This is a genomic window from Nostoc sp. (genome assembly GCF_036917755.1).
Classification (GTDB): domain Bacteria; phylum Cyanobacteriota; class Cyanobacteriia; order Cyanobacteriales; family Nostocaceae; genus Nostoc.
Genome location: NZ_JBALFC010000002.1, coordinates 1 through 57,671, shown reverse-complemented (window position 1 = coordinate 57,671; position 57,671 = coordinate 1). Strand labels below are relative to the sequence as shown.

General features: G+C 41.7%; 39 protein-coding genes and 1 pseudogene (1 of these 40 running past the window's edge). 18 read left to right on the top strand and 22 right to left on the bottom strand.

From position 1 onward, the window contains the following. The 3 genes from V7L05_RS01025 to V7L05_RS01015 all read left to right on the top strand — a co-directional run. On the top strand, positions 1–4,303 hold the 3' portion of the coding sequence (locus V7L05_RS01025; RefSeq protein WP_335160989.1) for an AAA family ATPase. 2,810 nt of this gene lie to the left of the window's left edge; only the last 4,303 of its 7,113 coding nucleotides appear in the window; its start codon lies beyond the left edge, outside the window; its stop codon occupies positions 4,301–4,303. Positions 4,304–4,636: 333 nt separating this feature from the next. After that, the gene (locus V7L05_RS01020; protein ID WP_335160987.1) at positions 4,637–4,774 is read left to right on the top strand and encodes a hypothetical protein; all 138 of its coding nucleotides are present in this window, start codon (positions 4,637–4,639) and stop codon (positions 4,772–4,774) included. 213 nt (positions 4,775–4,987) lie between these two features. Next, positions 4,988–7,573: a GAF domain-containing protein gene (locus V7L05_RS01015; RefSeq protein ID WP_335160985.1), complete on the top strand. Its 2,586-nt coding sequence runs from the start codon at positions 4,988–4,990 to the stop codon at positions 7,571–7,573. A gap of 269 nt (positions 7,574–7,842) precedes the next feature. Here the strand turns inward: V7L05_RS01015 and V7L05_RS01010 are convergent, their stop codons facing one another. The 16 genes from V7L05_RS01010 to V7L05_RS00935 form a co-directional block, all read right to left on the bottom strand. Beyond that, positions 7,843–9,153, bottom strand: a complete 1,311-nt coding sequence (locus V7L05_RS01010) for a DUF4910 domain-containing protein (RefSeq protein WP_335160982.1) — start codon at positions 9,151–9,153, stop codon at positions 7,843–7,845. 75 nt (positions 9,154–9,228) lie between these two features. Next, positions 9,229–9,966 carry an SDR family oxidoreductase gene (locus tag V7L05_RS01005; protein WP_335160980.1) on the bottom strand — a complete coding sequence of 246 codons (738 nt, stop codon included), beginning with the start codon at positions 9,964–9,966 and terminating at the stop codon, positions 9,229–9,231. An 8-nt stretch (positions 9,967–9,974) separates the two neighbouring features. After that, positions 9,975–10,628: a PIG-L deacetylase family protein gene (locus tag V7L05_RS01000; protein WP_335160978.1), complete on the bottom strand. Its 654-nt coding sequence runs from the start codon at positions 10,626–10,628 to the stop codon at positions 9,975–9,977. Further along, entirely contained in the window at positions 10,625–11,422 is a 798-nt protein-coding gene (locus V7L05_RS00995) for a sugar phosphate nucleotidyltransferase (RefSeq protein WP_335160976.1), read from the bottom strand. The genes V7L05_RS01000 and V7L05_RS00995 overlap by 4 nt, the downstream gene beginning before the upstream one ends. Positions 11,423–11,462: 40 nt before the next feature. Then, complete coding sequence (locus tag V7L05_RS00990; protein ID WP_335160974.1) at positions 11,463–12,728, bottom strand: class I SAM-dependent methyltransferase; 1,266 nt, start codon at positions 12,726–12,728, stop codon at positions 11,463–11,465. Between the two features lie 568 nt (positions 12,729–13,296). Next, positions 13,297–16,641, bottom strand: a complete 3,345-nt coding sequence (locus V7L05_RS00985; protein WP_335160972.1) for a tetratricopeptide repeat protein — start codon at positions 16,639–16,641, stop codon at positions 13,297–13,299. A 351-nt stretch (positions 16,642–16,992) separates the two neighbouring features. Further along, positions 16,993–18,099, bottom strand: coding sequence for a calcium-binding protein (locus V7L05_RS00980; protein WP_335160970.1), 1,107 nt, complete (start codon positions 18,097–18,099; stop codon positions 16,993–16,995). A gap of 477 nt (positions 18,100–18,576) precedes the next feature. Beyond that, positions 18,577–19,068: a hypothetical protein gene (locus V7L05_RS00975; RefSeq protein WP_335160968.1), complete on the bottom strand. Its 492-nt coding sequence runs from the start codon at positions 19,066–19,068 to the stop codon at positions 18,577–18,579. A 44-nt stretch (positions 19,069–19,112) separates the two neighbouring features. Then, positions 19,113–20,228: a calcium-binding protein gene (locus V7L05_RS00970; protein WP_335160966.1), complete on the bottom strand. Its 1,116-nt coding sequence runs from the start codon at positions 20,226–20,228 to the stop codon at positions 19,113–19,115. A 93-nt stretch (positions 20,229–20,321) separates the two neighbouring features. Then, positions 20,322–23,378 (bottom strand): tetratricopeptide repeat protein, encoded by a 3,057-nt coding sequence (locus V7L05_RS00965; protein ID WP_335160964.1) that lies wholly within the window; start codon positions 23,376–23,378, stop codon positions 20,322–20,324. Positions 23,379–23,872: 494 nt separating this feature from the next. Next, positions 23,873–24,160, bottom strand: a complete 288-nt coding sequence (locus V7L05_RS00960) for a hypothetical protein (RefSeq protein ID WP_335160962.1) — start codon at positions 24,158–24,160, stop codon at positions 23,873–23,875. A gap of 87 nt (positions 24,161–24,247) precedes the next feature. Further along, a complete protein-coding gene (locus V7L05_RS00955) occupies positions 24,248–24,535 on the bottom strand; it encodes a hypothetical protein (RefSeq protein ID WP_335160960.1) in 288 nt (95 codons plus the stop codon). Between the two features lie 444 nt (positions 24,536–24,979). Next, on the bottom strand, positions 24,980–25,777 hold the full coding sequence (locus V7L05_RS00950; protein ID WP_335160958.1) for a peptidylprolyl isomerase: 798 nt from the start codon (positions 25,775–25,777) through the stop codon (positions 24,980–24,982). Between the two features lie 15 nt (positions 25,778–25,792). Continuing rightward, entirely contained in the window at positions 25,793–25,960 is a 168-nt protein-coding gene (locus tag V7L05_RS00945) for a hypothetical protein (RefSeq protein WP_335160956.1), read from the bottom strand. A 14-nt stretch (positions 25,961–25,974) separates the two neighbouring features. Beyond that, positions 25,975–27,522, bottom strand: a complete 1,548-nt coding sequence (locus V7L05_RS00940; protein ID WP_335160954.1) for an HlyD family efflux transporter periplasmic adaptor subunit — start codon at positions 27,520–27,522, stop codon at positions 25,975–25,977. 135 nt (positions 27,523–27,657) lie between these two features. Then, complete coding sequence (locus tag V7L05_RS00935; protein ID WP_335160952.1) at positions 27,658–30,714, bottom strand: peptidase domain-containing ABC transporter; 3,057 nt, start codon at positions 30,712–30,714, stop codon at positions 27,658–27,660. 1,558 nt (positions 30,715–32,272) lie between these two features. On the opposite strand from V7L05_RS00935, the pseudogene V7L05_RS00930 reads away from it, so the two are divergent. Then, a pseudogene (locus tag V7L05_RS00930) lies at positions 32,273–32,485 on the top strand (IS66 family transposase); the annotation flags it as partial. A gap of 478 nt (positions 32,486–32,963) precedes the next feature. Here V7L05_RS00930 and V7L05_RS00925 read toward each other — a convergent pair. Next, complete coding sequence (locus V7L05_RS00925) at positions 32,964–33,728, bottom strand: hypothetical protein (RefSeq protein WP_335160950.1); 765 nt, start codon at positions 33,726–33,728, stop codon at positions 32,964–32,966. 717 nt (positions 33,729–34,445) lie between these two features. Here V7L05_RS00925 and V7L05_RS00920 point away from each other — a divergent pair. The 7 genes from V7L05_RS00920 (at position 34,446) to ligA (ending at position 42,584) form a co-directional block, all read left to right on the top strand. Beyond that, positions 34,446–35,360, top strand: a complete 915-nt coding sequence (locus V7L05_RS00920) for a cytochrome c oxidase subunit II (RefSeq protein ID WP_335160948.1) — start codon at positions 34,446–34,448, stop codon at positions 35,358–35,360. After that, the gene (locus V7L05_RS00915) at positions 35,350–37,005 is read left to right on the top strand and encodes a cytochrome c oxidase subunit I (protein WP_335160946.1); all 1,656 of its coding nucleotides are present in this window, start codon (positions 35,350–35,352) and stop codon (positions 37,003–37,005) included. Before V7L05_RS00920 ends, V7L05_RS00915 begins: the two co-directional genes overlap by 11 nt. A gap of 49 nt (positions 37,006–37,054) precedes the next feature. Further along, positions 37,055–37,720, top strand: coding sequence for a cytochrome c oxidase subunit 3 (locus V7L05_RS00910; RefSeq protein ID WP_335160944.1), 666 nt, complete (start codon positions 37,055–37,057; stop codon positions 37,718–37,720). A gap of 38 nt (positions 37,721–37,758) precedes the next feature. Beyond that, positions 37,759–38,004, top strand: coding sequence for a hypothetical protein (locus V7L05_RS00905; protein ID WP_334952193.1), 246 nt, complete (start codon positions 37,759–37,761; stop codon positions 38,002–38,004). 39 nt (positions 38,005–38,043) lie between these two features. Continuing rightward, positions 38,044–39,411, top strand: coding sequence for an NAD(P)/FAD-dependent oxidoreductase (locus tag V7L05_RS00900; protein WP_335160942.1), 1,368 nt, complete (start codon positions 38,044–38,046; stop codon positions 39,409–39,411). Between the two features lie 466 nt (positions 39,412–39,877). Next, on the top strand, positions 39,878–40,282 hold the full coding sequence (locus tag V7L05_RS00895) for a peptidoglycan-binding domain-containing protein (RefSeq protein ID WP_335160939.1): 405 nt from the start codon (positions 39,878–39,880) through the stop codon (positions 40,280–40,282). Positions 40,283–40,547: 265 nt separating this feature from the next. Continuing rightward, the gene (ligA, locus tag V7L05_RS00890; protein WP_335160937.1) at positions 40,548–42,584 is read left to right on the top strand and encodes an NAD-dependent DNA ligase LigA; all 2,037 of its coding nucleotides are present in this window, start codon (positions 40,548–40,550) and stop codon (positions 42,582–42,584) included. A 956-nt stretch (positions 42,585–43,540) separates the two neighbouring features. Here ligA and V7L05_RS00885 read toward each other — a convergent pair. The 3 genes from V7L05_RS00885 to V7L05_RS00875 all read right to left on the bottom strand — a co-directional run bounded on the left by V7L05_RS00885 (position 43,541) and on the right by V7L05_RS00875 (position 48,389). Beyond that, positions 43,541–45,232: an NAD-binding protein gene (locus V7L05_RS00885; RefSeq protein ID WP_335160935.1), complete on the bottom strand. Its 1,692-nt coding sequence runs from the start codon at positions 45,230–45,232 to the stop codon at positions 43,541–43,543. Between the two features lie 436 nt (positions 45,233–45,668). Then, on the bottom strand, positions 45,669–47,624 hold the full coding sequence (locus tag V7L05_RS00880) for a WG repeat-containing protein (protein ID WP_335160933.1): 1,956 nt from the start codon (positions 47,622–47,624) through the stop codon (positions 45,669–45,671). Positions 47,625–47,627: 3 nt separating this feature from the next. Further along, on the bottom strand, positions 47,628–48,389 hold the full coding sequence (locus V7L05_RS00875) for an S-layer homology domain-containing protein (RefSeq protein WP_335161107.1): 762 nt from the start codon (positions 48,387–48,389) through the stop codon (positions 47,628–47,630). 101 nt (positions 48,390–48,490) lie between these two features. Between V7L05_RS00875 and V7L05_RS00870 the strand changes: the two genes are divergently transcribed. The 6 genes from V7L05_RS00870 to V7L05_RS00845 all read left to right on the top strand — a co-directional run bounded on the left by V7L05_RS00870 (position 48,491) and on the right by V7L05_RS00845 (position 54,218). Then, complete coding sequence (locus V7L05_RS00870; protein ID WP_335160931.1) at positions 48,491–49,591, top strand: D-alanine--D-alanine ligase family protein; 1,101 nt, start codon at positions 48,491–48,493, stop codon at positions 49,589–49,591. A gap of 201 nt (positions 49,592–49,792) precedes the next feature. Then, complete coding sequence (locus V7L05_RS00865; protein ID WP_335160929.1) at positions 49,793–50,443, top strand: hypothetical protein; 651 nt, start codon at positions 49,793–49,795, stop codon at positions 50,441–50,443. 442 nt (positions 50,444–50,885) lie between these two features. Beyond that, positions 50,886–51,311 carry a hypothetical protein gene (locus tag V7L05_RS00860; RefSeq protein WP_442937823.1) on the top strand — a complete coding sequence of 142 codons (426 nt, stop codon included), beginning with the start codon at positions 50,886–50,888 and terminating at the stop codon, positions 51,309–51,311. A 205-nt stretch (positions 51,312–51,516) separates the two neighbouring features. Then, the gene (locus V7L05_RS00855; protein WP_335160927.1) at positions 51,517–52,290 is read left to right on the top strand and encodes a hypothetical protein; all 774 of its coding nucleotides are present in this window, start codon (positions 51,517–51,519) and stop codon (positions 52,288–52,290) included. Positions 52,291–52,495: 205 nt separating this feature from the next. Next, positions 52,496–52,726 (top strand): DUF6737 family protein, encoded by a 231-nt coding sequence (locus V7L05_RS00850; protein WP_335160925.1) that lies wholly within the window; start codon positions 52,496–52,498, stop codon positions 52,724–52,726. Positions 52,727–53,204: 478 nt separating this feature from the next. Continuing rightward, positions 53,205–54,218: a sensor domain-containing diguanylate cyclase gene (locus tag V7L05_RS00845; protein WP_335161103.1), complete on the top strand. Its 1,014-nt coding sequence runs from the start codon at positions 53,205–53,207 to the stop codon at positions 54,216–54,218. A gap of 385 nt (positions 54,219–54,603) precedes the next feature. Here the strand turns inward: V7L05_RS00845 and V7L05_RS00840 are convergent, their stop codons facing one another. After that, positions 54,604–55,194 carry a thioredoxin family protein gene (locus tag V7L05_RS00840; RefSeq protein WP_335160923.1) on the bottom strand — a complete coding sequence of 197 codons (591 nt, stop codon included), beginning with the start codon at positions 55,192–55,194 and terminating at the stop codon, positions 54,604–54,606. 421 nt (positions 55,195–55,615) lie between these two features. Between V7L05_RS00840 and V7L05_RS00835 the strand changes: the two genes are divergently transcribed. Further along, positions 55,616–57,397, top strand: coding sequence for a ShlB/FhaC/HecB family hemolysin secretion/activation protein (locus V7L05_RS00835; RefSeq protein WP_335160921.1), 1,782 nt, complete (start codon positions 55,616–55,618; stop codon positions 57,395–57,397). 110 nt (positions 57,398–57,507) lie between these two features. Here the strand turns inward: V7L05_RS00835 and V7L05_RS00830 are convergent, their stop codons facing one another. Continuing rightward, the gene (locus V7L05_RS00830; protein ID WP_442937824.1) at positions 57,508–57,660 is read right to left on the bottom strand and encodes a hypothetical protein; all 153 of its coding nucleotides are present in this window, start codon (positions 57,658–57,660) and stop codon (positions 57,508–57,510) included. Positions 57,661–57,671: the final 11 nt, after the last annotated feature.

The window sequence follows — 57,671 nt, the reverse complement described above, 5'->3', positions numbered from 1 at the left end:
TGCTTACAGTATGTATGCCATGTTATTGGTTTCCATCTTCCATGATATTCCTACAGGCTACGCATTTTCGGAGATGACAATTAAATTAAATGAAAAGTTGCACGACTTGAAACTTAGAGGAGTTGTTCTACACATTCATGGAAGTCATATCAACGTTTGGCGTAACCATGTTGCCACCGATATTCCCTTTTTAGAGCGGGGATTTATCGGCTGTGTGGAAGCAGGTGATGTGACGATGGCAAACTACAATGGCTATCAAGGCTCTTGGCAAATTATCCAGTTAGGCTCTCCACTTACAGATACATACAAATCTCTAGAAAAATATACCACCTTTGCCCGTCAGTCTAAACATGAGGCTGTTTATCAGACAATCAGACTACAGCAGATGCTACTGATGAATCTGCGCGGACTCACTCACCAAAATCTGACTCTAAGTGATGATAATTTTGATGAATCACACGCATTTTCTGTTATTAGAGATGCAGGTTTTGTTAGTGGAATTATTTTTTACCACATTATCAAATTAATTATATTTTTTACATATCAACAGTATGCAGAGGCACTGAATTATGCCTTAAAATTAGACAATTTTCCAGTTACAACCTTGGCATTACCAATTGAAACAGATTATGTTTTATATTACTCACTGACTTTAACCGCTCTTTATCCAACAGTATCTTCTCAAGAGCAAGAACAGTTTTTGCAAACCCTAGAATCCCATCAGCAGCAATTGCAATACTGGGCTAAACACTGCCCTGCAAACTTCTTACACAAGTCTCAATTAGTGGCTGCTGAAATAGCTCGAATTGAAGGTCGGGACTTGGAAGCAATGCGCCTGTATGAGCAATCAATTGCTTTAGCCCGTGAGCAGGGATTTGTGCAATATGAAGCTTTGGCTAATGAGCTAGGCGCTAAGTTTTACTTGGAGCGGGAGTTTGAATTAATTGCCAAAACCTACTTGCAAGCAGCTAAAAATTGTTATATGCGCTGGGAGGCATTTGCTAAAGTCAAGCACCTCGAAGAATGCTATCCTAAACTATTACCACGACAACAGCTTGTCTCTAACGGAACCTTTTTCAGCACAGGTGAAAATCTAGACTTATTATCGGTAGTTAAAGCGTCTCAAACTATATCTAGTGAAATTGTTTTTTCGCGGTTATTGAAAACATTAATGCAGATTGTCATCGAGCAAGCAGGAGCAGAAAGCGGTTATTTGTTGCTTGAACATGAGGAAAATCTGGTGATTGAAGTAGAAGCTAAGGTTAATCCCCAAGCAGAAAAGCTAAATGTTTCTCTACCTGTATTAAAGGGTGAAATTTCACAGGTTATTCCGCAATCAATGCTGAATTATGTCCAGCGAACTCAAGAAACAGTGATTTTGCAGAATGCCACTGAGCAAAATCTGTTTTCAAAAGACGAGTATATAATTCAAAAGCAACCTAAATCTGTACTTTGTTTGCCGATCGCACGTCAGTCGAAATTACTTGGGATTTTATATTTAGAAAACAATCTGATCTCCAGTGCCTTTACACAAGACAAACTTTCGGTACTGGAAATCTTGACAGTTCAAATTGCTATTTCTCTAGAAAATGCTCGTCTTTATCAAGGTCTAGAAAATAGCCAAGCACAACTCAACCTGGCGTTGAAATCTGCCCAAATCGGTGTTTGGAGTTGGGATATTGCCAACGATCGCTTTGACTGGGATGAGCAGGTTTATCAACTATTTGGGTTAACACCTGAAACCTTTGCTGGCACGTCCAAAGCAATTTTAGCTCGTCTGCATCCAGATGATCGAGGATTGCTGGCTCAATCCTTGAGTCGAGCGATCGCAGAAGGCGTGGAGCATAATTTAGAATATCGAATTATTAGAGATGACGACAGTATCCGCTACGCAGCCTGTCGCGGAAAAGCCTTTTTTAACGAAGCGGGTATTGCCACACACATGAGTGGTATTGTGCTTGATATCACCGAGCGTAAACAATCTGAAGCCGAACGTATCCAATTGATTCAAGAGCAAACCGCCCGACAGGAAGCAGAAGCGGATCAGCAACGAGCAACATTTTTGGCTCAAGTCAGTGCAACACTCTCCTCTTCTCTCGATTACGAAAGCACGCTAGCAACTGTGGCAAACCTAGTTGTGCCTTACTTCGCCGATTGGTGCGGCGTTGATCTCCTGCAAGACAACCAATCAATTAATCGGGTAGCAGTTGCTCACCGTGATCCAGAGAAAGTGAAACTCGGTTGGGAACTTTATCAACGTTATCCGATAAAGTTAGATGCACCTGGAGGTGTGCCGAAAGTGCTGCGTACAGGAGTAGCTGAAATAATCGCTGAGATTTCAGATGCAGCCCTAGTAGCAGCGATGTCTACGACGGGCTTTGCCAACGCAGATCCAGAATATCTGCGGATTCTGCGTGAACTTGGTTTAAAGTCTTGTATAATCTTCCCCTTGGTGGCACGCGGACGGATTTTTGGTGCTATTTCCTTTGTGACTAGTGAATCAGAACGTCGTTACAGCACGGCTGACTTATCACTAGCGGAGGATATTGCCCATCGAGCTGCGATCGCCATCGATAATGCCCGCCTTTACCAAGAAGCGCAGCAAGCACAAAGAACAGCAGAGCGAGCCTTAGAGCGCATTGCCCGTCTGCAATCGATCACGGCTGCCCTTTCAGAATTGCTGACACCAGCCCAAGTATCGGAAGTGATTGTAGAGCAGAGCATGGCTGCCTTGGGAGCCAGTTGTGCCCTCGTCGCCTTGCTGAATGAAAGTAAAACTGAACTGGAAATTGTGCGTGCGGTTGACTTTAACCAAGATTTGGTGAATACTTGGCGTAATTTTCCCATAGATTCACCTTCTCCTTTAGCAGAAGCTGTGCGGACTGGGCAACCTATTTGGGCTGAACCAATACAAAATCGGGTAGCTCGTTACCCGCATTTGGCCCAAGCTTACGCCCAATATGACTTTGATGCCTGGATTTCTATTCCATTGATGGTGGAGGGTTGGGCAATTGGAGGTATAACTTTGGGATTTGTCAAGCTTCAACAACTTAGTGGGGAAGATCAAGCGTTTATCTTGGCTGTTGCTCAACAATGCGCCCAAGCGATCGCTCGCGCCCATCTCTATGAAGCCGAACGAATGGCACGAAGTGCTGCTGAATCCGCAAATCGCATCAAAGATGAATTTCTAGCCGTGCTGTCCCATGAACTGAGAACACCACTCAACCCGATTCTGGGTTGGGCAAAACTGATGCGGAGCCGCAAGCTTGATCAAGCAACAAGCGATCGCGCCCTAGAAACCATTGAGCGCAATGCCAAGTTACAAACTCAATTAATTGAAGATTTGCTTGATGTCTCCCGCATCCTTCAGGGTAAACTTAACCTCAACTTCGACCGGATTAATTTGGTATCAGTGATTGAAGCGGCGATCGAGACAGTGCGTTTATCGGCGGAAGCTAAGTCTATTCAGATTCAGACAATTCTTGAATCTGGTGTCGGGCTAGTTTTAGGCGATGCCAATCGATTGCAACAAGTCATTTGGAATATCCTTTCCAATGCGATTAAGTTTACTCCCATCGGGGGACAGGTAAAAATTAAATTAGAGCAAGTCGGCTCACAGGTACAAATCTGTATCACTGACACAGGGAAGGGGATTGCACCTGAGTTCTTACCATTCGTCTTTGATTATTTCCGTCAAGCAGATGGTGCGACAACTCGAAAATTTGGCGGTTTAGGTTTAGGATTAGCGATCGTCCACCATCTTGTAGAACTTCACGGGGGAACTGTTCAAGCAGAAAGCCTGGGCGAAGCTAAAGGAGCAACTTTCACTGTCAGACTTCCATGTTTACAGAATGAAAGCAAAGGAATCAAGGATGCAAAAGATAACTCCTCACTTGTGGCGGCTCAGTTCTTGCCCCTGTCTGGCTTAAAGATTCTCGTGGTGGATGATGATGCAGATATGCAAGAATTTTTGCCCTTCATGCTAGAGCAATATGGTGCAACTGTTACCGTTGTCGCCTCAGCCATTGCAGCTTTAACTGCCCTTAGCCAATCCCAGCCAAATTTGATCATCAGCGATATCGGAATGCCAGAAATGGATGGTTATATGCTGATGCGACAGATCAGGAGTCTGGAACCAGAGAAAGGCGGGACAATTCCAGCGATCGCTTTAACCGCCTATGCTGGCGAGATCGATCATCAGCAAGCGATCGCTGTGGGATTTCAACTGCATATTTCCAAGCCTGTAGATCCAGAAGAATTAGTGAAGGCGATCGCTTTATTACAGCTATTTTCAAGTAAATAGACCACGCGGTAGGGGCACAGCATTGCTGTGCCCCTACGACAGATGTGGTTCAAATACATGATTTCTGCTGTAAATTTATCAAAACAGAATAAAGGCGCCAGTCGTCAGAATTCAGAATGAATTTTGACCGAAAAAGCGGATAAAAAACTCCATCCCCTTGTGGGTGGAGTTTTTGGGCATGGGGAATGGGGCATAGGGCAATACGGTTCAGTTAAGGCTAAAACTCTTTGTAAAAGTCATTTTTTTAACGAACCACAAAGGGCGCAAAGGACGCAAAGAAGAGAAGGAAGAGAAGGAAGAAATGCTTAACTGAACTGTATTGGGGCATAGGGCATGGGGAAGAAGTTACCAATGCCCTATGCCCTATGCCCCAAGCGGCGGGGCGGAGCGTCTTTGGCTTTGCCCCTGAATTTTGACTTCTGCTTCAATCCAAAATTGACGATTCCCAGAAGGCTTGTGTATAAACGGTAGCAGGGGTTTGGAGTATTAGTGCATCTGCACTCTGGTCATACCCCGCTTGTTTGTAATCGACTTCCACCTTCCTGCACAGGATGACGCTAGCTCAACAAGCGATTAAACTATGGATAATATCAAGCAAATTAATTGTTGCTTTTAGCACCACTTACATAAATTTAATTTCATTGTTAAATCTAAAATCTCATCCTGCTATATAAAATACCGATTATGCCAGTGTATCAAAGAACTTCTGGGGAGACCACCGATTTGATTATTGGTATTCACAACCAAGAAAACCGCGAATTACAAGCAAATTCTGCTCCTGTGGGCGCTCTGGCCACAAGAAAAGGAAATTTTTCTACGTTTCTTGCTCCCCTGACTCAGGATACTTTTAAACAAGTCGTTAAGGATGTTGAGCAAAAATTACAGATTGTCCATCAAACCCTATCAATGCTGGATTCTCAGGGGTTTGAAACTCTTCTGCAAGAAATGTTGCATTCGATTACCTTGAAAACCGGGGAATTACTGGGGGCAGACCGGACGACGATATTTTTATTGGATGAAGAAAAACAAGAACTCTGGTCAATTCTGGCTGAGGGGGAGGGTGATCGCTCTTTAGAAATTCGCATCCCCGCCGATAAAGGCATTGCTGGGGAAGTCGCCACCTTCAAGGAAGTTATCAATATTCCCTTTGATTTTTATAGTGACCCGCGATCGCATTTTGCCCAAGAACAAGAAAAAAGAACTGGCTATCGCACTTACACCATGCTGGCTTTGCCATTGTTGAATGAACATGGAAAGTTAGTTGCGGTGGTGCAATTACTAAATAAATTAAAATCTGTTAATAATTCCGATGCTCCACTTGCAGAGCGCATTGATACCAAAGGTTTTATCTATGCTGACGAGCAATTATTTCAAGAATTTGCGCCTTCGATTCGTCTGATTTTAGAATCCTCGCGCTCTTTTTATATCGCCACTCAAAAACAAAGAGCAGTGGCGGCGCTGATGAAGGCGATTAAGTCCCTCTCTCAAAGCAGTCTTGACTTAGAAGACACTCTTAAGCGGGTGATGGATGAAGCCAAGGAACTGATGAATGCCGATCGCAGTACACTATGGTTAATAGACCGCGATCGTGATGAATTGTGGACGAAAATCACCCAGGATGATGGTTCAACTAAAGAGTTGCGAGTCCCCGTAGGTAAAGGCTTTGCTGGTTTAGTAGCGGTTTCTGGCAAGAAACTGAATATTGCCTTTGACTTGTACGATCATCCTGACTCGGAGACATCTCAAAAAAATGACCAGCAAAATGGCTATCGCACCTGTAGCTTACTTTGTATGCCAGTGTTTAACGGCGATGAACAACTGATTGGCGTTACCCAACTATTAAATAAAAAGAAATCTGGTGATTTTCCGCCCTATAATCCAGCTTATTCGCCTAAAGCTCCCGAATGCTTCCAAGCTAGTTTTGACCGCAATGATGAAGAGTTCATGGAAGCTTTTAATATTCAAGCCGGAGTAGCACTACATAATGCCCAGTTGTTTGCCACAGTCAAGCAACAAGAACAAATGCAACGGGATATTCTGCGTAGTCTTTCCAATGGAGTGATTTCCACTGATAAAACTGGATTAATTATCGCCGCCAATGAAAGCGCCAAGCGTTTGCTAGGACTGGAGCCAGAAGACCGTTTAGAAGGTAAATTAGTTACTGATGCGATCGCCATTAAAGAAGGTGACTTTAGCAAGTGGTATCAAGATGCTTTACACGCAGTTGACTTAAAAGGCCGTCAGCAATATTACCCCGATCGCACACTCATAAGTACTAGTATAAAACCCCACAGTATTAATTTATCAATTAACACAATTGCCGATGCTAGCGACCAAGAGCAAATCCGTGGGGCGCTGGTGGTGATGGAAGATATCAGTGATGAAAAGCGGCTCAAGAGTACGATGTACCGCTACATGACCCAGGAATTAGCCGAAGAATTGCTGAAATTGGATGATGCTAAACTAGGAGGCGATCGTAAAGAAGTTTCGATTTTATTTTCCGATATTCGCGGCTACACCACTTTAACCGAAACCTTGGAAGCAGAAGAAGTGGTGAGTATGCTGAATGAATATTTTGAATCAATGGTGGAGGCAGTTTTTAAACATAAAGGCACCCTTGACAAATACATCGGTGACGCGATCATGGCTGTATTTGGTTCTCCCCTACCGTTGAAAGAACACGCTTGGATGGCAGTGCAAACAGCCTTAGAAATGCGCCTTCGCCTGCACGAATTTAATCAACGTCGCCACGCAGTTAATAAGCCCAAAATTAAGATCGGCATTGGCATCAATTCTGATACCGTCATTAGTGGGAATATTGGCTCTAGTAAGCGAATGGAATTTACCGCCATTGGCGATGGCGTTAATCTTGGCTCCCGATTAGAAAGTGTTAGTAAACAGTATGGTTGCGACATTATTATTAGCCATAACACTTTTAAACCATGCGAAGATCATATTTGGGCTAGGGAACTAGATTACATTCGTGTCAAGGGCAGAAATGAGCCAGTAGCCATATATGAATTACTGGGTTTGCGTTCCAATCCGATTGAAAGCGAAAAATTGCAAGTGATTGAACACTATCAGAAAGGGCGCGAATATTACCTCAAGCAGGAGTTTCATCTTGCCAGAGCGGAGTTTGCTAATGTTTTGGCAGCAGACAATCAGGACAAAGCTGCTATGTTGCATTTGTTGCGTTGTCAGCATTGGTTACAATCACCCCCAACAGAATCAGATTGGGATGAAGGAGTCTGGACATTTCTGGAAAAATAAGTGAGTTCGGAACTCGGAGTTTGGTGTTCCAATCAAAAGTATTAGGCGAGTATAATTCAATACGGTTTCGTTAAGGAGAATCGTATTGGAATATACAGTAGATTTCAAAGAAAGTGAAGTACACAACGATTCGGAACTTCCAAATAAAAAAATATCCCAAAACTGACATAAAAACCCTCTCTATTTCTCTTCTCTCCATTTCTCTTCTCTCTGTGTTCTCTGCGTCTCTGTGGTTCGTTTCTTTAGATAATTTCTTTCTTAGAAGTCCGTTAGTTCTTTTTACTTGTTAACAATTCATGTGCTAATAATGTATCGGCAGCATATTTAATCACATCAAATGACATTCCCGATCTTTCGGCAATATCGAGCAGAGTATGCTGACCATCAGATAAATTTAAAACCCACAAAGTTGCCATTTGATTTAGCCTACTATCTTGATCGCCATTGTATGCCTGATATAGACCCCTTCTCCCCAACTGTGGCTCACATTTGGGATTTTGGTTGTAGTAAATATGATTATTATTGAGGATATCTAATATCGAACGACATTGAAAGAATGACTCGGCAAGATATTGGGGTTGAACAAAATTTAAATCATCGGCTGAGGTGTGATATTCGGGAAAACTACCATGAGGCGATCGCATCAAGCAACCTACAGCTAAATTAAATCCAGGTGAGCAATATTGTCGCTCATCATAGCCATAGGGGAAGAAATCTCTAATTTTGTAATCCTGTTTTGAATTTCTGAGTACATAAGCAGCAACTTTATCAATTTCAGTGTCACCTCTACGGCTTTTTTTGTAAGTAAAGTTGCCGGAATCTCCTAAACAAGTTAATACTAAACCATGTTTAATATTATTGACTTTAGCCTCATTGAGAGCCAACCATGTAATTGAGCCAATGGTTCCTGGAATCCAGAGAAATCGATAGGAATATTTTGGTGTAGTTTGACTTAAATATTTAGCGATAAAAGTAGCGATCGCAATTCCCGAAAGATTATCATTACACAGTGAAGGATGACAGGTGTGGCAAGAAATTAAGACTTCATCAGTACTGTCTCCTGGAATATAATACTCACCATAGCTCAGATGACCTGGTTCCAGGGAGGAGTCAATAAATACTTCATATTCTTGATCATTTAGTTCCAAATATTGATTGTGACTCAGACAAAAACCCCAAGTCTCTTTATAATAAGAAGTGCGGTAGGGAATCCAATTAGGATAATCGACAAGTGTAAATAGATGTGCTTTGAGTTCAGGAAGAGATAGCTTTTGATGTACTGGAATACTATAATTAACAACGTGTAGATTCGAGTTAGCAAAATCTACAACTTTCTGACCTTGAGAGTTTTTGATGTAGGCAGCTTTAATATTCCATTCTTTCGGAACTGTCCAATCAAAAACTTGAGTGTCAGTTGGAACTTCATGAACCGACAAAGGAATATGCTCACTAATAATTTTCAGGGTGTTTCTAACGCCATTACCCGTAATACTACGAGAAATAGGATATAGCTGATAAACTAGTTGATAAAGTTCCTGAGCAATTTCCTCTGAGGATGTTTTTATACTACTAAGATTCATAATTTTGAATTTGCTGGTCAATAAGAGAGTGGTGGGTCTAAATTCTCCATTTATTGATTCTGAATTCTTCTTTGTTTAAGGAAGTAGAGGTTTTGTAAACGGGCGGATGCTAATATCAGTAACTTCAGCAGTAGGAGGCAAACTAAGTGCATTGATGACTACACTTGCCACATCTTCTGGTTGTATTAGGCGTTCAGGGTGATAAATTTTACCCTCCATCTCGTGAATTTTTGCTTGCAGAGGAGTTGCAGTACGCCCAGGAAACACACTAATAACACGTACTTGGTCAGTATTAACTTCTTCTCTAAGACTATCAGCGATCGCTTTTAAAGCGTGTTTGGTTGCTGCATAATGTCCGGCATTAGCATTTGCCCTCAAGCCCACAGATGAGTTGATAAACACAATTTGACCATGTTGGATTTTGAGCATGGGTAGCAAAGCTTGAGTCAGCAAGTAAGGAGCGCGAACATTAATCCGATACTGTTGGTCAAATTCGGCAACGGGGGTAGTTGCAATCGCGCCCATTGAGAAAATACCGGCGTTGTGAATCAGGATATCAACTTGCCCAAAATCTTGTTGAATAGAGACTATGAGTTTCTGAATGTCTTCGTCCAATGCCAGATCAACCTGATAGCTTTTGGATCTAGGTGAAGTCTCCTGAACAGTCTGAGCGATCGCTAAGAGTGTTTCTAAACGACGCCCCACTAAACATAGTACAGCACCTTGCGCCGCCATTTCCAAAGCGATCGCTTTACCAATACCGCTATTCGCTCCTGTCACCACAACAATTTGGTTAGTGAATTGACTGATCATTTTATTTTTTAGAAAAATATTTTTCGACAGTAAAATGCCTCAGCATATTTACTCGGTGAATTTGATTCAATCCCGCGAATTCTGAGAAGGGAACGAAAAGTCTCTTCTGTAAACCACTGCTTATTATTTTGGGTGGTAAACACATCCACAATATATTGAATTTTTCGGCGGCAAAGTGCCTCATCTAAATGGACAAAGAAATTAGGAATACCCAAATCACCATCGTATTTTGGGATCTCATATTCCAAAATTAAATGATTTCTAAAGGTATTCCAAGTCAACTCAGAAATTAAGCGGTGATCTTGGTGACGATCGTCTCGGTGGTGAGTAAAGATTATATCTGGTGAAAATTCCTGCTTCAACTGTTCAAAGCATTCCTTCACCTCTATGCCTTGGAAAGGTAAAAAGCCATCTCGAAAATTTTTAATGATAATTTTCTTGGTCTGAATTTCTTTTAAGAAAAGACTGGCGCTTGCTGTTGCTTCCTCTGCTCTTTGCTCGTTGGAACTAAAGACAACCCAATAGATGACAACATGCTGATAATTCTCTATCAGCTTTAAGATTGTGCCTCCACAACCAATTTCAATATCATCGCAATGAGAACCTAGACAAAGAATTTTGTACTCAGATTCTTCTGTCTTGTTTAAGCTAAGTTGGATCATATATGCCTTACTTCTAATTGTTTATCTCCCCATACTTCCCAAGGTCTTTCCCCTTGAGCATACATATCATCCAACTGTTGCTTCTCTTTAAACGTATCCATTACTCCGAAAAAGCCAGTATATTTATACGCAAAAAGTTCTTCTTTGGCAATCAGTCTTTGAAAAGGCTCAAGCACAAGTTCTTCTCCATAATTAATATAGTTAAAAATCTCTTTTTTAAAGATAAAATATCCTCCATTAATCCAAATTTCCCGGTGTTGAACATCTTTGATATCCTTCACCAAACCATCCTCATCCATGTCAACTAGGTGAAAACTTTGGCTTGGTCTGACACACAAAAAACTACCGATTTTATCACGCTGATAAAAATGCTGAATATACGCTGGTAGATGCAAATCTGTCAAACCATCACTGTAGTTAGCTAAAAATACTTCTTCTCCTTCTAGATACTTTTCTATTGCCTTCAATCTTTGTCCAATATTGGCAGTTAACCCTGTATCTACAAATGTGATATTCCAATCTTGAATATCTCGATTAAATAACTTAATTTGGCTGCCGTTGGAAAGGCTAAAGTTATTAGAAAGCCACTCATTATAATTTAAAAAATAGCTTTTAATTAGGTCAGCTTTGTAACCAAGACATAAGATAAAATCTTTGTGTCCATAATGAGCATAGTATTTCATTACATGCCATAATATTGGTCGATAACCAATATTCACCATTGGCTTAGGAATAGTTTCTGAATACTCTCTCATTCTAGTTCCTAAACCACCACAAAATAAAACTACTTTCATGTCAATTCCCCTTTTTTGATGATTAAAAAATATCAAACACTTAAGAGTAGACATTAACTTCAGGAATTGGTACAACAAATTGGCCTCCCCAATCCCGAATATAAGTTATTTGTCTGATAATTTCATTTTTTAAATTCCAGGGCAAAATTAGTACATAGTCAGGCTTTGTTTGAGCAATTTTATCTGGATGAAAAATCGGAATATGAGTTCCTGGCAAAAACTGACCTTGTTTGTAAGGATTACGGTCTACTGTGTAATCAAGAAAATCTGTGCGGATACCACAATAGTTTAAGAGAGTATTTCCCTTACCTGGAGCGCCATAACCAACAATTGATTTTCCCTCTCGCTTAACTTTGATCAAGAAATCTAATAACTTGCGTTTGGTTTCTTTAACTTGTTCACTAAATGAAAAATAGTATTCTAATTGCGTAAAACCAGCCGCTTCTTCTCTATATTTAAGTTCTGATACTTGGTGGCTAACGGGTTTAGAATAATCTTCGTTGTGGCGAGCATAAATTCTCAAAGAACCACCATGAGTAGTTAATTCTTCTACATCAAAAATTGTCAATCCGTGAGCAGCGAAAATCTTTTCTACGGTGAGAAATGAAAAATAAGAGAAATGCTCATGGTAAATAGTATCAAACTGATTTTCCTCAATTAACCGCATCAGGTGGGGAAATTCCATAGTAATTACACCATGCGGTTTCAGGATAATTTTCATTCCTTTGACAAAATCATTAAGATAAGGGGTGTGGGCAAGGACATTATTTCCTAGTAATAAATCGGCCTGTTTGCCCTTAACGATTTGCTCTTGGGCTGTCTGCTGTCCAAAAAATTTGACAATTGTAGGAATACCTTTTTTAATTGCTACTTCAGCAATATTTGCGGCTGGCTCTATTCCCAGCACCGGGATGCTTTTGGCAACAAAGTATTGCAGCAAATAGCCATCATTACTAGCAATCTCTATTACCTGACTTTCCTGGTTTAATTGTAAACGCTCTACTACTAAATCAACGTAGTTCTTGGCGTGTTGCAACCAGCTATCAGAGTAGGAAGAGAAATAAGCGTAGTCGCTAAAAATATTTTCCGGGCTAATGTATTCTTGGAGTTGAACTAAAAAACACTGATCGCAAACATAGACATGTAGAGGATAAAAAGACTCTACTTCGTTGAGTTGTTTCAGACTGCGATAGCTTTCGCAGAGAGGAGACATACCTAAATCTACGAAGGTATGGTGCAACTCTGTCTCACAGAACAGACAGTTACCAGTTGTTGGTTGATTATTTGTTGGTTTTGGTAAATTCATAATTTATATTTTTTGGCAAAAATCAGATTTCTAATTACAACTATTTTCATGTAAATAGGCCACGATTTCAGACAAACCCTGATACATATAGATTTCTCGTAGGGGCACAGCAATGCTCATTGGTGTCAACTTAAGCCAAAACCCTTTTCAAACCTCGTTTCCAGCCTCTGGCTGGAAATGCTGCTCGTTGCGGCTCTGCCGCAAGTCTTGAGGCGGAGCCTCTCGGAATGCATTCCCAGTCTCCGACTGGGAACGAGACAATCTTAAAAGCTGCTTATAGACTGGCTTTCACGTTAAGTTGACACGCATGAGCAATGCTGTGCCCCTACCAACGTATTTGTATCATTATTAAAATGAAACGGTATTAGCCCACCTCCGTGGACTTTGTTTGTATAGCCGCAATGACAAGCATTTCTAGCCAGAGGCTAGAAACGAGGTTTTAAAAGGGTTTGGGCTTAAGTTGACACCAATGGCAGGATGCCCACCCCACAAGATGGATAATTTATTTCTTGGAAGTCCCTAATACCGCGATCGCAATTTGTGGGAGTTTTAATTCAGTAGGAATCTTTTATCCTGAAATAGCAAATAACTTGGCAGCAATCTCATCTCTGAGGAAAGCAGTTTCATCTTGATTTAACCAAGTGAATAACTTTGCGATCGCTTGCGGAGAGCGATCGAGTTTGAGACTTTCTTGGAGCATATGCAAAGCCCCGATAACATTGCCAGTTTTCAGAGGAATTGCCACCCGGATCAGACAATAATTGAAGTTATAGCTACAAGCTTGGGTTGTAATGTCTGCGCGATGTTCAGCAGGAAGATAACTCTCAGAAATTTCTATACCCAGGCGGATGGATGTTGCCAGAATACCAGATGATAAGTCATCATCTGTCTGTCTCTGGGAATGTATACGGTAACGAGCCAAACTTCCCGGTTCATACCACCAATCATAAAAAACAGCAATGCGTTTATAAAGTTCCCATTCAGGAGCGCAAACTAACTTTAGATGATAACCTCCGAGTTGTTCATGAGTGAGGCGACGAATAACAACCGCAGGTATCTGTAACGGACATGTCACACCAATCTTCTGCAAAAAATTCTGAGGGATACCTTTGTGATCTCCAAACCAAGAAATCACTTCACCTTTTTCAATTACTGTTCCTTTTTGATTGAAATATTCAAAATTTGTGAAAGCGGCTCCTATGGAATCTGAACATCCTTGAAGACTTTGTTGGAGTCGATCGTAAAAACCTGGAAGCACACAGTCATCATCATGTAGGACATGAATCCACTGGCCGCGACTGAGGGAAATGCCTGCATTGTGATTTGGCAGGACTCCAATATTTTGCTGATTGCGGTAGTAGCGAATTACTCCTTCCCCGATACTATTTACTAGATCAAACAATGGTGGTGTACTGCCATTATCGATCACCAAAATTTCCATCTGCTCTGCCCCAGACCATTGCACCAACACACTAGCCAGACATTCAAGCAGATAATTAGTGCGGTTATATACCGGAATCACCACAGTCCAAAATGGTGCAGATTTCTCTGGGTTTGTGACAGGTGGAATCACTGGAAACTGATAAGCTCCAATAGTAATCTCACTTTGGGGAATCGGTGGAGTCACGAGCATTTCTGGAGTGATGGCAGCATTCTGGTAAGCAGCCACTGCTTTGGCGTAATGGGGATTAAGTAAGGTCAACCCCTGACGATACACTGAAATCGCCTCTGCAATCTGGTTTTGAATTTGGTAAACCTGACCCAAACGGTTATAGATTTCCCAGTTTTGAGGATTGAGTTTTAAAGCTTGGTGATAGGATGCGATCGCTTCTTCTAGCTGCTCTTGTTCTTGCAGAATGTTCCCTAAGTCATAATACACCTCTGACAAGTCTGGCTCAAGAGCGATCGCTTGTTGGTAATAGCCCAGCACTTTCTGGATATAACCTGTTTCCCGAAGCGGAGTTGTTTCTTCCTGTGTTAACCAACTGAATAACTTTGCGATCGCTTTCGGGCTATGATCTATTTTTAGAGCCTCTTCTAAGACTTGCCAAGCTCCAGTCAGATTAAGAGCCCGTAGAGGAGTTAGGGCTGATTTTAGACAATAAATAAAATGATAACTCCGGGATTGGGTCGTAATCTCATCACAGTATTCAGTGGGAAAATAACTTTCTGAAATTTCAATTGCCCGCCGGATGGATATCATCTGCTTCCCAGTCAGCAAAAGTTCGCTAGTCATGTTATTAGCATATTGGCGGTAACAAGCTAAAATTTCTGGTTCGTACCACCAATCGTAAACAGCTGCAATGCGTTTATAAAGTTCCCAGTCAGTTGTATAGGTCAATTCGGGATGATATACCCCCAATTGTTCGTGCGCCTCTCGACGAATCACCACCGCAGGCATATTCAATAAGTTATTAACTCCAATGCGTTGCAGCCAATTTTTAGCAATCCCTCGCTGTCCATAGACTTGTTGGTGGAAAATTACTTCCCCTTTCTCGTTAATATTTTGATAACCCGTAAAAGCTGCTCCCACAGAATCTGAACACCCTTCTAAACTCTCTTGCAGCCGGGAATAAAAACCTGGGAGAGTATAATCATCGTCGTGAAGTAAATGAACCCACCAACCGCGAGTTAGGGCAATTCCCGCATTCCAATTTCCTGGCAGACCGAGGTTTTGCTGATTGCGGTAGTAGTGGATTATCCCTTGTCCAATACTATTTACCAGTTCAAATACTGGCGTTCTACTAGCATCGTCCATAACGATGATTTCCATCTGCTCTTCTCCCTGCCATTGTGCCAACACATTGGCAAGGCATTCGAGTAGATAATCTATCCGGTTATGTACAGTTACCACCACACTCCAGAAAGGACGATTGAGTGTATGATCTACTACGGTCTGGATAGCCGGAAAACCGTATTTTCCTACAATTACCTCCCCTTGGGGAATTGAGGGTGTAACTGGTACTTGTTGAAGAATTTCAGCATCCTCACCAGTTGCTAAAGATGCGGCATAGTGAGGATTAATCAGCTTTAACCCTTGTCGATAGGCAGAAACTGCTTTCTGAAATTGATTCTGCTGTTGGTAAATTTTGCCTAAGTTGAGGTAAACTTCTCCATAGTTAGGATTAAGTTGCAAGAGTTTTTGATAAAAGGCGATCGCCTTTTCTAACTCCCCTTGTGATTGCAGCGCCAGTCCCAAGTTATAATAAGCTTCTAGGAAATCTGGCTGTAGTGCGATCGCTTGTTTGTGATAAATAACAGCAGTTTTTAAATCCCCTGCTTTTTTCCGGGCAACACCCAATTTATGATTCAATTGTGCATAGTAAAATTGTTGCTCGCTAGCAAGCTTACCTTGAGCGTGCAGCGTGTTGCCCAAATTCGCCTCTGCTTCTATAAAGTCTGGCTTTAACTCTAGAGCTTTTTGATAGTAGTTAATTGCTTCGTCAAATAGTCCTTGTTGTTGCAGAGCATAGCCCAAGTTGTTGTAAATTGGCAGTGAGTCAGGTAATATAACTAAAGCTTGACGGTAAGCTTTCTCTGCTTGGGAAAACTGTTCCTGAACTAAACGCAAATTACCTAAACTGAACCAAGTCTTAACAGAATCAGGTTGAATTTGCAAAGCCGCACTTAGCCACTGTTCAGCAGTTTCAGGTAGTCCCATCTGCTGCGCCAATATCCCTAAACTATATAAAGCTTCCGGGTGGTCAGGTTGTTTTTCCAGAACTTGAGTATATAACAGTTCAGCCTCCACTAAACGATTAGCTCGTTGATGTTGAACCGCTAGTTGGAGGATTTCAGCCACTTCTGTTTTGTATAGCGATTCAGATTCATCCCCTTGACCTGACTGATGCTTCTGCACTGCGATTTTAATCAGAGATTTAACTTTAGATTCCGAAATATTAGTAGTATTCATGGCTATCTATATGAATTATTAAGTTGATATAATCATCTGCCTGAAATCCTTGCTAGATAAAAGGATTATTCTATGCAGGCTCACATAGAATTGATATTACGGGTTAGTATAGCCTCAGAGGACGGCTGATAAGTATAAAATAATATTTCGCCTGTTTCCCTCTCTTCAAAAGCAGGGTGGTTTCATCCGATAGGAGAAAAATGTGTCAGCCTTAAATTTCTAACTGAAAGGAGAGAATTCAAAACCTCTCTCCTTGCAGGAGAGAGGAATGGAAGTTAAGTTTTCCAGATCAGAGTGAAAAGTCAGGGAATTATTCGGGATAAGAGTAGTTTTTCTGGAAAGCAATTAGCCTTAACTAAATGCTATTGATTGAGCGTTAATCTTACTGGCATTCACACCTGAAATTAGTATTGTTTCTTGATTTAATAAAGAATCTAATTTTAAGACAGCACCATCTTTGCTATCTGTAATAATACTACCTAGCTTAAAACTAGTATTAGTATAACCCCAGCCATCTAATACAATCTTATCAATACCAACTTGGAAATCTTTAATTACATCAAAGTCTTTTCTTAAGTAGGTATCGGCTTTTTTGAAAATAAATGTGTCTTTACCACCGCCACCAACCAAGACATCATTACCACTACCACCAGTCAGGATATCATTGCCTGAGCCACCATCTAGCGTATCATTGCCTGAGCCACCATCTAGCGTATCATTACCTTGGCCTGCGTCGAGGACATCATTACCTTGTTTTCCATATAGCTTATCATTCCCCAAGCTGGCATAAAGTTTGTCCGCACCGTTGGTTCCCGTTAAATTATCGTTCCAAATCGTGCCATAGATAACATCTTTACCCAAGTTGCCAATTAAAGTATCTCCTGCCAATTGAACGGTACTAGTATTAATTTCAACTACAGTTATGTTGCTATTGTGAGTAAAATTCCGTTGATAAGTCCCAACAGCACTACCATTGAGGAAGTCACTACCATTGTCGCCATTAGTCTCAGAAATTTTATTCCGAAAATTAATCGTAACATTGCGACTATTACCAACGGTCAGATCGGCGATTTTATTAGAGGAGATTAAATTACCCTGGATACCAAAATAATCTAAAACTATGGGCTTATTGGGATTTGTAGTGTCTAACACCAAAAAAGCGGTTTTAGACAGACCTTTGTTATATTCAACTTTGGAATTTTCAATTTCTTTAGCTTTCAGTGCTAAATTTGCTGAAAAATCAAAAGAGAAGTTTTGATTAGCGTCAACCCTAAAATTAGCAAGTACTTTTGCTTTGCTATCGGAACTACCTGTAAACTGACCCTTGAATCCAATGGCACTAGCATCAGTGAAGAGTTTTGAAAAAGTTGTGTCAGTCTTAAGAAAACTCGCTTTAGCCTCAGCAATAGCAACACCCAAGCCACCTTGAACTAATGTCTTCGTCTGGGCTTGAGTCAAAGTTCCTGAAGGACTTTGACTATAGTTAGAGAAAACAGTATTCTCTTGAGCGGTAACAAAATTCGGTTTGGGTTTGGGTTTGGGTTTGGGATTTAAATTGTAATTGTAATTGAAATGGGAATTGGAATTGGGATTGGAACTGTAATTGTAATTGGAATTGAAATTGAAATTGAGATTGAGATTTGAAATTGGATCGAGATTGGCTTTGACAGTGGAAATAATAAAGTCTGAAAGTGTAGCTAGTGATGACATGAAAACCTCTGTTGAGCTTATTAACTACTCAAATAAAATATGGGCAGTTCAACTGCAACCACACGACAAAGTTTAGCTGGTAGGTTTTACAGAAAACCCACAGGTGTTTTGTGCCTTCAGGTATTATTGATTCTCAATAGCTCTGATTTAACAAAGCAGAATCAAGGTGTCAGAAGCTAGAATTGAATGAAAATAACTAACTTAAAAATCATGACTTGGAAAACCTCAAAATAAACTTTCAAACAAGTCGGAAATACTCACTACGGAGTCCGAATCAATCGAGATTACAGAACCACTTGCAGAAGCAGTGTTTAGATAAGATTTAAATTTAGAATTTCTAATCACTATATTACCATTACCTGCCGTTGCTAGGTTAGCTGTAGCATTATCACCCCATGCCTCAGCTAATCCTGTGCCATTTGATGTGTAATCATCCGTTGACCAAGTTTTGGAAGAACTATTTGCACTAGCAAAAGGGTAACTATCTGACCCGAAAGCGAATGCCCCAGATATCACATTCACTCCACGAGAACCTAAAATCAATTCGTCTTTTGAAACATTCTGTAAATATGGTAAATCAGCTATTTGCATACTTCCATTTTCTACAGTTTTTTTCAACTCTTCAACTTTCTTGCTCAGGAGTTGGCTGTGAAAAGTTTCGTCTTTGACTATTCTGATGAAGAAGTCTTTAACTTTCTGGAAAATTGCTAAGAACATATTTTTTACTGCCTCCTGGAATATTAGTACTTGTGATGTAAAAGTCAACCAGTATTTACAATTTTTAGGGTAGGCGCGACTTCTGCTGGTGTTGCTCCAACCACAACCCCTAGAATATCATTCCCCTTGCCAAAGTCTGCATAAATAATAGTGTCAACTGCGCTAAAAAAGCTGGCTTGTCCCAGTTTATAATTGAGTCCCTTCTGTAACTGGATGCGATCAACCGTCGGATCGAAGTCCCGTTTCAGCACCCCATTACTTTCCACACCAATCACAGCCGCATCAAAGATAGTCAAACCCTTACCGACAGTAGAACCACCGAGGTAGTAGAATTGTCCATTACCTCCAAGTACAAACACGTCTGCCCCAGGCCCTCCGGTCAAGAGATCGGTTTCCCCAAAACCTAGTGACTTTCCTCCGAAACTTTCCTGGCTGCCCCGACCCACACCCACGAGAACATCATCACCAGCACCGCCGATGAGAATATCATCATCGCCGCCCCCTTGGAGGGTGTCATTGCCGATGTTGCCATTTAGAGTATCCTTTCCAAGATCGCCGAACAGAAGGTCATTTCCGAAACCGCCATCGAGGTTGTCGTCGCCATTGCCCCCTTCCAGCCGATCATCGCCACTATCGCCACTGAGGGTGTCATTGCCAGCATCTCCATAGAGGAAATCGTTTTGACTTAGCCCGAATATTTGATCATTCCCGTCACCCCCATAAATCGTATCTTGTCCTCCCCCTGTAAAGGCACTACCACTGGCTCCTTGGATGAAGTCATTGCCGCTTCCCCCATAAATGAGATTATTGCCAGTGATATCGAAGATGCGATCATTACCGGCTCCGCCCAATAAGGTGTCGTCACCCACTCCGCCTTGAATATTGTCATCGCCATCACCGCCATCTACTCTGTCGTTGCCTACTCCACCATCGAGAAAGTCATCGCCGAGGCCACCTAGAAGCGTATCATTGTCGTCACCCCCAAAGAGGCGATCGCTACCATTGCCACCATTTAATAAATCGTTACCCTGGTCGCCACTAAGATAATCATCTCCTCCTAACCCAAGTAGAGTATCATTACCGAAATTTCCAAACAATATATCGCTTGCAGCAGTCCCTGTAATTAAGTCATTACCGCTGGTTCCTAAATTAAAAGCCACAAATTTTCTTTCCTTAATTTGAAAGTTTAAGTTTAGATTGATCGGAGTTGGATATCAGGTAAAACGACCCGTTTAACCACAAATTTTTAGTTGTTAGTTGTGCTGGGTTTGGTAAATCTGTCCTAATTTGATGTTGGCTGACTGGTGTTGGGGATTAAACTCCAAAGTTTTTTGATAGCAAGCAATCGCTTCTTCTTCTTTTCCTTGTTCTTGCAGTACCACCCCCAAGTTATAATGAGCTTCAATCAAATCAGGCTGTAGTGCGATCGCAGCTCGATAGTAAACAACAGCAGTTTGCCAATCACCTGCTTGTTGGCGGGCAATGCCCAGCTGATAATTCAATTGAGCATAATAGGGTTGTTTCTCTGTTGAGAGCTTCCCTTGGGCAAAAAGCGCATTCCCTAAATTGACTTCCGCTTCTATGCAGTTTTGCTGAAATTCCAGAGCTTTTTCATAGGATGCGATCGCTTCTGACCACTTACCTTGTTGTTCCAAGGTGTAGCCCAAATTATTGTAAATTGTTCCTGCATCAGGTCGCAAAGCAATAGCTTTTTTGTAAGCTTCTTCAGCTTCTAACAACTGTCCTTGTCCTTGATATAAATTGCCTAAACTAAACCAAATTTTCACAGAGTTAGGCTGAAGTTGCGAAGCTGTATTCAAATACTTCTGTGCTGACTGGAACGCACCTTTCTGCTGTGCCAGCATCCCTAAACCATATAATGCTTCTGAATAGTCTGGTTGTTTTTCGATCACCTGAAGATATAGCTGTTCAGCTTCCTCTAGACGATTAGACCGATGATGTTGAACGGCAAGTTTAAAGACTTCAGAAACATCTTTAGCATCAAATTGTCTTGGTTTATTAACCAGCTGCAAAATAAAATCTTCCAGCGCTCTGACTGGTTTTAAATCGCCATATAATTTATGCTTATTTTCTGCCACTTGCTGGGAGATATATTGCCGATATTCAGCATCTTTCCCCAGACGGATGGCGATTTGCACGTATTCTGCTTTATTTGAGGCGATCGTTTCTTCTATACCCATCATCTGCAAAATTGCCAAAGAATGCCGTCCCCGCATCAGTTCTCCTGGTAAAGTGACAACGGGAATATTATGGGCAATAGATTCTAAAGTAGAGTTACATCCAGACCAACCAATGCTATCCAAAAAAACATCAGCTAAGGCTGTAGTCCCAGCAAACTTTCTGTTATTCATGTGAGACAAAAATAAACAGTACTTTTGATAATCTAAGCCTAATGCTGCAAAAGCATTGTTTAAGCGCTGGCGAAAGACTTCAGTAATCTCTTGACTTTCGTGTTTAATAAACACAAATTTAGAATTTGCTAACCCTTTGGCAATGGCGGGAAAAACATCATCATGATTGGGCAAATATTTATATAATGACTGGCAACACCAGAAGAAAATTTCATCCTCTTTTAAACCTATATCTGGTTTGTTAATTACTTCAGGTTCAATTGCTAAAGGTGTGTAATAAATAGATAGATTGGGTAATCTAACTAATTTTTCTGTATAATGTTCTTGAGCATTTTCTGGTTCCATTAAGTCACTGCTCAAGTAATAGTCAATTGTCGGTAGTCCACTGGTTTCAGGGTGTCCCCAAGATGTCATTTGAATTGGCGCTAATCTCAGACAACCCAGTTTGATTGTCATTGGGTTCATCCCAAATTCGGGGAAAATTAGGATATGTAATTTATCTTCTGTGATTACCTCACACCATTGTTCAAGTGAGGGAACACCTTGAACAAATTTATCAAAAGTCTTGGTGGCACTGATTGTTGAATCATCTTTTCTGACCCCAGTATGATAACCAAATAATTCAAACTCACTTCGATCCAGATTTTCTACCCAACCTTTAAGCGGGATTTTCCAATTAGAATGATGATAGAAAAACCCAGAGACGATCCCAATACGAACCTTTTGATTCTTATCTAAATTTGGGATAACAAGCGGCTGGACACTTTGGGGATAGCGAGTTGACATAATCTGGTAAATCATTTCCCCATAAGTTCGCTGTAAATCTCGGTCATTTAAGCCTTGATATGTCAAATAAAAGGGCTGTAATGCTCCCACAAACTCAGCGGCTTTTGCCCGTTCTTCCTGATTAGTTAATTCATAACCTTTCGCTAAATTTTGCAAATGCTGTTGATACTGATTTCGTCTGAATTCAATTTCATCAACACTGGAATAGATAATTGGCAGTTGGCTGATACAAACACCCAATTTAGCACGAGCATAGCTTGGCGTAACTTTGACAGCTTGTTCAAATGCCTGTACTGCCGCTTCTATTTTGTTATTATCTCTAAGTAGTGTTCCTAAGTTGTAATAGATATAATCAACATCAGGTTGAATTCTGATAGCTTCTTGATAGCATTCTATCGCGGCATCAAATCTATTTAGTGCCTTCAGAGCATTTGCTAAGTTGTTATGGGTGATTACCAAATCAGGTTGAATATTTAATGCTTTTTTGTAAGCGTCTATTGCTTCCTCAAAGTTGCCTTTTTCCTGGAAAAAATAGCCTAAGTTGTGATAGGCGTAAGAATAGTCAGGTTTAATTTTTATTGCTTGTTGGTAAGACTTAAGGGCATCATTTAATCGCCCTTGTTTTTGGAGTACTTCTCCTAAATTATTATGAGCTTCTACCAAATCTGGCTGCAATGCAATAGCTTGGCGATAATATAACTCTGCAATCTTGAAATCCTCTACTTGTTGCCTACTTAAAGCAAACTGCTGATTTAAGTCTGCATAGTGGGCTTGTTCTTCTGGTGGTAACTTTCCTTGAAGATGGAGAGCATTACCCAGATTCATTTGCACTTCTATGCAGTCGGGTAGAATGTTTAGTGCTTTTTCATAGTAGGCGATCGCTTCTTCTAGTTTACCCTGTTGTTGTAGAGTAAACCCCAAGCTGTTGTGTATTGCGGCTGCTTCTGGCTGTAATTGCAAGGCTGCTTGGAAAAATTGCTCTGAATTTTGATATTCTCCCCGCTGCTGCGCCAGCATACCTAAGGCATATAGTGCATCTGGCTGCTGGGGATTTATGTCTATAATTTGACGATAAACCTCTTCAGCTTGAGTGAAGCGCTTGGCTCGGTGATGTTGAACAGCGAGTTGGAGAATCTCAGAAATTGTAGTCATAACTTATATAAGTATTTTTACTTCATTTGTCTTTTGTTCTTATATCTGCAAGGAACTCAAGTTTCTGAAATTTATAACTTAATTTGGTTAAAACCGACTGAAATACTGATTTTAAGTCTGTTAAAACTGAAAGCTTGTACCATTCTCAACAACCATTGGTAAGGCGCAAAATAAGGGCTTCAGCAAATGGTAGGCAGTATCCACCCTACTTTAATAGCAATAAAGAATACTAACCCAGAATTTTAATTCAGGGCGGGCAAACAGCACATAACTGTAGCCTGGGTTGAGGACTAAATATTGTAAAAATTTATTGAGGAAACAGTTATTTAAGATCAAATGATGTAGTTTAGGTAAAAGCCGAAAGCACAAATCAGCAGAGAGCCTTCGGCTATTTATGAATCTACTAGGCTTTCAAGCCTAACTCTACTTGCATGAGTTAATACTCTTTGTGAGTAGAGTTTAATTCTGATCTGGTAGCATATACCGACTATGAATTAGCCGTTGGTAGCAGATGTAGCCAATGAGTTAGCAGCAGAAGAATTAGTAGTGGTATTGGTGAAACCAGTTGTTTCAGCCAGGGTGTTGGGACCGAATGCAGTAGCTTGGGTTTCAGAATTAGCTAGGTTGCCCTTAACAGTAGCGGCGGATTTTACGTTCTTGTTGATGTTAACGTTCTCAGCAAGGTTAGATGCGATGTTTATGGCCTTTTCAGCAGTAAAAGTATAACCGCCAAGAACTTCTTCAGAGGTAATTTCCAAGTAGTTTAGATCAGAAATAATCATTTGAGTTTCTCCTGAAATTTGTAGTTTTTTTGGGAATCGTTTCTGTAACCAACTTTTTTTGGCTACATACTTGCTACAGACTATGAATTAGCTGTTGGTAGCAGATACAGCCAATGAGTTAGCAGCAGAAGAATTAGGAGTGGTATTGGTGAAACCAGTTGTTTCAGCCAGGCTGTTGGGACCGAATGCAGTAGCTTGGGTTTCAGAATTAGCTAGGTTGCCTTTAACAGTAGCGGCGGAGTTTACGTTCTTGTTGATGGCAACATTTTCGACAAGGTTAGATGCGATATTTATGGCCTTTTCAGCAACAAAACTATAACCACCAAGAACTTCTTCAGAGGTAATTTCCAAGTAGTTTAGATCAGAAATAATCATTTGAGTTTCTCCTGAAATTGGATGTTTGGGAATCTTTGCTGTAACCAACCTTGTTTTTGCTGGTTACATACTTACTATAGGTTATTCCTCAAAAAAGTCAATGCTTTTTTGAATAATTTTTGATTAATAAAACTAATACTTTTTAAGATTAATAGTCATCATATATATCATTTATAGGATTAATTGAAAGCTAGAAAAAATTGCATAAGAAATTTGGACAAAAAGTTAAAATACTCTTGTCCAGTAAAACTTACAGCGATTTAATTTAAGTTTTAATCGCGTCAAAACAGCACATTATAAATGCGTTTACAAAATACTCATAACGAAAAAATATTAAATTTTTAAGCAGATAACATCAGTACAAATAACATTTTTGAAGGCTAGAGACATCTACCATAAGTTAGGGGAGATAGTTAGCTACAAAAACATTTGGAATTGAATAACCTATTTAGTCTTGGGGAATGACATATTTAGCAATTTATCCGGCGATCGCACATTTGCATCTGAGTCGATCTGAGTAACTATTTTCATCACGTTGATTTGTTGCTTTAACCATTGAGAAAATGATTCTGTAATGATTTTTTGGCGCAACTGTTCATCTAGTTGGGGTTGAATGACTTCTTCCACCCAAATTAAATGCACCCCCTTAGGAGTCGTAATCGGTTTGAGAGCTTGTGGTGGTGCAGCAGCAAATACAGCTGCTGCAATCTCTGGACGAAAATCTTTGCGGTATCGGAGTCCCTGGTATCCATAAGCACGGCGCAGTTCTGGTTCTGGGATATATAAACGAGCGATTTCAGGAAAATTGACTTCGCCTTCTTCTAGGGCATAAAAAAGCTCTAAAGCCAAGTCTCGATCCTCGAAGACGACTTCGTAGGTAACGGCGGCGACATAATCTAGTTGGCGTTCATAAAAGTGCTTTTCGACTTGAGCAGAAAATAGATGATTTGCTAACTTCCGCGAAAGGATTTTGTTGTAGGCTAATTCTTCAAACTCATTCACAGACAGGTGGTGTTTTTCTAGCCATGTCCAGGTTTCTTTCGCTTTGACAAGCTTTTTAGCAAACCGTAAGTCATCTCCTTCTTGCTGTAATTCTTCTTGCGTGACTGTAATTCCTAGCTCTTTAGCTGCTTCGGCAATAATGCTTTGCGATGCTATTGCTTCCACGACATCAGGTATCTGACAGGAGAGTTTGAGACTCTGAATGATATCTGAACTAGAAATGGTCAGATTGCGGGGCATAACATTCTCCAATAATTAAGGGCATTGGGCATGGGGCATGGGGCATGGGGCATTGGGCATGGGGCATGGGGCATTGGGCATGGGGCATGGGGCATGGGGCATGGGGCATTGGGCATTGGGCATTGGGCATTGATTATTAATTCTTCTCGTTGTCTTTTTCTTATCTACGAGAGGCTGCGCCAACGGCAAGGTTCTGACTACATCTCTAAACCGCCTTTTTGCAATTTCTTGAATGGATCTAAAACAAAATCAATCACGCGCCGTTGACGAATGATGACTTCAGCATTTGCTGTCTGACCGGCACCTAATTGAATACGTTTGCTGCCATTTTGGACATACTGCTGTTCTAAGGTGATTTCTAGCTCATAGGTTTCGATGTTCCCTTGGGGTGTTTGGCTAACTTTCGAGTCAGGAGAAATCCAAGTAACTTTCCCTGGAACAATTCCATACTCTTGGAAGGGATAGGCATCAAACTTGACTTTGACTGGCATTCCTACCTTCAAGAAACCACTATCCTGATTAGGTATTTGGGCTTTGAGTACAAAGTCTGTATTTTGGGGTGCGATTTGGGCAATCCTTTGACCGGCTTGGACTACTGCTCCTGGCTTAGTGGTGGGTAATTCAAAAATCACCCCATTAATCGGCGATCGCACCACTCGTTGCTGCATTTGAACTCTTATAGATGTAATCTGGCTTTTAGTCTGAGCCACTTCTGATTTCGCTGCTGTTATTTGCGTCTGTAGGTCTTTTAACTGCTCCTGATTTTTCATTACAGCCAGTTTCCCGGCTTGCATCAGACTTTTATAACTACTTTGTTCTTCTTGCAGTCGGAGCTTTGCTTGTTTGATATCAGATTCCAACGTCTTGATAGTGACTTGATAACGATTTAGTTCTTCCACTAAACCCAATTGTGCTTGTTTGATATCTGATATAGCCTTGTGATAAAGTCGTTTGCTTTCTTGTTCTTCTTTTTTGAGTTGATCAATTTGGGTTGCAGAAACCGCACCATCCTGAACGAGTTTGCTAAAGCGTTCAACTTGCCTAGAATCTATACTCAAACGAGTTTTAGCCGATTGCTGATCATCGTGAGTCGTGTAAATCTGCTGCTCTGCTTGCTTAACTAATGCTTGTTTTTCTAACTTTTGGAGGTTATAGCTACTCAGTTTGGCATCCAGGTTTTGCTGTGCCTGGTTAACTTGAGCCATTTTTTCTAATTCTTGGGATTTATTTTGTTGCTCTAAGAGGGTAGTTGACATTAAGAGTTGATTTTTGAGCAGTTCCAGTTGCGATTGCCGATTTTGTAGCCCTTGCAATTTGCTCTCGACTTCTTGCAGTCCCGTTTGCAGCAAATCGGAGTTCAGTTCCAGTAGAACCTGACCGGCTCTGACTGTATCTCCTTCTTTGACCCGAACTGCTTTGACACTCCCACCAGCTTGAGCGTCTAATTTTTGAGTTGCGCCTTTAGGTTCTATCCGCCCTCTGGCGCTACCAGTCTCATCGATTCGTGAGAGAGTTGCCCAAGGCAAGGCTAGAACAGCAAAGCCGATGAGTACATACAACAAACCACGAGTCCAAACTCGAGGTAAGGCATTGAGTAATCCTTCGGTACCGTAGTGCAAATCTTGACTATCATTTTCTGTCTCTATCTGCTCGTTGAACTCTACAGATTCCTCTTGCTGTATGTAACTTTGATGCTCATCTGGCTGATCTTGGGGAAGTGGCGATGATCTATTGGGATTTGGCATGGTTTTATTTTTGATAATGAGGACTGGGGAGTGGGGAGTGGGGAGTGGGGAGTGGGGGGGATGAGGGGGATGAGGGGGATGAGGGAGAAATAAGCAATGCCCAATGCCCCATGCCCCATGCCCCATGCCCAAATGTCAACTAACTTGAGCCAGTTGTTGTTGATTCAGGTAGTAATAATGACCTTTTTTAGCGATTAATTCGTCGTGGGTGCCGCTTTCTACCAAAACGCCTTGATCTAAAACCAGGATCAAGTCAGCGTTGCGGACTGTAGAGAGGCGATGGGCAATGATTAAACTTGTGCGCCCTTGAAGTATTGTTTTGAGGTTGTTTTGAATAATTCGTTCTGATTCGGAATCTAGGTGGCTGGTGGCTTCATCAAATAGTAATAACCGAGGATTTCCGAGCAGCGCACGAGCGATCGCTAAACGTTGGCGCTGTCCACCAGAGAGCATACCGCCGCCTTCACCAATTTGGGATTCGTAACCCATCGGTAGTTTTTGAATAAATTCATCGGCTCCGGCGTATTTTGCAGCTTGGATAATTTCTTCTAAAGAGATATCTGGATGAGCGATCGCAATGTTTTCCCGAATAGTCCCACCAAACAAAAAAGTATCTTGGTCTACAACACCAATTTGAGAACGCAGCGATCGCAAGACAATACTCGTGATGTCATGATCATCAATGAGTACTTTGCCATCTGTCGGTGGATATAAACCTAAAATTAATTTACTGAGGGTTGTTTTTCCAGAACCGCTCCGCCCCACAACTGCCACCATCTGTTCCGCCTGGATTTCAAAGTTCAGATTTTCTAGTACATTAGTCTCAGTTTCGGAGTGGTAGCGAAAGGTGACATTCTGAAAGCGAATGTTACCGTGCAATTTACCCAACGACTTCCGGGGTTTAGTTTCTAAATCTTCTTCTGGTTCTGCCTCCAACACATCATTAATCCGTTCGGTGGAAATCACGATTTCCTGCAATTGATTCCACAGCATAGCCAGCCGTTGGAAAGGACTCAAGACGTTACCCACCAACATATTGAAAGCAACTAATTGTCCAATAGTCAGTTCGCCATTAATTACTTGGATAGCTCCATACCACAGCAATCCAGTATTCACAAAGGTTTGGATGACACCACTGATAATTTGCAGACGATTGCCGATTATCTGAGCATTAAAGGCTTTTTTAACCAAATCATTCAGCAATTCCTCCCAATGCCAGCGCACCGTCTGTTCAATTGCTAATGAGCGGACGGTACGAATTCCACTGAGGGATTCGATGAGATAGCTTTGTTCTTTGGTGTTTGCATTAAAAATCTCTCTGGAAATGCGGCGCAAAATACTTGTGCTAGCCAGCGCCAAGATAAAAAATGGCGGTATAGTACACAGCACGAATAATGACATCCGCCAGCTATAGGAGAACATCAAGGACAGATAAACCACTAATGTCAGCATATCCAAGATGATGGAGAGTGTCTGACCGGTAAGGAATTGCTGAATTTTCTGGTTTTCTTGGATGCGCGAGACTATATCCCCAACGTAACGCGACTCGAAATAGGAAAGGGGTAAGCGGAAGGTATGTTTGATAAAACCTACGAGTAGGGCAATGCTAACGCGGTTAGCAGTATGAAATAAAAGATATTGCCGTAGAGCGTTGACAGCGACACCAAACAACCCAAAAACAATCATTCCCACACCAATGGCGTTTAAGGTTGTAACACTACGTTGCACAAGTACTCTATCGAGCAACAACTGGGTGAATACGGGCGTTACCAGTCCAAATAATTGAATTACTACCGAAGCTGCAAAGATTTCTAATAATGTTCGATAGTGAGGTTTGATTAACTCAAAAAACTTCCAGAAGCTTCTACTTTCGTTTTTAGCGTCTTTTAAGAGGGCTGTAGGTTGGAGTAACAATGCATAACCACTCCAACCTGCTTGAAATTCAGCTTTTGTCAGGCTGCGTTGACCAAGAGCCGGGTCACACACAATCACCCGCGTTTTCGTGATTTCATAGACAACAATGAAGTGGTTGCCTTCCCAGTGGGCAATTGCAGGTAAAGGTTGTTCTGCTAATTTCTCAAGAGTGGCTTTCACCGGACGGGTGGCAAAACCGAGGTTTTCTGCTGTTGCTGCCATAGCCTTCAGGGATGCACCGTTGCGGCTGACGTTGGTCATATCCCGCAGGCGATTGATACTAAAACGCTTGTCCCAATAGTTACCAATCATCACCAAGCAAGCAGAGCCACAATCGGCAGCACTTTGTTGGGCATAGAAGGGATAGCTCTTGGTGAGGCGTTTCCACCAATGCCCCATTTTTACCTTCGGACTAGGAAAGTAAAAACGTGAATTTTTTGGCTGTTGTTCTGACTGTTGAACTCGTTGAGGAAAAGGAATAATTTTAGATTTTGGAGATTGGGAAGTTTTTTCCCCACTTCCCACTCCCCACTCCCCACTCCCCACTCCCCACTCCCCCAACTCCGGTAAGTATTCTAGTGCTGCTTGTATATCGTCGTTTTTCAGAATGTAAGCAATTGTTGGTTGTGTCGCTTGCCAATCTCCTTGTTCTGGTTGGGCAAAGATTGTGCCTGGGGTCAAAGAATGACCTTCAGAATGGCGCAGTTGACCTCTGTACAATAGCCACAACTGGGAATTTTCGGATATTTGTGGATTTACAAAGCCAGTTTCTAGCTGCTGTCGCTCAAACAGAGATAGGGCTTTGAGCATTCCTGGAACTTGTGAAGTATGGGAGGGAAATTGCGAGATTTGCCGACATAACAACAGCAAATCCCAAAGTTCTGCACGGGCGTATAGGCGATCGCTAATGTTAGGATATTTCTCTATTAATATTTGCAATGCCTCTTCCCTAAAATAGCCCAGTTTTAGGTTTGTCGAAGCTCTGACTACATAAGGACTAAAGTTAGCTTCGGGAAACAGAGTCAATTCGCCGAAAACAGACCATGCACCAAAGGTAGTGATTAAATTCTCGGAGCTATCTAACAGTCGGACTTTACCTGTAAGGATAATGTAGATACCAGGATTCGTTTGTGCAGATTGCCAGAACTGCTTCGCTACTGGTGGCTCCACAATCTCCATTTCTGCTAGAAAGTTTTGTAATTCTTTTTCTGAAAGCTTTGCACCCAAGGTGTACAAGAGCCTTTCACCCACATCTTGTCCCGAAAGTACTGGTGGCATTTTCTAATCTCCACAACAGAATTTAGTTATCAATCTGAATCAGATTCAAAAATTAATTAAAAGTATTGTTAAATACAATATTTTCATGGAGGAAGCCCCAAGCCTCCTGAGAGTAATGTTGGGAGGAAAAAGCATGGTAAGAAACCATCTTTCTTTTACATACAAGGTATTTTTGTTTAGCTACATTTAAGGTAAACATCAACTAACTCCATCAACATAGTCACACACGAATATGGCTCGCTCATTTTGACAATCAGCGGCCTGGGTAATTGGTGATTGAGAAGAATTCTTTTTACATCAAAATTTTGTGAGTGTAGCGATCGCTACACCAATTCTTCCAGTTCTCAATCACCAACTCCCCGAATTTTTTCCAGATCGAGATATTGATTGAAAATTAGCTTTCATGCTCTTGAACAAGACCTGATCCAGAAAAAGCATTAAAAGACTGATTTCAGACATCTCTAACTTTTTAACAGTTTTGTCTTGACTAAAATGGTTTGACATAATTGCATAGATTGCATGAGTCTTAAATTATGGCCAAACGTAATCCATTACAGTGGTGTGATCAAAGCTTGACAGCAAAAAGACCACAACTGCACATCTAATTAACTCTACAAGGTTAATTAGATATCTACACAATGTGCAATTAGCGCCCTGTGTTATTCCCCTAGTGTTTTACGAGTCTAGGGGAATAACACAGGGATAGCCTCAATCTCAAGAAAAGTAACCTTGAATACTAAAAAGCTAGTTTTCGGTAGGCTACAGGAAGTAGAAGGCTATAAAAACTATAAAGCACATCATAAGTTTTGCAGCTTTTACGAACAAAGGCAGACGGCAAGAGGAAAGAAGTATTAACAGAAACTTAAGTTGTGGGTTTAAAGCCGCACTAGTATCAAAATAATTATATCGAGACGCGTAGCCCGATATCCAAAGGGGCGAGTGCGGTCTTGGGCTTTGCTCAAGTAGAGCATCTGGTGTTGTCCTTGCTTCAATCCCACACGCAACGGCGTGGGTGCTTCCTGCCTCCTCCCTCCTGAATAATCAAGCAAAGTTGCACTTAAACAAATATTGCTTAAGTTTACTTGGAAGATTCTAGAGTAAATTCTTTACCTGCCCTATGTAGTACCTTTAAAGGAACATCTGGCAAGTTATTTGACGTTTGCATCATACCTCGTTTAGTGGAATAAATGCAAGTGATTAAAATAGATTTGCGATCAGAATATTTACATATTGAACTTACACTGATCAAGTTCAAATTTGAATACTTGAAGACTTTCTTCGGTAAATTTTCAGAAAAATCACCTAATAGATTATCTTTAACCAAAAAATATATTTAAAACCCATTTATATATTAAATCTTTAAACAACTAGGCGACGAGGTAGAGTAGTGCGGTATGAGTCATAACGGCGCATATTGCTTGATATAATAAGTTGTTTCAATTAGCAGTGAGATTAAACACATCAATATTGTGATCAAGCACACACATTAGTAAATTCCCACAACCATACCTTTTTCCCAGAGAAGAACCAATCAAAATCGAAACACAGCAAGTGGCACATAGAGTATCATCGCCATACTTGTGTATGCGACTGTTGTGGTTCTTCAGTTGCTGTTTCCTGGTTGGCAGATATAGTCCCAGGACAAGATATAGGAATCAGACTACAAGCACTTTTAGGATGGATAAATAATTACGGACATTTACCCAATGACAAACAACAAGAACTGCTGTGGGAACTGGGTCAAATAGAAATCGGGGTGAGAACCCTAGTACCGCAAGGCGGAATTCAAAATTCAAAATTCAAAATTCAAACAGGTATACAGCATAAGTGTTTCATTGATTTGGAATGGGTGGCTTATTTACGCCGTACTGTACTAGTAACCACAAATGAAAGAATAGATAGTGCAGTAGACATCTCCAGAAATTAAATATGTATGCGTTATCCAGAACCCTTGTAGAGACGTAGCAGTGCTACGTCTCTAGATTCTTTTTCACGCCTATGTCTATAGTAAGACTTCTAAAAAACTTTTTGGTTGACTAAATGTATAAAGTACTACTTTGCCAAGTATATCCACTAAGACAAGGCATCTCCGACAACTGCACAAATATCTCTGTGACTAACTTATGGGGTGCGATATCTGCAAAGAAGGGAGCGATCGCCAGTCTCGTAGTCAGGCTAGTTTCTAGAAAGGAATAAAGCTTTGAGATATTTATTATTAATAATTAGACACGAAAGTTGGTTATGTACATTCATTTTAAAGAACAAGTGGAGATATTTACTTTACGTTTACGTTTTAATACAATGCCAATCACACCACTAGAAATTAGTAAAGCTACATTAACTGATGGTTCAGGTGCTTTAACTACAACCTGACTAGTATTAACTTCTACTAAGGCTAAATTAGTTGTATTAGCAAAAACTCTTTTTAGGGAACCCTCAACAAGAACTGTCGCAAATTCTTCCTTGCCTCCAAAATTAGACTTGATTCTTTGATTGGTTATCGCCACATTTTTGCTCTGATTTATTTTCAGGAAATCCCCATCACTTTCTGTAAATAAATTACCTTTTATATTAAAGAAATCTAAAGTTTTATTATTGTGATCTTTGTCAATCAAGACCCAAAATATATCTCCATTTGCTTTCGCCTCTTCTTTTGACGAATCGTTGATAGATGTTTTTAAATTTCCCAAAGTTCTAAAGTCAAAAGAGAAAGATTTACCTGCTACTATAGAGAAGTTGCCGATAAGTTTAGCTTGAGTTTCTGCCAATCCTAAATAATCATTATTCATCCCCTCAGCTAAACTTAAAGATGAATTTAAAGCTTCGGGTGAAAGAACTTTAAAAGTTGCTTGGGCATCAGCGCTGGCTTTGACGTTCCCACCCTGAAAAATTGCTCCCGTGTTGGTGTGAGTATCTGTGAAAGTTCCCCAAGGGCTTTGACTAAAGTTTGTAAAAACTAATTGCCCTTCAGATAATGCAAAAGTTGCAGCCTGACTAGGTGAAGTTGCAACCACAGAGCTAGCTAACAACGGAGTAACAAATAGCAAGAATCGCTTGCTAAATTGGAGATGCTGCGTCATAAAACTCTTTTAGATTATAAATTTTGTCTCAGCATTGCTTGAAGCACTTTTTTAGTCGTGTTCGTCAGCGTTTTGAAGGTGTTTTTCACGAAATTCAAAACACTGGACGTCAGGAAAGAACGTTTACTCAACAAAACTGTCGATGGCTTTTTAGCAATCATCTTGAATCTCTTCAATTCATTGCACGCACAAAGTTCATTGGAAACTCTGATATATTAAGATTATGAGCTGATGTCGTTGATAAGTGTGACTCTGGATTGACTATGTACTTCATGCATCAAGTTACAGCTTATCAATAGTATAAGCAAGGGTTTATATAAAAGATCCTACTTAACCCACTTAACCCACTTTTTCCAATAAGTAATAGAAGCAATAGCGCTGACTGAGTACACCCATGTTTAAAGGATTCGGTCGCCGTCACTAAAAACCACTGCGTAAACATTTATGGATCTATAGGACTCGTATTTGATTTTTGAAAAAATCAGTACACCCCGAAAAGACTTGTTCGCCACTCCCTACTCCCCACTCCCTGTCTACGCAAATAATTATGGCTACGCCACGCTGCGCGAACAAAAATCAAAGCAGACTGCTATATCCAGCCAACGCTGAATTATCATACTATTTGGGGTTGGTCACTTGCGGAAAATTGCTATGTTTAGATTTTTAGAATATTTACTAATAGCTGGTTATATCGCATTGCTGCTCGTTATCAGCCATTGGATTGGACAGCAAGCTTACTCCTGGATGCCTCTTGAAGCCACCGCAGAAGCAAAAAAAGTAGATGATTTGTTTAGCTTCTTAGTTTCAATTGGAGCTTTCATCTTGCTTGGGCTGGTTGGCATGATGGTGTATTCGGTACTTTTCTTTCGTGCATCCAAGGATGACTACAGCGAAGGACACCCCTCTAGAGGCGATGTCAGGCTAGAAATTCTCTGGACAGCAACCCCGACTCTGCTGGTGTTGTGGATTGCTTTTCAAAGTTTCCATATTTATCAGCAATTAAATATCTTGGGTTTAGGACAAATCGTGCATTTGCATCTGCCCTCAGAATCAGCTAACGCTGCACTAGTCAGCGACGTTCCCAAACCTGCTTCTGAAACTATTGATGTTTTCGCTAAACAGTGGCAGTGGTCTTTCCGCTATCCAAATAATGTTACCAGTAACGAATTACACTTGAAAATAAATCGCAGCACTCGCTTGAATCTGCACGCACAAGATGTAATTCACGGTTTTTACGTCCCTGAGTTCCGCTTAAAACAGGATATTATCCCCAAACGCGACATTGACATTGTGCTAACGCCTACTCGCACAGGAAAATATAAGCTGAAAGATTCTCAATTTAGTGGTACTTACTTTGCCTTGATGGAAGCAGATGTATACGTTGAATCCCTTGGAGCGTATAACCAGTGGCTCGTCCAAATGGCTAGCGAACCAACGACTATAAAAAATCAGGCAGTTGCCGAACATATCCAACCACCAAAGATATTATTTAAAAGCGGCTGGTATACTGTCGCACCCACTCCCAAAGCCGTAGCGAATCAAAGGAAGTTAAGTAATGACACATGAATTCAGTGAAGCGATCGCCCAGGATAAAGAGCCTGTTGATGGCTGGCGGCAATATTTCAGCTTCAGCACCGACCATAAGGTTATCGGTGTTCAATACATGGTGATGACGTTTATTTTCTTCCTGATTGGCGGGCTGTTGGCGATGATGATTCGTGCCGAACTGCTGACTCCGGAATCAAATGTGGTTGACCGCCCCCTTTACAACGGCTTGTTCACCATGCACGGCACGATCATGATTTTCCTGTGGATTATCCCGTTCAATGCCGGACTTTCTAACTACTTAGTGCCATTAATGATTGGAGCGCGGGATATGGCGTTTCCTTTACTTAATGCCATCTCGTTTTGGATTCTGCCACCAGCAGGTATTTTGCTAATATCTAGCTTTTTGCTACCCAATGGGACTGCACAAGCAGGTTGGTGGTCTTATCCACCAGTCAGTCTGCAATTTCCGCCCGGTCAACTAATTAACGGTGAATTTATTTGGATCGTCAGTCTCATATTGATCGGCATTTCCTCGATCATGGGGGCTGTGAATTTTGTGACTACCATCTTTTGGATGCGATCGCCAGGGATGACATTTTTCCGAATGCCTGTGTTTGTTTGGTCAGTTCTCAGCGCCCAGTTGTTGCAGTTGATTAACTTACCAGCCTTGACAGGTGCATTGATACTGCTGTTGTTTGACCTCGCTTTCGGTACGCAATTCTTCAAACCAGAAGAGAATGGCGATCCCATCATCTACCAGCATTTATTCTGGTTCTATTCTCACCCGGCAGTTTATATCATGGCGCTACCAGCCTTCGGTATTATTGCAGAGATTCTGCCAGCCTTTTCCCGGAATCCTTTGTTTGGTTATCGGTCAGTAGCGATCGCCTCATTAGGTATTGCTGTTGTCAGCATCTTCGTTTGGGTGCATCATATGTTCACCAGTGCCACCCCTGGCTGGATGCGGATGACTTTTATGTTTACATCGATGCTGGTTTCCATACCGACTGGCGTGAAGGCATTTGCTTGGACTGCCACTATCTGGAAAAGCAAGCTGCATTTAGAAACACCAATGCTATTTGCGATGGGAGCAGCAGCGATGTTTATTTTCGGTGGCGTTACTGGTGTCATGCTTGCAGCAACGCCGTTTGATATTCATGTCAACAACACTTATTTTGTGGTAGGTCACTTCCATTACATCGTTTTCAACACCATCACGATGGCAATCTTCGCAGCCATTTATTTCTGGTTTCCCAAAATAACTGGAAGGATGTACGCTGAAGGCTGGGGCAAGCTGCATTTTTGGCTGACCTTTATTCCTGCCAATATTACCTTCTTTGCCATGCACCCGTTAGGTTTGCAAGGGATGTTGCGCCGAGTCTCTTCCTACGATCCACGGTATCAAGGATGGAACGTCATCGCTAGTCTAGCGGCATTCTTACTGGGAGTATCAACTCTGCCCTTTATTGCCAATATTGTCGGTTCTTGGCTATATGGGCCAAGGGCGGTTGATAATCCTTGGCACGCTAGTGGATTGGAATGGACAACCACTTCACCACCACCGCGAGATAACTTTGCAGAGATTCCGATTGTCACAAGACCTCCCTACGACTATGGCGATCCAAAATACTCAGTAATAGCAAATTCTGATAACGGTGAGTAAGGAGTTAGACCAATTTTAATTACGAATTACGAATTACGAATTACGAATTATGCAACGTCGCCCCATTCATTTAGATGAAAGTCCGATCCGTTTTGAAGAGTGGCGGCGACGCCTACCAAATTGGTTGCAGCGCTTCCTGCCAAGTGGTGGTGGGAGTCATGAAGATCATCATGGTAAAGGAATGTTCGGGTTTACCGTGTTCCTGCTGTCAGAGAGTATCATCTTTTTGAGTTTTATCTTTACTTATGTTGTTCTGCGACTGAATACTACTAACTGGCTACCACCCGGTATTTCTGGGCCAGAATTGTCTACCCTTGTGATTATTAATACGGTAGTATTACTTTCTAGCAGCTTTGTTATTCAACCAGCAGAAAATGCTCTCAAGCGTAATCAACTCAGTAAATTTCGCTGGCTATGGCTGATAACGATCGCAATGGGAACCTACTTTCTAATTGGTCTATTAATTGAGTGGAAGAATCTCGATTTCAAGCTGACTACAGGATTAGTTGGTTCGACATTTTACTTGCTAACAGGTTTCCACGGTCTACACGTTCTGGCTGGTGTTGTGCTTCAGATAATTATGCTGATTCGCTCATTCATTCCAGGCAATTATAATCAGACTCACTTCGGCACAAGTGCGACTACTCTATTTTGGCACTTTGTTGATGTAGTTTGGGTCTTCCTTTTCTCGCTTCTCTATCTTTGGCGAGCATAAAAATGTTCAGTTCACCAACTATTTTCAGGAGTAACTTTATGAATTTATTCATCCAAGAATTACCAGCATCAGAACTCGCTCCCAAAGCAGTTCAAGAAACTCCACCACCAGGTAAAGACCCACTAATTGCCCAGAATCTACAAAAAGAGCAATATATTGGGATTATCGGGCTAGCGATCGCCTTGGTTGCTGCTGTGGGATTTTTTAGTCGGAGAGTTGAATACGCTATTGGATTAGCTGTGATCCTCAGCGCTAGTTTGATTGCTTTGTTTTTATTCCTATAGTAGAAGCTTTCTGATTTCACAATATTTGAGAGAGATTTTATGAACAGCCCAGTTTATCAAACTGTGATTGTCGGTGGTGGCTTTACCGGGCTATTTACAGCCTTACACTTAGCGCACGAACATTATCCTCGCTCTGTAATCTTGATTGATAAAGACGAACGCTTTTGCTTTAAGCCGTTACTTTATGAATATTTCGATGGCGAGATGGATACCTTTCAAGTAGTACCACGTTTTTCGGAATTACTTCAAGGTAGTGGTGTCATCTTTGTTCAAGATACAGTGGAGTCGATAGACTTGCATCAAAAGGCAGTCAAATTAACTTCAGGAAACTCCTACAATTACAGCAACTTAGTATTAGCTTTGGGCAGCGTGACTGGCTATCATCAAGTTGAGGGAGCCAAAGAAAATGCCTTTCCTTTCTGGACGCAAGAAGATGCGATCGCTCTGGAGCGGCATTTACGCGATCGTTTACAACAAGCAGTGCAAACTGAAGATTTAGAACAACGCCAAAAACTGTTAACAGTAGTCGTAGTTGGTGGTGGTGCTTCTGGTGTAGAAATGGCAGCAACTTTAGCTGATTTCCTCCCACATTGGTATAGCGCTTTAGGAGGGAATCAGAGTGAAATTCGCGTGGTAATGCTCAATCACGGTAAACAAATCCTCAGTGGTGATATTAATGATCCATTACGTGAAATTGCCGAACGGGAATTGAAAAAACGCGCTGTGCCAATTGAAATACTCACGGAAGCAGAAGCCACTGCTATTCATCCAAACGCGATTGAATATAAGCGCAATCAGCAAATCGAGACATTAGCAACACACACTACAATCTGGACAGCTGGGACTTCCACCCATCCACTGATTAAAGATTTAGCAATTCCCAAAGAACATCGGGATCATAGCGATCGCCTCCTAGTTACTCCTACCATGCAATTGCTCGACTTTCCAGAAGTTTTTGCCGGTGGTGATTGTGTGGCAGTTCAGGATAATTCGCTACCACCGACAGCTCAAGTGGCTTATCAACAAGGAGCTAATATTGCCAGTAATTTGAAAGCATTAGCGTTGGGAGAAAACCCCAAACCTGCTAAGGTTAACATTCGTGGAACTCTCTTGAAATTGGGGATAAATGAGGCTGCTGCTAACTTATTCAATGTTTTTGAAGTTGCAGGCGAACCCGGACATTTAATTCGTCACGGCACTTATTTAACGCTATTGCCAACAGCAATTCATGATTTCAAAGCCACAACTGAATGGGTGGATGAGGAAATTTTTCATCACCACCTCGACCCTGAAGATGTAGGGAAAAAAGTGGTGCAAGCAGTGGAATTAGTTGGTGCTGGAGTTATGGGCGTTTTAGTTGCCAGAAAATTATTGAAAATGTTAGGTGATGAAGATAAAAGAGACTAGTACCGCTTTGCGTAATTCGTAATTCGTAATTCGTAATTCAAAAGGCTTTAATTTTAGGCTTTCTGGCTGTTTTGAATGGTAGGTTTATTTCCGCCGACCTGTAAATTAAATATAAAACCTCACCCTGCCTCCGGCTTCCCTCTCCGAACTCACGGAGAGGGATTGAGGGTGAGGTTTGATCTTATGTTTATTTCCGCCGCGCTGTACTAGTACCGTAAGGCGGAAGTCAAAAGTCAAAATTGCGACACAATTCTAAATGAATTAGTCATGCTTTCGTCACAATGTTGCCATAGCTCTGTCAATATAATGTGTGATCCTAAAGCTCTGGGTTAAAAGATAGGCTCACTCTATACAAAACCCACACACCAGAGTCTACCGAGAAGAATCGCTATAAGGCACTAAGCCTTATTAGGATGACTCTTCTAATCAAAATTTAATAATTCTCATAGTTAGAAGGAACAAAAAGATGAATTGGAAAGTACTTGCTTTGCTCCCTGCCTTGACTTTAGCTGCTGCTGTGCCTGCTTACTCTTTAACCAATAATAAAAGCCACAATCCGACTACTGCTTCCTACGTTGCTCAAAATACCCAGCCGGGCAACACCATGAAAAAGCCTAATGCTGTCCAAAAGGTTCATGCCAAGCACAGGTCTAATAGTACGGCAAACAATAGTAACGTACTGAGAGTAGGTAGCAGAGGAGAGGCAGTCAAAACTGCTCAGAATTCTTTAAAACAGCAAGGATTCTATACTGCAAACGTGAATGGTGTCTTTGATAACAACACACGTTCAGCCGTGATCAGATTTCAGAAGTCTAAAGGATTAAGAGCAGACGGAATAATTGGACACCGGACTTTGGCATCTCTGAAATAAATCAGCAGTCAGAATACAGAATTCAGAATTGGTGAATACTCTACCCATAAAGGGATAGAGTTTTAATCAGGAGGAATGTTTAATATTAGTTTCGCCTACACTTCGGCAGGCTCAGTGACCGCCAGGGGCGAAAGCGCGTAGCGAGATGAAGTACGGTTTTAACCAATATTCACACGCTCCAGATCAGCTAATGCTGCGCTATCATCCACTCGTACAGAATTCATCCTGAATTCTGGCTCCTGAGTTCTGAATTCTGATTATAAAAATGACCCCGATTAAGCCTGAAATAAAGCGTACAGAAGAGTTGCGCCAGTTATTGCAACAAGCCAGCTATGCTTATTACGTTTTAGATGCTCCAATCATGGAGGATGCAGTCTATGACCAACTATATCGAGAATTGCAACAACTGGAAATTCAATATCCAGAATTGACGACATTCGATAGTCCGACTCAGCGCGTAGGTGAGAGACCAGCGACGCAGTTTACCTCGGTGCGCCATAATATCCCCTTGTACAGTCTGGAGAATGCGTTTAATGTCGATGAGTTGCAAGGGTGGGATCAGCGTTGGCGGCGACAAGTAGCTAAAATAGACTCAGTGGAATATGTCACTGAACTCAAAATTGATGGTTCTGCTTTGGCTCTTACCTACCAAGATGGGATTCTAGTTAGAGGGACAACTAGGGGTGATGGAGTGACGGGTGAAGATATCACCCAAAATGTGCGGACAATTCGCTCAATTCCCTTGCGTTTGAATTTTGAAGGGTTAGAAATTCTGGAAAGGGTGGAAGTGCGAGGCGAGGCGTTTTTGCCTTTGGAAATATTTAAACAAATCAACGAGGAGAGGCAAAAAGCAGGTGAGCAATTATTTGCCAATCCCCGTAATGCCGCAGCTGGTACACTCAGACAACTAGACTCCCGCATTGTTGCTAAACGGCGCTTAGATTTCTTTGGCTACACTTTGCACATTCCTGGTAGAGATGACACCAGTATTGCCAATACCCAATGGGAAGCGTTGGAGTTGTTGAAAAAGATGGGTTTTCCAGTGAACCCCAACCACAAACTCTGTGCCTCGATCGCAGAAGTGGCAGAATATTATGAATACTGGGATACGGAACGGCTGAATTTACCCTACATGACTGATGGGGTAGTAGTAAAGCTGAATTCTTTTAAACTTCAGGAACAGCTAGGGTTTACGCAGAAATTCCCGCGCTGGGCGATCGCATTGAAGTACCCCGCCGAAGAAGCGCCTACCCGTGTAGAAAATATTGCCGTGAATGTGGGACGAACGGGGGCGTTAACGCCGTTAGCAGAAATGCGCCCGGTGCAACTGGCGGGAACAACAGTTTCCCGCGCGACTTTACATAATAGCGATCGCATTGCTCAATTAGACATCCGCATTGGCGATACTGTGATTGTCCGCAAAGCTGGGGAAATCATCCCAGAAGTGGTCAGGGTATTAAAAGAACTCCGTCCCACTGACACCGAACCCTTCCTTATGCCCACCCATTGCCCAGTTTGCGGTCAACCTGTGGTGCGAGAATCAGGTGAGGCGGTAACTCGGTGCGTCAATGCTTCCTGTGCAGCGATTCTTAAAGGTTCAATTGAACATTGGGTAAGTCGTGACGCCTTGGATATTAAAGGCATTGGGGAAAAGTTGGTGTATCAACTCGTTGATAAAGGTTTGGTACATTCCGTTGCCGATTTATATGAGTTGACAGCAGAGAAGTTATCTGCATTGGAAAGGATGGGGAAAAAGTCGGCAGAGAAATTGGTAGATGCGATCGCACAATCGAAAAACCAACCTTGGTCAAGGGTATTGTATGGCTTAGGCATCCGTCACGTTGGCAGTGTGAATGCCCAATTGTTGACTCAGAAATATTTCACTGTAGACCAGTTAGCTACAGCAAAGCAATCAGATATTGAAGGAATTTATGGTATCGGTGCTGAAATTGCCCAATCTGTTTATCAGTGGTTTCGGATTGATGCCAACCAAATGTTGATCGAACGCTTGCAAGCAGAAGGATTGCAATTAGCTGCCACAGAGGAAACAAAAACAGTTGGTGATGGTAATCAAAAGTTTGCAGGTAAAACTTTTGTAATTACCGGTACATTGCCAACCTTAAAGCGAGATGAGGTAAAGGCTTTGATTCAAAAAGCTGCGGGAAAAGTGACTGATTCAGTGAGTAAAAAAACAGATTATTTGGTAGTAGGAGAAGATGCCGGTTCTAAATTAGAAAAAGCGCTCTCCTTGGGAATTACGCAGTTAAGCGAGGCGCAATTTTTGGAGATGCTTGAAGATTGATAAAGAATAATTCAGGAGTCAGAATTCAGAAGTCAGAATTCAGGAGTCAGAATTCAGGAGTCAGAATTCAGAATCAATACTTCGGCAAGTCTTACAGTCAGCTTTGCCGAACTGCTCAGTAAGCATCAGTGGGGAATTCATATCATGTCCGAACCCCACCCCGCCAAAGCTGTGTTTTAGCTCCTCTAAGAGCCTGCTCTTAGGGGTTGGGGGTGGGGTTCTTTTATTATGGGTATGCTACTGGACATGATATCAGACCCGCACTTCTCTACGAGACGCTGCGCGTAGCTTGCTTCCCGAAGGGTACGGCAAAGTGAGACAGTCACAGATAGCGTAAATTAGCGAGTCGTACAGAATACCTTTCCTATATTCTGAACGGTAGTTGCTCCTTAATTCTGTTTTGATGAAGTATATTTTTCAATCTTACCCCGTATTTGGGTCAGCAAATATGGGGTAAGGTCACGACTGTATATGTTATAACTTTGTACGTATGATGTTTGGTGAAGCTCACATAACTTCAGGAGTACTTACAGTGAATCAGATACAACTGACTTTAACTATTGGTTATCTGTTAATGACATGCTATTTTTTAAGCAATTGGTTAATATTTTTCCTACGTCATCCTGTTTCCACTCCCGAAGATAAATTTTTATCGGTTGTGATGTTTTTGGTGACAACTATCTTCTGGCCTTTGATGATTCCGATGTCTTGTTTAGAAATAGTTCAAAAAAAGCAAATAGACTTTAGTAAAATGATTCCTGTTCTCTTAGCAATATTTGTATTTAGTATTTCATATTATTTGACCGAATAATATTATGTCCGTTTGATTACTTATTAAACCCGAAGAACCCCAAAGAGCCAAAGCTACGCTTCGTCTCCCCTAAAAGCTTGCGGGGAGGGGTTCTTATACCTCATTCAAGCGAGAACTGCGATCAGAGGTTGGCGCTGCGATCGCCTTAAGCGTCTGATTCGCAAACTCGCTCGTCTCGCCACAATTGATATAGCCGCGTCGCTGGCATGGTCATATATAAAACATCTCCAGTATCGAGGTTAGTTTCTAATAAATCCCAGCCGTGAAGGATTTCGTGGTTTTTTTCTACGTACAAAGGTACACATTCAGCAGACATGGCGACATCTTTCACCCACTTACCACAAAAGGCGTGTGAAGGTGTAATCACAGTTGCAAAAGCCACCCAAAGACTATCTGCTGTGATGCCATTGCCAAGGATGCGTCCCCCCAGTGCGGCAGCAGCAAAAGCTGGGGCTGCTAGTTCAGCCGAACTCAATACAGCCTCGAAGCCAAATAGCTGTTGCGCTATGCCAGCAAAATCGGGATCGGCATAATGAACAATCACCGGAATGCTGGGTGTCAAACCTTTGGCTTTGAGGGCAATTTCTAGATTGGTAGCATCATTGCTAGTAACAGCAAGGACTGCGGCGGCAGAATCTATATTGCTGGCTTTAAGTATTGTGCGGAAGCTGGCATCGCCCTGAATGACGGGAATACCGAGTTCGCGGGCGGTGTTAATATATTTGTTGTTAGAGTCGGGTTCAACTACTACAACTTCATATCCACTAGTGTGGAGTTGCTGGACAATTCTTAGCCCAATACCACTCAAGCCACAGACAATATAGTGCGATCGCTGGGGAATTCGGGCTGCATCCCAAAATTGCTTAAAGCGGCTTCCTAAGACAAAATCGGTGAGCATTGCATACCAAAGACCAATCACCACTGCTCCAACTAGCATCATCACAACAGTAAATAACTTAATACTGTTAGGAGCATTTTCTACTACTTTGTCATTACCACCGGCACCAGTAATCATGCCTACAGAAAAATATAAAGCATCGACAGCAGACACATTCAACTCAGCCGACATATAGGTGAGTGTAGCAATCCCAATAACCGCCAATAGTACAATTGCACCCACCACTACCGCTCGCCCATGTTGCTGAAACTGCCTCAGATTAGTTAGGACTTTCAGCAGTTTTTTAATTAATGATCTCCGAGGAGAACGGATGCGGGGTTGTGTACCAATAATTAAGCGATCGCCTACTTGTATTTCTTGTCCAGATATCACAGCTGACACCAAATCCATCTCACCTTCTGCTGGTAAGTAATAAATCAGCATCCGCGATCGATCTGACCACAATTCACTCAGTTTTCGACCCTTCCACAAGTGGTTTTCGTGAATGTATTCTTCGTGAATTGGCCAAGTTTGCTGAAATAATTTGATTTGTCCGATCGCTTGGCTTCCCAGTGCTGCAAAGGTGAATACGGGTGCTGCTAATCCCACAACACTCATACTCAAGTGGTCTGGCAAACTTTGATCTAGGCGCTCCCCCAAATTTGTATTATAAAAACGGTTGATAATCCGAATCTGGGGATTCAGTACCCGCGCTTGCATCATAATAGACAAATTCAGAGCATCTTTAGATCCAGCGATTACTAAAGTGTGTGCCTGTTGAATTCCGGCTGCTGTTAGGGTAGCAGCTGCTTGTAAATCGCCAACAATCACATCTGGTGCTGTTTCGCCAGGGATAGATTGATGATGAATACCAACAACGAAGGCTCCCTGATCTCTCAGCAAACGAAAGGTTTTATATCCGGTACGTCCTAAGCCACAAACAATAATTCGGGGTTTCATGAAACGGCAGCATCTTTTACAGGTAGGGCTGCATTTTTAGTTATTTATCAATATTGTTGCCCTTTTTCTTGGAATACAACTGTAGCTGATAACACGATTGTTTTAATTGGAGGCTGGAAGTAGACAAAGGATGATCAGCCCAGGCAATTTCTGAAAAAATGTATTAGAAAATACGGTTTTTTAGATAACAATTAGCTGTAGCGATCGGGCGAATAGAATAGAGCCTCCGGCACGCTGACGCGCTAAGCGAAGCTATGCCGAAGGCTTTACGCTACTACACAAAACTTAGAAGACGCGATAAATCGCGTTTCTACATGAGGGTTTTGGGCTTATCTGAACTGTATTGCTTTTTAACCCACGGAGGTGGGTTTTGTCTATTTAGCCGCGACTTCCAGTCGCCCAGGCTAGTAATAAATTAGACTTTACAAACATCCTTTTAGGGTTTGCAAATGTATCCCCATTTACCTCCCATAAAATATGCTTTCCCTTGTTCCTTATCTTGTTTTAATTCTCCACCAACATTAACTAATGCTATGCCTTCAGAAAAAGGTTTAGCAAAATCTAAATCTGGTGGAATTACAAACTCACCAAACTGATTAATATACCCCCATTTACCTCCCATTTGAGCAGGAGCTAATCCTTCTGAAAAAATATCAGCCTCATCAAATTGTGGCTCGATAATAAGATTTCCTTCTTTATTTATATAGCCAAATTTATTCGCAAGTTTAACTAATGCCAAACCTCCAGAAAAAATTGCAGCATCATCAAACTCAAATTTAATTTTAGTTTGACCCATTTTATCAATACATCCCCATTTATTAGCTATTTCTACGGCGGCTAAGTCTTCAGCAAATGATTTAGCATCGTCGAATTGAGCAGGAATCATGATTTTGCTTTTTTTATCAATATACCCCCACTTATCAGCTATTTTTACGGCTGCCATACCTGACGAAAATGATTTAGCATCATCAAATTGGAAGGCAATTATCAATTTTGCAGTTTTATCGATGTAGCCATATTTATTATTAATTTTTACCAGAGCTAATCCTTCTGAAAAAGGTTCAGCAGTATCAAACTGAAGGCGGGCGATCAGTTTACCTGTTTTATCGATGTAACCCCATTTATAACCCATTTTGACGGCTGCCATCCCTTCAGAAAATGGCTCAACCCAATCAAATTGTGCCTTGATGCTAATTTCCTGTGATGTATTTATGTAAGTAAAATTACCATTGGTTCGTCGATGAGTAAAGCCATATTTTTTAATTTCTTTCTGTTCAAATCTTCCAGCAGGTGTAGAGTAAATTCCTGATTTAAGAGTATTAGCTAAAGCATTATTATCTTCTCGCAAAGCTTCATAGAAAAATAACACTTCCCCTTGAAGACCAACAGACCGATTATAGTTTATTGCCTGGACTAAATGTTCTGGATTAATCCGATATGTATCTTTTTTTAAAAGAACACCAGGAATTAAGTGTGGCAATTGTTGTTTGGCAAATTGATTAGCTAGGAGCCTATCTAAATCTTTTTTATAAAGTTCAAATTCTTTGTAATATAACTGTGGATGAATTAAATCGACTAATCCCTGATCAACCCAAGTTTGAGAATCTTGTAGGTAGTTGTCGTAACCCCAAGGATAAATAGTAGGAGACATGGAAATAATTAATTCAGGGTTGATATTGATTATTTGCCGATAGAAGCGGTTTAAAAAATTGGAAATAATATCAGCCCGCCACCGTGCCCATTGTTTCCATTGTGGATTCTGCCATTGTGGATCTGGTCGATCTGGTGGATCTTGAGGATTTCTTCTCTCTGGCGGTTTTGGTGGTTGTTGATTAAACTCGTCCTGATAGCGTTTAAGAGTTTTGTCATCATAACCACCTTCCATTGGTAAAGCGAGAAAGTGATCATCTCCTTGAATGCCGGCAACTTCATACTTTGTTACGACTTCTAAGAATAAACTTAATACAAAGTCTTGCACTTCGCTATCAAGAGAATTTAGCCAATAATAACCATTGAGACTAAGGTTTGTCCGAGCATAATCAATGGCTGGCCATTTTGGTTTATCCTCAATGATTTTGCCACCCTTTTCTCCATAAGAACTCATAAATCCATATTCAAACCAAGGGATAACCGCAATATCAACTTTTTTGGCTTCTTCAATTAATTCTTTTAAAGGATCTCTATCTTGAAATTGCTTACCTGGTTTTATTTCTATGCCAAATTTTTCTTTCATTACTTGGCTACGATAGTTAGTTGAGCCATTATTCCAAACAACAGGAAATACTACGTTAAATCCTGTTTCAGCGAGAAAGTTCATCGCCTCAGCAATATTTTGTCTGGAGTTCAAAACTTGGCTAGCTGTTGTAGTGATCCAAATACCACGAATTTCCATAAATTATGTAGGGCTTGATTTATTTATATTTTCTTTTACTAATATCAATCCTTCTGAAAAAGGATGAGCTTCATCAAATTGTGGCGGAATCAAAAACTTTCCGGTTTTGTCGATATAGCCCCACTGATCACCTTTTTGCACCCGTGCGAATCCTTCCCGAAAATCATCAGCAGCATCAAATTGTGGGGTAATTACGAACAGTTCTAGACCAGCAATATACTTGGAAGATACCGTAGGAATTTCCAGAACTCGACAAATAAATGCTGCTATTTCGCCTCTTGTAGCGTTTTGATTTGGCTGCAAACTTTTGATATCTGGGTAGTTAACAATAATCCGCTTTTCGGTTGCGGCGGCGATCGCACTCGTCGCATAACTGGGAATTTGCCCAAAATCACTATAATACTTTTTCAAAGTCGTTATCGGATCTGCTGTAACGCCATAATTTAACCCGGAAGCTAAAGCAGCTATTGCTTGCACACGCAGGATTAGTTCATTGGGTTTGAAAAGAGAATTGGGATAGCCAGAGAGATATTTTATCTGATATGCTTGAGCGATCGCTTTAGCGGCCCAGTGATTGGCGGGTACATCTGTAAAGGTTATTGCAGGACGAGATAATGTCTGTTTCGGTAAAGCTACGAAAATAATCGCCGCAAATTCAGCACGAGTCACAGGTGCATTGGGACGAAAAGTCCCGTCTACATAACCTTTGAATATATTTAGCTTGGCTGCTGCGAGAATAGATGCTTTTGCCCAATGGCTCTGAATATCTGAAAAAATTTTGACACCTCAATTTGATAAAAGAAAAACATGGCAACTTTTGTAGGTTATGATACGCTATCTGCTTGAAGAGTGTCGAGGAACCGAAAATGACTAAGCTGCGCGTGGGGTTATTGTTTGGCGGTCGTTCGGGAGAACATGAAGTTTCGATCAACTCAGCACGGGCGATTGCTAAAGCCTTGAGTGCAGAGGAAAATGCTAATAAGTACGAAATACTGCCTTTTTATATCCAAAAAGATGGACGCTGGCTAGCCGGAGAAGCACCCGAAAAGGTTTTAGCAACCGGCAGTCCGCTACTGGAATCTGAAGAATCAACATCTGTTGGACATCTGACATCCAACCCTCAAGCCCAAACCCTGAGTAAGTGGCAATCTCCCTCTCAAGTTGCCCAAGTGGATGTTTGGTTTCCGATTCTCCATGGCCCCAACGGTGAAGACGGGACAATTCAAGGGTTACTAACTTTGATGCAAGTCCCCTTTGTGGGTTCTGGGGTGTTAGGTTCGGCAATGGGGATGGATAAAATTGCCATGAAAATGGCCTTTGAGCAAGCCGGACTACCACAGGTAAAATATCAGGCGATCACTAGAGCGCAGGTTTGGTCTAATCCTTGCGTATTTCCGAAACTCTGTGATCAAATTGAGGCAGCATTAGGTTATCCGGCTTTTGTCAAGCCTGCTAATTTGGGTTCATCAGTGGGTATTGCCAAAGTGCGATCGCGTCCAGAATTGGAAGCCGCTTTAGATAATGCTGCCAGTTATGACCGCCGACTAGTTGTAGAAGCTGGTGTCGTCGCCAGGGAAGTCGAGTGTGCCGTTTTAGGTAATGATCAACCCCAAGCCTCTGTCATTGGAGAGATTACTTATGACAGCGATTTTTATGATTATGAAACTAAATATACTGATGGACTGGCAGATTTACTGATACCTGCACCAATTCCAGATGCGATCGCCCGGCAAATTCAAGATATGGCTTTGCAAGCTTTTGCAGCTGTTGACGCTGCGGGGTTGGCAAGGGTAGATTTTTTCTATGTGGAAGCAACACAAGAAGTTTTGATTAACGAAATCAATACCTTACCAGGCTTTACTGCAACGAGTATGTATCCCCAACTCTGGGCGCATAGTGGAGTCTCCTTTCCAGAATTAGTTGATCGGTTAATTCAACTGGCTGTTGAAAGACATTCTCCTAGCTGATGCAGAAAATAAGCGAACTGATTTCAAATTTTTACGGTAAAAAGTCATCGGAAATACAGAATTTTGGGAAAAGTTAGCCAGATTTGGTAGCGTATATTTTACAAAAAAGCTACTAAAATCTGAACTTTTTTTACGGATACCTGATGCTTGACTCCTCCAGTACAATTTATTGACTAGAGGGGTACAAATCTGAAAGTAATCATGGAAAAAAGTCAGAGTGTACAGCGCGAGCCAACCCAACTAAGACGGGCTACTCCAGAGCTGACAAACAGGAAATCGAGACTAAGAAAAAGCTCGAATGTTCTGATATATTTGGTTGCACATCATCCTTGGCTATTGTTAACTGGATTTTTAGCCATGTTTATGGCAGGTGGTGCCTTTGCCCTGTATAGCTTAGGTAACGCTGGCCCGGTAGCACAAGAAGAACCAGAAAAAATCCCAGTTATAGTTGAAGAACCAATTAATGCGCCCTCTGAGAACACTAATCCTACACCTTTATGGATGGTGGCTGCGATCGCCCTCAGTTGTGGTAGTGGTTGCTTGATCATTTTCCGAATGCTCAAGTGGATGAAGCAGCCACAAAAAGTTCAAAAACAGATTAACCGCCATCAGGTACGCTTGGCACAGAGCAATTACCAAAAATTGGAGCCACAGCTTCCCAAGAACCAGCCAATTTTTGTGCCACAGCAACAACTCATGCCCCTTATGCAGATGCAACCAAAAACAAAACATCTGGTGACGGTTCTACCAGCAGAACACAAGCATCACTTGGATAAGCGCACAGAACCTTTAGCAGAATTGATGGATCTTCGTAAAGATAGTTCATTATCTGCACTTTTACGCCAGTATTAAAAATACTGTAAAGCAAAAACCTGTCAAAATAATACTTTTTGCAAATTAGGGCACGGTTCTACCGTGCCTTTACTAGTATCTAGAGGATATATAGCTGTTTAAACAGATTTATGTTTTGGCCTCTAATACCGTTAATAATGATACAAATACGTTGTTAGGGAACATTGCTCATTGGTGTCAACTTAACGTTAAAAGGGCGGTTAGAAACCGCGTCTACACGAGGTTTTACCCACCTCCGTGGGTTAAGAATCCTTGATTTTCTCTTAGTCCACGGAGGTGGACGAGAGTTTGTGTAGCCGCGTAAAGCCTTCGGCATAGCTTCGCTTAGCGCGTCAGCGTGCCGGAGGCTCTATTCTATTCGCCCTGGCTCTAAGTTGACGCTTGTCCCGATATAACCCAACAGCAATCAGAGAATTAACAAAAGTCCAATAATTAATGACGAATGATTAGAGTTAATAACATAATACGGTTAGTTTTGACAGCAATATTGCTGGTGTTAGTAACAGCTTGTGGCAATATTGGACTGCTACCGACTAGCGAGTTAGTGCAAAAAGCGATCGCACTTGGGCTAGAGCAAACTCAACAAAAACTTAGCCAACAGTTGGATCTAGATTTTCAAGGATTTGAAATCAAGCGGCTATCAATTACCCAGGAACAACCCCTGACGATTGAAAATTTACCAGCTTTCCGCGTTCGGGGAACCTACGACTTGATTGTTAAACTACCAAAACGGCGCTTGACGCAACCACAAAAAACCTTTGACGTTTACCTGCAAATTCAGCAAGAAGGTAAAACTTGGCGATCGCTAATTCCAGAAAAGGGTAGTAAAAATACTCAATCAATTTGGCGTAGCTATCTCATCCAATAGCTAGTATGTGCAACTAGAAAAACCATCACAATCATGTTTGTTGCTACTTTCCACAAAAGGGTAGCAAAGATACTCAACCTAATTGGCGTAACTATCTCATCGAAAAGCTGGTGTGTACAATTAGAAAAACCATCACAATCATTTACGTATAACTGCTGGAGTACAGTCATGATCGAGGTGATAGTTTCACCGGAGACAGGGCAAGATGTATATTAACTTTTTCATCAGTTCCATTGCTGGAATTGTGGTTGTGGTGCTGGCGGCTTTTGGCTTACTGCAATGGTTGCACATCCCTGCTGGTAATTTTCTTGACTGGGTAATAGGTGGTGCCAGTTTTTGGTGGCTGTTGGTAATTGTTACCGTACCGTGGAATGTGCATTTTCAAGCCAAAGAAGTCTTAGCAGAAGCAGCACAATCAACTGAAAAAGGAATTCCAGTTGATCAGAAACAAGTGAAGTATGTCACACTTTTAGCAAAGCGATCGCTCTGGGTTGCCATTGCTTTACACTTATTTTCAACCGTTGGTCTTTATACTCTTGCTGCCACTGGTATTAGTACAGTTGGGTATATAAGTTCTGGTGCAGCTTTGTTATTAACAATTCTGCGTCCAGCGATTCGAGCTTATGAGTATTTATATGCCCGGTTAGCGATGATTCGCCAAGAATGGAAGTATCCCCGCGAAGATATTTTTGAACTGCGCGATCGCTTCTCGATATTGGAACAAAAAATTCAGTCATTAGAAGATCAACTTAACCCTGAACAATCCTATTCATTACCCGCAACTCAACAACGCTTTGCTGAAGAGACTCGTAGAGATTTAGCTCGAATTTCGGCTAACTTGGAAGAATTACGGGCGACAAATCAAACTGAACATGAGCGTTTGGGGAGAGAAGCCAGAAATGCGATCGCGCAACTTTCAACTGACGGACAATTTCTCGATCATGTCCGCGAAATTATTCGATTTTTTAAGACCGCTTAAAGAAGTCGGAAGTCGGAAGTCGGAAGTACAGTTTTGTAACGGGGATTTAGCGCTGCATTGCGATCTTGGGGTCTCCCCTCTTGTGCAACTTTGTAAGACAGAACAAGACTTACATACTTGCGGCTTAATTGTTGCCGGGGACTTAAACCCACCGAATTTGTTAATTGTTGCTTTAATAGCTATAAGGAAAATTTGGAGTTGATCAATGTCTGAACAAAAGCCCGTAAGTCCGTGGAATTACAAACCTTGGTGGTGTCAGCCCTGGTCTATAGTTCTCACAGGTGTAACACTGATTGGTGGTAGCTGGTTACTATTTAAAACTATCTGGCTAACAGTTCTCGTCTCTATCCCTCTAGTGACGTGGATGGGATTTTTTGTGTTATTTTGGCCGCAACTAATGATTCGTAGTGGAATTTTGGAATCATATAAAGACTAATTCGAGCCTGATCTGATACTGTAAATTGCTCCCGGTAGAGAAAATTATCCCACCGTGTTAATAGATTTAGGTGCTGCCATCGCTCAAGCAGATGGTCACACAATTTGGGATTTTAGATTGAAAAGAGCAATCATGTCAAGTTGTGACGAAGAACTCTGGCAGTATAATAAGCTTTGATAATTTTTCGCATATACTGATCATTTCCAAGCTGACTTTGGGCAAAAGAACTTGTAAGTATCTATATACTCAGCGAATTTTGTACAGTGAAAGTTAGGGTGATATGAGCAACAGAGCAAACCAAAGGCATGAACAACATCATGCAATACAATATTTCTACATATTCAAGCGAATATTAATTTTTATTGCAGAGATGTTTAGATCACGTAGCCTTGATGCTATTAGAGCAATCCGGTGTTTGTTGCAAAATTTCCAGCATACTAGACTTTCCTGGCTAAGGCTGAGACACTCATCTGTGAAAATGCAAGCTGTTCCTCTACCTGAAAATGAAGCAGAAAGGCTCAAAGCATTGGCGGACTATAATATTCTGGATACTCTACCGGAACAGGCATTTGATGACCTAATTGCTCTGGCTGCCTACATTTGTAAGACTCCAATTGCTTTAATTAGCTTAGTAGATAGCGATCGCCAATGGTTTAAATCTCAGGTTGGACTAGAAGCTAAGGAAACACCCAGAGAGTTGAGTTTTTGTGCCCATGCCATTCTTCAACCAGATGATATATTAGTGGTTCCCAACGCGCTCAAGGACGATCGCTTTCATAACAATCCCCTAGTCAAAGGTAATCCCAATATTCGTTTTTATGCTGGTGCCCCACTAGTTACACCCAATGGTTTTGCCATCGGAACGTTGTGTGTGATTGATACCATTCCTCGTTTCCTAAGTTACCAGCAGTTGGATGCACTCCGCCGCTTAACTCGGCAGGTGATCGCTCAGATGGAACTGATTGAGGAAGTTCGCAACCGCAAACAAGCAGAGATGGAAGGAAGACAGTTGTCGCTGACAGATGAACTAACAGGTTTGCATAACCGACGTGGGTTCTTTTTGTTGGCTGAACAACAGTTAAAAATTGCTCACTGCATGAAAGTTTTTTGCTGGGTGATCTTCATTGATTTAGATGGGCTAAAACTGATTAACGACACCCTTGGTCACGACATGGGAGATGCTTTGATTGTTGATGCTGCTCAATTACTCAAGCAAAGTTTTCCGAACTCAGATATTGTTGCTCGCTTAGGTGGAGACGAGTTCATTGTTTTCATCTCCAGCTACTTTCAGGACGCTGATAGCATCCAAGCGTGTCTGCAAGCAAATATCGCCAACTTTAATCAACAGCAAAACCGTAGTTATGAACTCTCGATGAGTATAGGGATAGAGCGTTACTCACCAGAAAGCAATATGTCACTAGAAGAACTAATCGCCAGGTCTGACGAATTAATGTACGCTCATAAGCATCTCAAGCGACAATCTATTGGATGAAGAGGGCGGGAAAACTCTTAACCAATTCAAAATTCAAAATTCAAAATTCAAACATTTTAGACATTTTCAGACGAAGCGAAAAGTGTGCAGAAGAGGAGGTTTCCCCCATGAACACCTTTTCAAGAGAGAGAAGTGCCTTGCGGGGGTGGAGGAGTTTGTGGCAACTTCGGGGGATTTAAACCCCGACTGAAACTGGCGCTAACTGTATTGTTGGGGTCTTAAACCCTTTGATTTACGGTAAAATATTGTGCAGATGTTGTACAGCTAAAGGTGCGCCGCAGCTACGCCCGCACTTCGACCTTTCGACAAGCTCAGGGCAGGCAAGCTCAGTGACCATCGTAGACATCGCTCTTTTTCTGCTCTCGTACACCATACCTCCAAAGTGCTAATTTACCACTTGGGTGCCATGACTGCGGGGATCATCTTGACTAGCTGTTGGTGCTACTGGGGCTGAAAATTTGGAAACTTTCCCGCTAGCTTGAGCGTAGGGGAGAGAGGAACCAGTAACCAAAGCTTCTAAGTTGCTAGCCATAATCGTCCGGGGTTGATCGCCGATCGCTTGGGCTATGGTTTCCCCCTGTTGGCTCAAAAATACAAAGTGGGGAATCCCATCCACCCGATATTTCAGCATTTCTGGTAGCCACTTAATATTATCCACATTTAGCATGACAAAATTCATCTTGTCAGCATACTCTGTTTCCAGTTGGGTGATATCTGGTGCCATTTTCTGACAGACAGTACACCAGTCAGCATAAAATTCCACTAGAGATGGTTTGCCGTTGCTGACGGCTACTTCTAAGGGTGTGGACGCATCACTTAATTTGGCAAGGGAAGCGGAGGTTGTTTCAGTTCGCAATCCTAAGAAGAGGGCAACGCTAAGAGCGATCGCTACCATTACAATTAAAAAGTTTCTCAAACGCTTCCCGAATGTAGATTCAGACTTATCAGCAGAATTAACAGGTGAATCAGTACTCATAACGGCATTATTAAAACTTATCGAACAGAATTCAGGAGTCAGGAGTCAGAATTCAGAATTCAGAATGAATTTTGACCGAAAAAGCGGATGAATAACCTCTTTTTAGACACCCCACTAAATCGTAGATTTAGTGGTCAACTTTCGTAGTGGCGGGTCTCAATCCCCGACTGAAAGATTGGTGAATTCTGAATTCTGGATTCTGTATTCCTCTTCAGTTTAGCTAGCGATCGCCACTTAAAACTTAAATGAGAGAGAAAAAAAGCTAGTCTGTAACATACTCTATACTTATCTCTTCTAAAAAAGAGAGTAATATTACTGATTTTTTCCCGAAAAATTTAAGTTAGATATGGTACTTCCTACGTATTTACTTATACTTTCCAAGTATGAAGTATTCAATCTGTAATTTCTTAAATTACAAATAATGATTAGAAAAACCTTGGTTAGAAATCAGCCAGAGATCGGCAAGTTCGTGGGCAAACTGAGGATTTTTACTGGATTTATAACACTCAGCTTTGTGACAGTAGTAGTATTGTGCAACTATCAGGATGCGCTCGCCCAAACTCCTAATCCTCAAATGTTACCACCTGGTCGATTAGAAGAGATTCCTGTCACTCCCTTACCTTCAGATGTATTGCCGAAGCTACCAGACAAGAATCAATTGCTTCCATCCCCAAAAGTACCGAATCAGCCAATTCCGGGACAGGATGACCCTAATGCTAGATTTCGGGTTGATCGCATTGAAGTCGTTGGTAGTACAGTTTTCAAACCAGAACAGTTTGCCACTGTTACCGCTCCCTTTGTGGGACGGGAACTGACGTTTGCAGAGTTGTTGCAAGTTAGAGATGCGATCACGAAGCTTTACGCCGATCGCGGCTATGTAACCACGGGGGCGTTGATTATACCGCAGACACTAGAAGCCGGGGTGATCAAAATTCAGGTGATCGAGGGTAGTGTACAAGAAATCAAGATTATCGGTAATCGGCGATTGAGCAGTAAATATATTCGCGATCGCATCCAACTTGGTGCTGGCAAACCCTTAAATGTACCCCGCTTACTGGAAAAGCTGCAACTACTCCGTCTCGATCCGCGAATTCAAAACCTGTCAGCCGAGTTGCAAACAGGCGTCCGTCCGGGAACCAATATATTGCTAGTCGAGGTTGAAGAAGCAAATACCTTCAAGGCGACAGCAACCCTGGATAATGGGCGATCGCCGAGTGTCGGCAGTTTTCGCCGGGGAGTGGATCTGCAAGAAGCCAATTTACTGGGCTTGGGCGATACCTTGAGCGTGGGATACGCCAATACTGATGGCAGTAATACGCTCAATGCCAATTACACGCTGCCAATTAATGCCCACAATGGCACTGTATTTTTTGGTTTTAACCAGGGATGGAACCACGTTATTGAAAAGCCATTCAACGTCCTTGATATTCAGTCAAATACCCAGTATTACGAATTAGGCTATCGGCAACCACTGGTGCAAAAACCAACCCAAGAGTTGGCGATCGGGCTGTCATTCACGCGCCAGTCAAGCCAAACTGAGTTGGGTCTTGATAACATTGGGCCGTTTAAACTCTCTCCCGGTGCAGATGCGAACGGAAAAACCAATATTTCGGCTCTGCGCTTTTTTCAAGAATATACCCAGCGAAGCAACCAATATGTATTTGCGGCGCGATCGCAATTGAGCTTTGGCGTAGATTGGTTCGATGCTAATGTCAGCAATACTGAACCAGATAGTCGCTTTTTTGCGTGGCGCGGACAGGCGCAGTGGGTGCGGCAATTAGCACCCGACACTCTATTTTTAGTCAGGGGCGATTTGCAATTAGCGGCAGATTCCTTAGTGCCTTTGGAACAATTTGGTCTGGGTGGACAGCTAAGTGTACGCGGCTATCGCCAAGACGCATTACTCACAGATAATGGTCTGTTATTTTCGGCAGAACTTCGAGTACCCATTGTCCGCGCTGCCAAGATTGGCGGAGTGCTGCAAGTGACGCCCTTTATTGAAGTTGGCAAAGGCTGGAATGTCAAGGGCGAAAATCCATCACCTAGTACGCTTCTTAGTACTGGGTTGGGGCTGTTGTGGAAACAGGGTGATGACTTCTTGGTTCGCCTAGATTGGGGCATTCCCCTGATCTCAGTGGAGGGTGAAAGGCGATCGCTCCAAGAAAATGGGCTGTACTTTTCGGTGCGCTATTCGCCGTTTTGAGCGAGGCGATAGATTTAACGTGAGTTCGACGAACTACAAAAAAGCAAAAGGAAGAGACGGTAAGTGTTTGGGACAGATATTTAAGTGAGGGTTTTGTCAATAGGGTTCGATTAAGGTACACGTCCCATATTTGCTACTTCGGCGACTCCATTTGCTACTTCGGCGACTCCATTTGCTATTTCGGCGACTCCATTTGCTATTTCGGCGACTCCATTTGCTATTTCGGCGACTCCATTTGCTATTTCGGCGACTCCATTTGCTATTTCGGCGACTC

Excerpts from the sequence above, each read along its gene's own strand:
- V7L05_RS01020 (WP_335160987.1), top strand. The coding sequence starts at position 4,637 with ATGGGGAAGAAGTTACCAATGCCCTATGCCCTATGCCCCAAGCGGCGG.
- V7L05_RS01015 (WP_335160985.1), top strand. The coding sequence starts at position 4,988 with ATGCCAGTGTATCAAAGAACTTCTGGGGAGACCACCGATTTGATTATT.
- V7L05_RS01010 (WP_335160982.1), bottom strand. The coding sequence starts at position 9,153 with ATGAATCTTAGTAGTATAAAAACATCCTCAGAGGAAATTGCTCAGGAA.
- V7L05_RS01005 (WP_335160980.1), bottom strand. The coding sequence starts at position 9,966 with ATGATCAGTCAATTCACTAACCAAATTGTTGTGGTGACAGGAGCGAAT.
- V7L05_RS01000 (WP_335160978.1), bottom strand. The coding sequence starts at position 10,628 with ATGATCCAACTTAGCTTAAACAAGACAGAAGAATCTGAGTACAAAATT.
- V7L05_RS00995 (WP_335160976.1), bottom strand. The coding sequence starts at position 11,422 with ATGAAAGTAGTTTTATTTTGTGGTGGTTTAGGAACTAGAATGAGAGAG.
- V7L05_RS00990 (WP_335160974.1), bottom strand. The coding sequence starts at position 12,728 with ATGAATTTACCAAAACCAACAAATAATCAACCAACAACTGGTAACTGT.
- V7L05_RS00985 (WP_335160972.1), bottom strand. The coding sequence starts at position 16,641 with ATGAATACTACTAATATTTCGGAATCTAAAGTTAAATCTCTGATTAAA.
- V7L05_RS00975 (WP_335160968.1), bottom strand. The coding sequence starts at position 19,068 with ATGTTCTTAGCAATTTTCCAGAAAGTTAAAGACTTCTTCATCAGAATA.
- V7L05_RS00965 (WP_335160964.1), bottom strand. The coding sequence starts at position 23,378 with ATGACTACAATTTCTGAGATTCTCCAACTCGCTGTTCAACATCACCGA.
- V7L05_RS00960 (WP_335160962.1), bottom strand. The coding sequence starts at position 24,160 with ATGATTATTTCTGATCTAAACTACTTGGAAATTACCTCTGAAGAAGTT.
- V7L05_RS00955 (WP_335160960.1), bottom strand. The coding sequence starts at position 24,535 with ATGATTATTTCTGATCTAAACTACTTGGAAATTACCTCTGAAGAAGTT.
- V7L05_RS00950 (WP_335160958.1), bottom strand. The coding sequence starts at position 25,777 with ATGCCCCGCAATCTGACCATTTCTAGTTCAGATATCATTCAGAGTCTC.
- V7L05_RS00940 (WP_335160954.1), bottom strand. The coding sequence starts at position 27,522 with ATGCCAAATCCCAATAGATCATCGCCACTTCCCCAAGATCAGCCAGAT.
- V7L05_RS00935 (WP_335160952.1), bottom strand. The coding sequence starts at position 30,714 with ATGCCACCAGTACTTTCGGGACAAGATGTGGGTGAAAGGCTCTTGTAC.
- V7L05_RS00920 (WP_335160948.1), top strand. The coding sequence starts at position 34,446 with ATGTTTAGATTTTTAGAATATTTACTAATAGCTGGTTATATCGCATTG.
- V7L05_RS00915 (WP_335160946.1), top strand. The coding sequence starts at position 35,350 with ATGACACATGAATTCAGTGAAGCGATCGCCCAGGATAAAGAGCCTGTT.
- V7L05_RS00910 (WP_335160944.1), top strand. The coding sequence starts at position 37,055 with ATGCAACGTCGCCCCATTCATTTAGATGAAAGTCCGATCCGTTTTGAA.
- V7L05_RS00905 (WP_334952193.1), top strand. The coding sequence starts at position 37,759 with ATGAATTTATTCATCCAAGAATTACCAGCATCAGAACTCGCTCCCAAA.
- V7L05_RS00900 (WP_335160942.1), top strand. The coding sequence starts at position 38,044 with ATGAACAGCCCAGTTTATCAAACTGTGATTGTCGGTGGTGGCTTTACC.
- V7L05_RS00895 (WP_335160939.1), top strand. The coding sequence starts at position 39,878 with ATGAATTGGAAAGTACTTGCTTTGCTCCCTGCCTTGACTTTAGCTGCT.
- ligA (WP_335160937.1), top strand. The coding sequence starts at position 40,548 with ATGACCCCGATTAAGCCTGAAATAAAGCGTACAGAAGAGTTGCGCCAG.
- V7L05_RS00885 (WP_335160935.1), bottom strand. The coding sequence starts at position 45,232 with ATGAAACCCCGAATTATTGTTTGTGGCTTAGGACGTACCGGATATAAA.
- V7L05_RS00880 (WP_335160933.1), bottom strand. The coding sequence starts at position 47,624 with ATGGAAATTCGTGGTATTTGGATCACTACAACAGCTAGCCAAGTTTTG.
- V7L05_RS00870 (WP_335160931.1), top strand. The coding sequence starts at position 48,491 with ATGACTAAGCTGCGCGTGGGGTTATTGTTTGGCGGTCGTTCGGGAGAA.
- V7L05_RS00865 (WP_335160929.1), top strand. The coding sequence starts at position 49,793 with ATGGAAAAAAGTCAGAGTGTACAGCGCGAGCCAACCCAACTAAGACGG.
- V7L05_RS00860 (WP_442937823.1), top strand. The coding sequence starts at position 50,886 with ATGATTAGAGTTAATAACATAATACGGTTAGTTTTGACAGCAATATTG.
- V7L05_RS00855 (WP_335160927.1), top strand. The coding sequence starts at position 51,517 with ATGTATATTAACTTTTTCATCAGTTCCATTGCTGGAATTGTGGTTGTG.
- V7L05_RS00850 (WP_335160925.1), top strand. The coding sequence starts at position 52,496 with ATGTCTGAACAAAAGCCCGTAAGTCCGTGGAATTACAAACCTTGGTGG.
- V7L05_RS00845 (WP_335161103.1), top strand. The coding sequence starts at position 53,205 with ATGCAAGCTGTTCCTCTACCTGAAAATGAAGCAGAAAGGCTCAAAGCA.
- V7L05_RS00840 (WP_335160923.1), bottom strand. The coding sequence starts at position 55,194 with ATGAGTACTGATTCACCTGTTAATTCTGCTGATAAGTCTGAATCTACA.
- V7L05_RS00835 (WP_335160921.1), top strand. The coding sequence starts at position 55,616 with ATGATTAGAAAAACCTTGGTTAGAAATCAGCCAGAGATCGGCAAGTTC.